Here is a 53,185-nt window from a genome sequence, read left to right as displayed (position 1 = left end):
GTGGATCTTCCCACTTCGAAGATTAATGGAATATTACCGAAGAGCTAGCTTGTGGAACTAGACATCATAATTACTTCTTTGACTGAATTCCCGACAAGCATAAGACGATTTTCACTAAGATTTGCTCTTTAATCTTAGCAAAAAATTAGCTTATGACCTCGAGGAGTTAGGAGCCGAAGCTAGACAACTCTTCTGCTTATTTTTTAGAATATCTCCATTCAGCTAAAAGAAGTGGATCTTCCCACTTCGAAGATTAATGGAATATTACCGAAGAGCTAGCTTGTGGAACTAGACATCATAATTACTTCTTTGACTGAATTCCCGACTAGCATAAGACGAAAAATTCACTAAAAGTTTTAGACTTGGTTACTAGCTTTCCCATTAAATCCTTGACCTTGCTTCCTATATGTAACCTATCTAATATATTATTTTCCACAATAAAATTCAATACAATTCACACTAGGTTGCGAATTATTTCTGAAAACTGGTATTCTTAATGTATAAATTTGTGAAATTAGTAAATATTGGAGGTGCATTTCTCTGCGTTCGGTTGGTGTAGTAGTAGAGTATAACCCATTACATAATGGACATGTTTTTCATTTAACTAGTTCTAAAAATAGTACAAATGCTGATGTTGTTATTGCGGTAATGAGTGGTCAATTTTTACAAAGAGGCGAGCCAGCAGTCGTTCCAAAGCATGTACGTACAAAGTTAGCTTTACAAGCAGGTGCAGATCTTGTTATTGAATTACCTTATAGCTATTCGACTCAGCACGCTAGCATCTTTGCCAAAGGCGCTATTTCAATTCTTGATTCTTTAAAATGTGATTATGTTTGTTTTGGAAGTGAAGAGGGTAAAATCGAGACATTTTACGAGTTAATCAAACAAAAGAAGCAGCTTACTTCTTCAATCAATACAAGTATACGTACTTTTCTTGATGAAGGACTAAGTTATCCTGCTGCATATAGTACTGCTTTACAAAAAAATCTTGATTCATCGAAGCTAGATGTTTCACTTCCAAATAATATTTTAGGAATACATTATTTAGAAGCTATTGAACACTTTGATAGTCGAATGGAAGGTAGAACGATTCAGCGTATAGCTGCAAATTATCATGATGAAGAAACCAATCATCATAGTATCGCTAGCGCTACAGCAATTAGAAAAATTCTAAAAGGTGATAATCAATCGATTTCTGACTTTGTTCCAAGCTTTACTAAAGATTCAATTGAAGATTACATAAACGAGTATGGTGTTCTTCATTCTTGGAATGAATATTTACCATTTTTGAAATATAAATTAATGACTTCAACTAAAGAAGAGCTTGAGGAAATTTACGAAGCTGTCGAAGGTTTAGAAAGAAGGGTATTACATTCTGTATTAAACTGTCTTAATTTTGAAGAGTTAATGACATCAATAAAAACAAAGAGATACACTTGGACTCGAATTCAAAGATTGTTAACACATATCTTAACAAATACATCAAAAAAGGAAATGTCAGCAATATTAGAGAAGGATCGTGTTCCTTATATTCGTTTACTTGGTATGAGTTCAATGGGAAAAACTTATTTAAATAGCAAAAAAAAATTAATTGAATTACCAATTTACACGACTATTAATCAGCAAAATCAAAAAGAACTAAGTACTGATTTGAAAGCAACACATACTTATGCTTCGATGCTTTCATTACATAATCAACAAAAATTAATAAAAACCGAATATTCACTGTATCCAATTATTTATGATGAAAATAGTAATCAATTTAGTAGATCGTAAGTAGTTTCAACTAAATAGTATAAACTAAAAAAATGGCAGGTTTAGGGATATCTCCCTTATATCCTGCCATTTTTTATCATGCACCTATTCTAATGAAATTATTTTTTTGTCTTTAACTTTTCAAGATAATTAATTGCTTCGTCATATGTATCAATCGGTATTATTTTCATTTTCAAGTCATGCTTTTTTGCACTTTTTACAGCTTCATTATAATTAGAATTCTTTTTACCGTTCTCATTTGGTGCAAAGAAAATCTCTGCTCCAGAATCAGATGCTGCAATTATTTTTTGAGATATACCACCTATCGGTCCAACGACTCCATTTTTATCAATTGTTCCAGTTCCAGCTATTTCATGACCTTTTGCTAAACTTTCGTCTTTTAATTGATCATAAATTTCTAGTGCAAACATCAGTCCCGCTGAAGGTCCACCAATCTCTTCTGAATTTATTTTAACTTTTGGATTTGTAGTTAGATTTAAATTTTCTGCAATAGAAACACCAATTCCAGCACGATTCGGTTCGTCTTTAAAAGCTTCTGTTTTAATATTAAAGTATTTAATTTCCCCTTTTCTACTAACTTCTAAATTAAAATTTGTACCAGGCTTTCTACTTTTTACAGTATTGGTAAAATCATTGATCGTACGAATTTCTTTCCCATCGATTTTAGTGATAATGTCACCTAGCATTAATACGTTATGGGCTGGCATATCCTTTAAAACAGATACGACTACTATTCCGTTTTCCGTCACTTTATAAGATTTTTTAGCCTGCTTATATGCGTTTAAAATCGCAGCTTGCTTTGACTCTTCCATGTATCTTAATTGGCGGAACTGATAATCTTCATCACTTTCACCTTTTACTTTTATTTCTTCTATCTTGTATAAATGGTAATTGTCATTAATTTTCGTACCAATATATGAATAAACATTTGCCTTACCCATTGCGACGGTCGTTAGCATAAATTCACCTTTATCTTTTTTTGCACCTTCAACTTTTACATATGGCCTTAAAGGCTCTGCTAAGCCTGGTTTTGTTACATAGTATGGTAATGGAATGAAATATAAAAGAATTAGCGTAATACCAAGTACTAATAGGACATTAAGAATTCTGATCCTTTTTATCACTATTTTTCTCCTTCCATTGCTCAATCTTTTCAAGAATCTCTGGAATTAATTTTTCTGTAGCTTCTTCACCTATTTTGATAACATTTTCAAGGTTAGTAAAGTTTCTAGAATTAACATGGTCTAATTTAGGTCTTATCATAACATTCGAAGCAATTTCTCTATTTCTCACGAGCTCATGCTGCATTATTTCAATACTTTGCATAATCACATCATAGATTGTCGAAACTTCACCACTTACTTGAATAGGAGAAGCATCTACTCCAATAATAAAATCCGCCCCCATCTCTTTGACAACTGAAACGGGGATACGATCGATGACTCCACCATCAACTAAAAGTCTTCCATTCCATGTTTCTGGTACAAAAATTCCTGGTATTGAAATACTGCCACGGACTGCAGTAGCAATATCTCCCTTTTGAAATACAATTTTTTCTCCTGTTAATAAATCTGTAGCGATTACCGACACTGGCAAATCTAATTCTTCAAGCTTTCTACCGAATGATAGTACTTTTATCAACTCTTTAACTCTGTTCCCAGAAATCAAACCCATTTTTGGAACAACATAGTCAATATAGTATTTAGATTGAAATACTTTTGCGATTTTATATAGACGATCTACATCCGCACCAGCACCGTATAAAACAGCAACTAAAGCACCTATACTACTACCTGCAATCAGATCTATAGGAATATTATGCTTTTTTAAAACGGAAATTACACCAACATGTGCAAATCCTCGTGCACCTCCTGAACCTAATGCTAAACCAATTTTCGGTTCCAAGTTGTTTCCCCTCCAATTAAACTCTTTGGTCTAAAATTGAATTCCAGCAACGTATATTTAATTGTACAAGTTTTTTTTATACATATATTACTATCTTATTTCCTACTCAGTGGTCTTACTACAATTAGACAAAAATCTATATGGTTTTTAAGTTTATCTTTGGAGGTTTATATGTGAAAAAAAATTACTTCATTACCTTACTAATATTTTTATTACTCATATTTTTGACATCAACTATTATTTTGCATCCAGAGGTAGCATTTAAAGGTTCAATAAGAGGGTTAAATATGTGGTGGGGAATCGTATTTCCTTCGCTCCTTCCTTTTTTCATTTTAAGTGAACTTCTAATATGCTTTGGAATTGTTCAATTTATTGGTGTATTTTTAGAGCCAGTTATGAGACCTTTATTTAGAGTTCCGGGTGTTGGGGCGTTTGTTTGGGCTATGGGAATGGCCTCAGGATTTCCTTCAGGTGCGAAACTTTCTGCAAAATTATATAAAGATGGGGAATTAACAAAATTAGAAGCCGAACGACTTAATTCATTTACAAATTCATCTAACCCATTGTTTATATTTGTTGCTATATCTGTTGGTTTTTTTCATAACCCAAAAGTTGGGCTCGTTCTTGCACTCAGTCATTATTTATCTAACGCTATTGTAGGCCTCATTATGAGGTTTTACGGAAGCAACCAACCTAACTACTCTCGTAAAGAAAGAATTCATTCTAACCGCTTTAAATACGCTTTTAAAGTTATGCATGAAAAAAGATTAAGTGAAAGAAGACCGATCGGAAAAATATTAGGGGACGCAATAGCTTCTTCCGTACAAACATTATTAATGATCGGTGGATTTATTATCGTTTTTTCTGTTCTAAATATGCTTTTAATTGAAATTGGATTTATCTCGAATGTTGGAAAAATAATTGCATTTTGCTTTTCAAATTTAAAGGTTAATCACAATTTATCTACACCTTTTTTATCTGGATTATTTGAAATTACTCTAGGATCTAAATTAGTCAGTGAATTAGGCAATAGTACATTATTGCAGCAAGTGGCTTTAACTAGCTTTATTTTAGGATTTGGTGGTTTTTCAATACAAGCCCAAGTAGCAAGTATTATTTCTGAAGTGAAGTTAAGTATGAAACCTTATTTAATCGGTCGTTTATTGCAATCTGGAATTGCACCTATTTTGGCAATTATCTTTTGGAAGCCATTATATCTTAATCAGTTAACTTCTAATGTTACTAATAATACGTTACCTGTTATAAAGATTTTTACAGAGAAACAGTTAAACCTGGAATCATTGATTTCAACAGGTTCATTTATAACATTAATTTCTCTTTACATTTATGTAATTATCTTGATTTATAAACTGTATATAAAAAAGTTATCTTCTTAAACCTTTTTGTATATAAAAAAAGAAACCTCAGTTTAAATAAACTTGAGGTTTCATTCTGTTGAAAAAAGAATTTGACAATTAAATCGTTGGATTGATCATTGATAAGTATGTTGTGTCATATGATTTCCACTACAGGGTTCTCGCTTTCCATGGGGCGAGACCTGAGCCTCCTCGGCTACGCCCTGTGGGGTCTCAGCCTTCCCGCTAATCCCATAGGAGTCGAGCACCCTTTCGTTCCAATCAATTTCTTGATAAAAAAGAAGAATCTTAAAAACAATGGAATAGTCAATTGAACGAATGAATGACCTTTTATTAATCAAATTATAAATTATGATGACAACTTACATATCTTTACAAATATTGATCGTCAAAAAAGAAGATATTTTAATGTTCCCAAGTTAGTAAAGACATTTATCTCTCAACCAAAATCACTTGTTTATCAATAAAATTACTGATAAAACAATAATAAATAGTCTCTTTCTTCATAGAAATTCATTTAATGTTTGTATTTTTCAATAGTGACTACAATATATTTCAACGTTATAAGAAACCTCAACTTACATTAAACTTGAGGTTTTAAAAATTTTTCTGTTAATGCGCTATTTACACATTCTGGTACTAAGTCTTTTACATTTCCACCATATTTCGCGACTTCTTTTACGATTGAAGAACTTAGGAATGAATATTGATTATTTGTCATTACAAAAAATGTGTCAATTTCATCTACTAATTTTTTGTTCATTGCTGTAATTTGCATTTCATATTCAAAGTCTGATACTGCTCTTAGGCCTCTTAATATTGCAGAGGCGTTAATTTTTTTCGCATAATCCATTAATAGACCACTAAATGAATCAACACGTACATTTGGAATTGCACTTGTAGTTTCCGTAATTAATGCTTTTCTTTCTTCTAAAGTAAATAAAGAATTTTTGGCCGAGTTATTTAATACAACAACAATTACCTCATCAAACACTCTTGCTCCACGTTTAATAATATCTAAATGTCCTAAAGTAATAGGATCAAAACTCCCAGGACAAACAGCAATACGTTTCATCTTGTACCCCCTAAAAATTACTCCATACGAATATGATACACTGATACGCCACAAATTCCATATTTTTCTGATTTTGTTCGTACAAATTTCCCTATTTTTTCAGGTAATTCGACATCTGTAGCATGTTCTACTAAAATTGTTCCTTCTGATGCAAGTAGATTTTTTTCATCAAAAGTTTCAATTAATGATACGATTTGTTGCTTTTTATAAGGAGGATCTAAAATAATTAAATCAAATTGGATCTCTCTTTTAATAATCGCTTTAACAGCTCTCTCAGCGTCATTTCGATATACTTCAGCACAATCAGTTAGATTACAAGTTGCTAAGTTTTCTTTAATCGTCTTAATTGCCTTCATTTCACGGTCTACAATAATCGCTTTTTCAATCCCTCTACTTAATGCCTCAATTGATAGTCCACCACTACCACCGAATAAATCTAATACAATACCACCTTCAAAGTAAGGTCCAATTATATTAAACATTGCTTCTTTTACTTTATCGGTTGTCGGTCTAGTACTCATTCCAGGTACTGCCTTTAAACTTAATCCTTTATTTTTTCCTGACACTACTCTCATTTAATTTACTCCTACTATATATTTCAATTTACGAACATATCCTATCATAATTTCACTAAAACAAAAACATTTCTTTCCATATTCTTCTACTTATGTATAAAATCAGCCACTTTGGAAATAATTAATTTTAACAACATCTCAGTTGATGTTGTTGCCAACCGCGGAGAAGACTTACGTTTCCCCATAAGTTCTTCCTCCGGTTTCTCCTCTCCCTTTGCCTTCTTTTAAGTGATTACACTTTAATAAGAGGGGCCCTGCAAATGCGGGGTTTTTTTTTATGCCTTTATCCTGTAGAATAAATGTTGCATTTATTTCCATACTTTGTTTGAATTACTCGTAAAGTATTTACGTTTTAAGGGGGAACACACATGATCCAACGCATGATTGAAATTGGAGAAGGATACTCAGATTTATATGAACTATTTGAAATTGCTAAATCGCAAAAAGATAGAGTTAAATTTTTACTTAAATTATCAGCTGAAAATAAAGGTTTAAACTGCTGTTCTTTTGCTGTTATCTTAAGCCCTACTTCTATTGGTGAATTCCAACCAATATATTATAGTAGAGAAGGAATTACATTAAAAGAAGATACAGTTACAAAACGTGAAGTGTTGTTTGAAGAATTAGCTACAACCTTAAACAAAGAAATCATCACATTACAAATTAGACACTCAAGCTCATTTCATGAAAACGATTTATTCCATCAATATATTATCGGAATTTTACGCTTAAATCACTTAATTCCACCAATGAAATAACTAGACTAGATAATAGGATTTACTATTTTCTAATCTTTCTCATAAAGTAAAAAGAATATCAGGGATAGTTTTTACCTATCCCCTACCACTCAACCATACCACAAGAAAAACGATTGAACGGTTTTTAATTCAGATCGGTTACCCCTTCTAAATTAATTATCCATTCAATCGTTTTTAATCTACTTGATAATCATATTCCTTTGCTTCGTCTGGTTTTGCATTTTCGTACTCAGTCTTAATAAAAGGTTTATATGACAATTCAATTCGTTTCACAAAATGAAATTTTTTCAATCTCTCTATTGTTCGATCTATATCATCCATATTGCAATATAGGACTACGTATTTCAAACGTTTAGAGACAAAGTGAATATTTCCAAATTTACGTAACATTTTTGCTTGTTTTAATGATTGTAAATAAATAATAATACCTTGTCTTTGCACGAACATAGCTTTCTCCTTTAAAAATCCGTTAGAACTAGAATATCATATCCCAAATTTCTTTTGCAACGAAACTTTCATAAATAGTTTTTAGAAAGGATTGAAAATTATGTTAGATGATGTTTGGGAGCAATTTTTTAACTGTATTTCAAATTATAAACAAATTAATCATTTTTCAAACAAACAAATTTGCGGTGCCAATTTTCTATATATTCAGACCGACCGACAACAAACCGAAGAAGCGATCAAAAAACTACTGAATGATTGCGCAAGAACCATTACTGAACAGTTTAAACTAATTTACCGAGTTGAATTTATTCGTAAAGAACATAATAATTTCGTATTTAAACATCGATTTTACGTTCCGAATAAAAAAATGTTTTGTTGTGGAAACAATTGCGCTAACTGTACTAGGTTCAGAAAATGACTTTTACTAAAAAAAGACTCATTATCAAATAATGAGCCTTTCTATATGATTTATTACCTCGTTTTACATCCACACTTTCCACCTGTGCCACATCCACCAGTACTACATCCTCCACCTGTATTTACGAAGAATGGATTACCCGCTGGAACTTTTACAGAAGGCGAAACAGCTTGAGCAATTAAATAGCTAGTCTCATCTAAAAGTAATTGGACCTGATCTTCAGCTTGCTTAAAAGCAGCGATTGTATCGTTTAATTGAAGTTCTCTTTTAACTTCACTCATTTTTTTACGAATTTCTTTATAATCAGGATGATATTTTCCAAATCGCTGAACATCCTCATATAAATCCTTCGTCTTCATAAAACGGCTAATAATTTCTTGCGCAGTTTTATCATTGTTTAATGCAATATATGAAGTTCGATACTGATCTGCAACATCCGATTGCACGATCATTGAAGCAAGTTCTTCTGAGACTGTTATAAGTTGCAAGGTTTCCATTGTTGCATACATTTCCTTACACCTCCAAGAATAAACTATATCACATTTAATTCCTTAAATAAAAGAACTTGTCCTAAGCTTTTATGTGATCAGAAATATTAAATTCATTTATCTTCCATTTACCATCTTTAAATTCAATAAAATTTGCACAAGCATTTTTTAATTTCGTCCTAAAATTTACTTTCTCAGGATTAATCGCATGTAGAATTGCCTTAATCGTATGAGAATGTGCAACAATTACAATTCGTTTACCTTCATAATTTTGGGCAATGTCTTTTAATGCACTAAAAGCTCGATCGATTAATTCTTCATTTGTTTCCATTCCTTCTACATTATTATTATAAATGTTTTCATGAACATCGGAAATAGGTTTTCCACTAGCTTCACCAAATTCTCTTTCTAGAAATCGTTCATCCTCTATAATTTCATCAATTTTAGAAAGCTCTGCAATTGCCTGTGCAGTTTGTTTCGCCCTAACCAAAGGACTTGTAATAACCCGATCCCATTTTTGATCACTTAAAAACAATGCACTATCATTCGCTTGTTGTTTACCTACCATATTTAAAGGAATATCTTCTCTTCCTTGAATTATATTGTTAAAATTCCAATCAGTTTGTCCATGTCTTACTAAACAAATTTCTGTCATAACTACTACTCCTTTTTTAAAACTTACTTTCTTCATTGTAGCAAAAAGCTATGACAGATTGAATTATTATCCTTTTTTAGTCTTCTTTCGATTCAGTATCAGAGGATTCACTACTAGTACTTTGTTGATCCTTTAATACATGGAACATGTCAATCATAAACGATGCCATTTGAACTTGATTTGACAATTTATCAACTCGTTGTGGAATAGTTTTACCAAAAAACTCAAGGGAAGCCAGTCTAAACTCATCAGTAAGCTCAGGATTTCTAGAAAGTTTACGATACCATTTTGGTTGTTGTCTTAAAAACTTCAAATAATCTTCCTCACTCTGAAGAAATTCTATTACATCTTTTCTCAATTTAGATCTCCTCAATCCTGTCTAAAATTAAATTGTTGTGATACTGGCTTTTCTTCTCTTTGATTAGTTGAAGCAGCTGGAGATTTAAATTGTGATATAAGCTGTTGAATATTCGTTAAAGTAGAGTTTACATTTGTTAAATGGCCTTGAATTTGATCTGGATCTAAATTTTTAACAAAAGAAATGACTTTTCCAACATATCCTTCTTCTGATTGTTCCGTTTTGGCAGTTTTCTTTTGAGACTTTGTATTATTGTCATTTCTATATTCATCCCACATTTCATGGTCTTGACCTTTGTAATACCAATCTTCAAAATATTGTTGCCATGTTTTTTTACCCGTTTTTACTTCCTCACGAAGTTTTGGGTGTTCCATAACGAATTGCCTAAATTGTTCGATAGAAGGACGATTATTTTCATTTCCCATTCATATCACTCCAATTAAAAGCATTTACTACAAAATTATGTCTTTCGAATAATTTTGTGCTTGTATGGAAATAAAAAAATCAAGCACAAACTTTCCCTTTTGCTTGATTTATCTATTATTTTATAAAGTTTTGGGTGTAATATTTATTAAAGGCTCCAACTCCAAGGGTGGTGTATTCTTTTTTATACATATTTACACGATGGCCTTTACTATTAATCCATCCATATACAGATGCTATACCATCTACATAATTAGCAGAAATATTTTCGCCAGCAATTCTGTACGGGACATTTGCATCATTTAAACGATCAGCTAGACTACCATATAAGTTAGAATAGTGATCAAAATATTTATTTTGAACCATATCTTTACTATGTCCTAAAGCTACTTTGGCAGCATTAGCATTCCAATTTAAAGTACTTAAATTCATTCTTTTACGATAAACATTCGTTAAGTTAAATATCTGTCTCTCTTCTTCACGATCAACAATTGCTTCTTGCAATGTATTTAATTTTTTTGCATTTATTAAATTTCCACTATAAATTAGCTCGTACGGTTTTTGCTTAACTAAAGTTTCTGGAGATAAATAGCGAACACCTAATAAACTTCCAGTAAAACGGTCAAAATAAAGTTGAGCAAAACAATTATTTAATGAAACAAGTGGACGTTCGTGTAAATCGGTTGTCGATAATTTAAATGTGTATTGATTACTTAATATCGAAAAAGAGACCTTATCATGTAATGCTACATTATCCATTGTTTCTTCATAGTGGCTCCCCATCACAAATGGGGTTATATCAACTTTATTACCTGCAACATAAATCGTTACAACTTTGCCATTTAGTACACCAAATTGAGTATACTTTGTAGCATCTTTATCATAAACAAGCCAATCGTAGTCATATTGAGAAGGAACTTTTCTTGACGGTTTACCAAAGGTTTTTAAAATTTCTTGTTCACTTTTACCAATATATTGAGAAACGGAGTATGTAACTTTTTTAGTACTTGCATTTTCGATCATGGGCATATTCACTTCTTCTACTTTTTGATATTGTTTAAATGATGAAATATTGGTAATCCAATCTTTAATAAGTGGACTGAACATAAAAACTGTTATAAAACTTATTGTAAAAAAGAAAAGTTTTATAAGCTTTTCCATTTAGATCTTCCCTTCCCAATTGTTAACTCTATGTTTATATATCCATTGTAGCCAAATTATTCAAAAAAATATATAAATTAGTTAAAATACATTTATCAGCTTTTCATTGCTAATTATTGTCATAGATAATATTATATTAATAGGGATTTTTTCTAAGTAATTTAGGGGGTAATAACATGAAATTTGAGAATACAAATTTAGAAAACCATGTATTAAATGTAAATTTATTAACTGAAATCATGGAAGAATTAGGCTTTGTCCTTGCTGGTCAATGGGATTACGAAAGAGTAACTTACGATTATAAATTTGAACAACGTAATGAAATCTACTATTTACGCGTTCAAGGTTTCGCAGTAGAAGGACATGTAGAGTCAAGTAAAGGGAAAATCCAATTACTTACTCCACTTTTAGGTAAATACTATTATCCTCACGGTGTAGAGTACGGAGAAGGCGAAAACTTCCCTGAAAGTATCGTTGATAAAAGTAAAGAATTACTTAAAAAAGCTGAAGAGCAAATTTCTCTAGTAAGCAAGTTCATTATTCTATAATTATTAAAAAGAGTGAGTAAAAAGAAGTACAACTTCTTTTACTCACTCTTTTATCTTTCACTTAAAATCCTAAAACAGCTTTAATCACCGAAGTAGTGTCTCCACCTTTGTAGAAAACGTATAATAAGCAATAAACGAATACACCTGTAATTGCAGTAAAAAACCAAATAATACTAGTAATCGGTCCAATTTTTTTGTGTAGTTTTAATTTGTTTTTATATCCTGAGATAATTGATACTAGACCAAATACTCCGCCAGTTGTAGCTAAGAATATATGGAAAAATAAAAATATATGATAATACAGCTTTAAACTTTTTGGTCCCCCAAAGGAAGTATTTCCGATAAAGATTGTTCTCGTTGCGTATACAATGAAAAACGAGAGTGCAAAGACTCCAGCAAAGAACATAACTTTCTTATGTCCCTCTATATTTCTTTTTGCAATAAGATACCAGCCGATTGCAACTAATACGGCACTAATTACAATAAAACTTGTACTTATTGTTGGTAAAATTGGTAACGAATTCAAAATTTCCACCCCTACGATTTTTTAAGCAATAACGGATTACTACTGATTGGATCAATTTTATTTCCATTTTGTTCTCTTTTAGCCCATTTGAAAAAATTATAACCAATAACAGATCCATAAACTATTTCCTGGATAATTTTCATGATAACTCCGCCAACCTGCTGATCTTCCCTTGCTGACATAAAGTTAAATACTTCTGGACCTGAAATATTAAGTGATTTTAATAAATCTGGTGATACGCAAAGTTCCATCGCTTTACTCCATAACACTGGATCATTGTAAGTCGCGTAAAATGGATGTCCTGCAAAAATAATAAGTGCACATGCTGGTGTTAATAAAATACCATTTCCAAACATATAACCAATCTTTTGGATATCAGAAAGTGTTTGTCTTTCAGGTAAGTTATTAATAACAGGAAACCACATAAATACTGCCATGAAAAATAATATATTGGTAAATAAGAAATGGTAGACATTATTGGTTTTTACTGTATCAAATACTAATGGATAATGGTAAATCGAAAATACTACATTAAAAATAAGTAAAGCAATTAATGGTTTTGTAGCAAAAGTAAAAAACGAATTAACGAATTTTGGTTTAAGTATGTTTCTCCATAACCAATCTGGAATACCATTAATAAGAAAGATCGGTGCAACTAAGTATAGTACTGCCATTTCAGTCATATGTGCACTAAAAATTATATGACCAATTAAATCGATTGGACTACCTTGTGCGGTGTAAACTAACAAAATACCAATTACGAAATACACCTTTTGTTTAGTCTCAGTAACATGGTTTTTATCTTTAAATTTATTAATTATGTAAAAATAACCTAAAATGACTAAAACTAAAAACACAAATAAATATGGACTCCAAAGTGCTTTAAACCCGAACATCCCTAAGCTAATCATGAATGCACACCCTTTAATTATTTCTATTCACACTTATTATTTTTACCTAATGTTTAAATTTATATTGGACTATGTAAATATGGTGTAGATTTAAAACTTATAAACAAAAACTTCACAAAGACAAAAAAAATTTAAACATTACTTCTATCATATAATATTTAATGAAATTAGCCAAACTATTATACTACTAAATTATATAACAGTAATAACGGTTTATTCAAATTAAAATACGATTTGAAAACGTTATTCATTTTTAAATGATGGGTATTTATAGTGAATGAAAAACTAGGGTGCACACTTTCTATGAGGTCATACGGCATCATGCTTTTCCCAAATGAGGCAAGCCTTTAACCTTCTAATCTACATTTCTATTATTCATAATTCATTTTGTCACACGTTTTGTCACTAGCAAAACCAATGCAGCAGCCAAAAACCCAGCGGTCAGTTTACCGACAATTAGTGGAATGACAAAATTCTTCTCCACACCTGCTACAAATCCTAAATGACTGCCAAAAACAAATGCTCCGCTTACGGCAAATGCGGTATTTATGACTTTCCCACGATCATCCATCTCATGCATTGTCGCAAACATAGGAATATGATGGGCGAAGGAAGCAATGAATCCACCTAATGCTTGTTGATTCATACCTAGCTTATTTCCGAGTAATGCAAAAGGCTTTTGTAATACTTTTACTAGCACAAAAACAAACGGAAACGCACCGGCAAGTATGATCGTTATTTTTCCAACTGTTACAAAGCCTTCCGAAAGCGGCATCAAACCTGGAATAATAGAGATACCTGTTAATGTTTTAATGATAATCGAAACAAGACCAATGATAATAACGATTTCAATTCCTTTTCCAAACCATTTAAAACCACGAATCATCACCGATTGAGCCGATATCATTCCAATACCAATCAAGCCAGAAATCAGAATAGAAGGAACTAAATTTTTCAGCATCCATATAAAGCCAAATCCTGCAACGAATCCTCCCGCTAAACATCCAAATGGAATAGTCATTAGCCCAATTAAAATTCCTTTAGCAAAAAAGGGATGATCATTTTTATGAACGATGCTTAAAGCAACCGGAATGGTAAAAACAATTGTTGGCCCCATCATTGTTCCTAAAAACACCCAAGAAAATAAAGCAGCATCACTCGATTGAGCCATTTCATTTGCTAATGAGTATCCACCCATGTCAAGAGCTAAAAACGTGGATGAAAACATCGATGGATCTGCTCCAAGAAACTGGTAGACAGGAGATACAATCGGTGTTAACCATTTTGCTAATACAGGTGATAGCGAGATCATGCCAACCATTGAGAGAGCAAGTGGTCCCATGGATTGGAAGGCTTCCTTAAATTTTTGTCCGAGTCCATACCGATTACCAATCAGATAATCGATTGCCCCTAGTACCATAAAACACGTCATGATATATAAGATGATTTCATTCATATCGAATACTCCTCCCATTCAAAAGAAAGGTCATCTTTTTAAAAATGCATTAGATGACCTGTTATTTTTTATAAGATAATTAAGTGCTTATCAGAATGGGTAATGATTTCATAACCATTCTCTTTTACTATAATATCATCTTCAATCCGGCAGCCACCCCATCCTGGGATATAAATTCCTGGTTCGACGGTAACAACCATCCCAGATTGAAGAATTTCTACACTTTTGTCAGAAAGCCGGATTGGTTCGTGAACCTCCATACCTAACCCATGACCTGTTGAATGTCCAAAACGATTTCCGAATCCTTTTTCTGAAATATAATCTCTCGTTAAATCGTCGATCGTTTTCGCTTTTTCACCTGATTGAATTCCTTCTGTTCCACGTTTTAGAGCTTCTAATACGATGTGATAAATGTTGCGGAACTCATCCGAACAGCTCCCAACGGCGATTGTTCTCGTAATATCAGAGCAATAACCATTGTACATTGCGCCAAAATCAAGGGTTACCATGTCACCATGCACAATTACTTTTTCGGAAGCCACTCCATGCGGTAAGGCAGCCCTCTTTCCAGAAGCAATAATAGTATTAAAAGATGATGCAGTTGCACCAAGATTTCGCATATAGAATTCCAGTTCATTACGGATTTCTAATTCCGTAACCCCTGGTTTAATGATATTCAATATATAATCAAACGCCTTATCTGCGATTTTAGCTGCCATTCTCATTAATTCTAATTCTATTGGCTCTTTGATTTCTCTAACCTTTTCAACGATATTTTCCAATTGAATCCATTGTACATTTCCATACTCTTGTAGTTTTGAGAACGTATTTAATGTCATGGCATTTGCCTCAACAGCGACCTTTTTAAGACCTTGACAGTCGACTTCATTTGAAACTTCTTTTTCAATATTACCTTTATGGACGATAATCTTAGCGTTTTTTACCTCTTGTTGAGCCTGTTCCCCGTAGCGGAAGTCAGTGATAAAGGTCGCAGCATTTTTTGAAATTAGCACCATGCCAGCTGATCCTGTAAAACCTGTCATATATCTACGATTTTCACTCTTTGTAATCAATATTGCGTCGACATTGTTCTCTAAAAGCTGTTTCTGTATTTTTTCGATTCGGTTCAATTTCGTTCAGCTCCTACAATCATTAATTCTTTTGGAAACTTCGTTAATACTTCATAGCCATTATCCGTTATGACAACATCGTCTTCAATGCGCACACCGCCAAGGCCATTAAGATAAATGCCAGGTTCAATAGTGATGACCATTCCTGATTTTAGTAAGCCTTCATTAACTTCATTTATAGAAGGTGCCTCGTGAATCTCAATACCTAGACCATGACCGATTCGATGTGGAAAAAAATCACCGTAGCCAGCTGCTTGAATGACGCGTCTTCCTGAGAGATCAACATCACCAATTCTTGTACTAGGTTGAGAAGCTTCCACCCCAGCAAGATTGGCCTGTAAAACTGTATTGTAGATTTTAACGAGTTCGCTACTAGGATTACCATACATGACTGTTCTTGTGATATCAGAGCAATATCCCTTATACTTCACCCCTAAATCAAATAGCGCAGTATCTCCTTTTTTTAACTTATTGTCACCTGAAGCTCCATGTGGGTTACTTGCATTTTGGCCAAACAAAACAATGGGAGAGAATGACATTTCTTTAATCCCTTTTTTCTTTAATTCAAATTCAATTTTCCCTAATACTTCAAGTTCTGTGATTCCTTCTTTTAATGCTTCAATACCCACTTGTACTCCGTAATCAGCAAAAGCAGCGGCTTCACGTAATATTTCAATTTCATCAGCATCTTTTACTAGTCGCATTTCAGTAAGTATTGAATCTAGTGATGCAAACTCTACTTCACCAAAGATCTGTTGCAGTCTTTCAATGTAAAAATAGGAGATATCATGCTTCTCAACCGCGAATTGTTTCATTTTGTTTCTGCTTTCAATCAAGTGACCAACAAGTGCCCACGGGTGATCGGAATCTGTGTAACTTAGGATTGGATGTTTCCAGCCTGCTTCCTTTATCATTTGAACTTCCATCGCTGGTGTAATAAAAATGGGGGCATCATTTTGGAAGACAAAAATACCTACAAATCGTTCGTGCGGATTGTAATCAAAATTCGATAAATAAAAAATATTTTGGCGTGATGTGACCAAGCCACCTGGAATACTTTGCTTTTGTAAAAATGTTTGTAATTCTTGCATTCGATAATTCATGATCATTTCCCCTTTTATATATGGATTAAATTAGACATGAAGAATTGATGCAAGTTCTGTGCCATTTATAAAATCTTTTATGTTGTGAATTATTTAGGAAAAAGTGTAAATGTTTTTAGACACTGTTTATCGTATAGTGTCTAAATGTTTAGACGGTAGCAGTTTGACAGAACCGTAGAATATGCCATAGGTAGTGTTTTTATTTAAAAGTTGCTATTAATGGCTGAGGAGAAATAATGGGAGATATTTGATTTCTAGGTTCTAAATCAGCCCAGGAGTTTCTTACGCTCGTCTGGACTAATTTAGTCGAAAAGGCTTTTGGTTTTTAAAGCTTAATCTTTAATTTTTTCATTTTATTATATAAAGTAGCTCGAGATATTCCTAGTTTTTTTGCTGCTGCTTGCTTGTTCCCTTTCTCTGTTTGAATGGCTTCAATGATTTTATTTTTTTCAAAATCATTTAGATCATCTTGCAAGGAGTCATCATACGTAGTCGATAACAATGTAGATTGTAGCAACTTTGGCGGTAAAGCTCCTATAGATATGGTTCCTTCTACTGACAGTAATACTAATCGTTCAATTACATTTCTCATCTCTCTCACATTTCCGGGCCAATCGTATTGTATTAAGGCCGAAGTTAACTGGGGGTCAACGTTTTTAATTGTTCGATGATATAGTAATGAAAACTCATAGATAAATTGATGAAGGAGCTCCATTACGTCTTCTTTTCGTTCTCGCAACGGGGGAATCGTAATAGATAAAATGTTAAGACGATAATAAAGGTCTTCTCTAAAAGTATTAGCTTCAACCATTGCTTCTAAATCCTTATTTGTAGCAGCAATGATTCGGCACTCCGCTGTTAGCTGCTTTGTACCACCAACGCGGTAATACGTTTTATCTTGCAAAACTCTAAGTAACTTCACTTGCATATCCAACGGTAAGTCACCAATTTCATCCAGAAAAAGTGTTCCTCCGTGCGCCAACTCTAGTTTTCCTTTTTTACCTTTTACATCTGCACCAGAAAATGCTCCTTTTTCATAGCCAAAAAATTCACTCTCAAACAAAGATGATGTAATCGCACCACAGTTTACAGCAATTAATGGAGAAGATGATCCACGATAAAAATGGATAGCTTTTGCAAAAACTTCTTTCCCAACCCCTGTTTCACCAAGTAGTAAAATATTCGCACTCGTTTCAGACATTTTCCTTGATAACGAAATTGTTTCTTTCATCAATTGGCTCGAACCTTTAATTTGTTGAAAAGAATCATGTGATAATTGCAGTCTTGAAACCTCCTTCTGCAATTGAAGAATTTTGGAGGAAGCATTCATAAGTTCTTGATTCATTATCACTTGACTCGTAATGTCGGTTTCAGCCGCAACCGCACCCACAATTCGATCATTGATGAAGATTGGACTGCTATTAATCATGACAAAGAGATCCTCACGTGGTTTATGATGCTTTTGACGAAAGGATTGACCAGTCTCCATTGTAACTTTATTTAATAACATATCTTTTGGAAAAAACTCCTCCATTTTATACCCAATAATTTCTTCCTTAGGAATTGAAAAAATCCTTTCAGCACCTTGAGTCCAAACAACTGTTTTTCCAGCTTCATCTACAATCGAGACCGAACCATCCATTGTATCAATCATCGTTTTAAAATAGGCCTCTAAATATTGATAAGATGCAAACACTTTAGAAACTAAAACAGCAGAATTGATATAGCCCTTAATTTTTCCTTCTCCATCTGTGATGACTACAACATCTGATGTTTGCACTTCTTGTATCACGTCTTGAATAATAGCTTTTTCATTAAAAACGCCAGCTTTTTTCCAATAAAATTCTTTTATATCCCTGCTCTTAAAATGAAGATACTCATTTATCGTTAACATCCAGACTTCACTATGATGCTGTTTAAATATATATGCTGCTTCATTATTGATATCCAGATCAGAGTGCAAAGAATAATTTGTTTGCAACAAATCTTCTATTCTAGGAAGAAGATGTTTTATAAAAAAACCACCACCTATTTGTATCTTTTTCATCTTACTCTATCATTACGTCAAGTTTATGTCATGATTATTATCTGCGAGTTCTAACACTCCATATTACACAATCCTGCTAATACTAAGTAAAAAAGGCTACAGTTAAGCAACTTATATTCTTCAATAATGCTTTGTGTTTTACTTCACAGGAGTTCTGGAATTTTTTGCTTTTTGTAAGCTAATGGTGTAATGTTCATCGACTTTCGGAATTTATCAATAAAGTAGCTAGTGCTGTTAAATCCAACTTGATAGGCAACATCAGTGACATTCGACTCATGTTGTTGTAGTAATATTAAACTTTTTTGTATTCGATAATCGGTTACATAGTTTAAAGGAGTTGTTTTTAAAATACGACTAAAATATCGACAGCACTCAGATCGGCTTAATTGACCCACTCTTGCAATGTCGTCTAATCGTATTTTCTCAGAATAATGTAGGTGGATCCAATTTAACATTTGCTTCATTCGGTTACTCTTTACCACTACCGACTGTTCATACTCTAATTCAATCCCATTCATAATTAAATTTTTCCAAATTAATGTAAGATGTAAGCTGACGTCGATTTCATAGAATGGGGAATTTTGTTTGATCATTTCATTGATTTTCAAAATATAGCGTAAAATGCTATTGGCCCATAGCTCCTTTGGATTTAAGAATAAAAAGGGTATATTAGTCGCCTGATAATAAGGCTTTACAAAGGTTGTATAAAGTTCTTGTGATAATACGAAACTTGGAGAAACATTTAAACAAATATAGGTACATTCTGAATCGTTCCGATCTTTTGCCATATGCAGGCAGCCACTATTTATAAAAAGCCCTTCCCCCTCTTGAACAAAAATATTTTCTTCATTTATTTGAAAAATTGCTTCTCCTTTAACAACGTGAACAAACTGAAATTCATCATGCCAATGAAGTGGTATATAACTATTTATGTTTTGCTTAATCGTTGTTTCGTAACATTCAATTGGCAAAACTACAGTATGATGTTTAGTTAATTCTTTTAAACTTTGGTCAACCATAAAATTTTTAATTTGCATATCCCCATAACCACCTCAATATCCTTACATTTTTCCGTTCGATTTGAGTATTATTTTAGCGTTTTTCCACTTATCATTTAACATATTATAACACTATTTTTATATTTGAAGGTGGAGACTAAATCATGAATAGACGAAAGGGAATATTTCTTGTTATCACAGGAGCAGTTTTTTGGGGGATTGGTGGTACAGTCGCAAAAAAACTTTTTCAACAGTATGAAATCGATGTAGATTGGCTGGTTACGATCCGATTGCTTATAGCTGGATTTTTACTCTTAGCCATTCAATATTTTAAAAAAGACCGTTCTCAGATATTTGGGGTTTGGAAAAATGGAAGGATCGCCATTCAACTAATTATCTTTGGGGTATTGGGGATGCTAGCGGTTCAATACACATATATGGCTTCTATTGAACATGGAAACGCTGCTGTTGCAACACTATTACAGTATTTAGCACCTGTAATGATTATCGTATATTTAATTATCCGTAAACAAACCGCACTAACACGAAGAGATTTGTTAACTGTGTCTCTAGCATTAATTGGAAGTTTTTTCTTATTAACCAACGGCTCAATCTCGCAATTATCTGTGCCAGCACTTGCAATTGCTTGGGGTGTATTATCTGGAGTAGCTTTAGCATTTTATACTTTATTTGCCGTTCCATTACTTAAGCAATACGACTCACTTGTTATTGTCGGTTGGGCTATGATTATCGGTGGCTTTGTATTAAGTTTTATCCATCCTCCTTGGCAAATGGACTATAAAAACTTAACGCTTGAAGCGATTTTATATTTAGTCTTCATTATCATATTCGGTACGATGATTGCATTTTGGTTCTATATAGAAAGTTTACAAAGTCTTCCACCTAAAGAATCAAGTCTGCTAGGAAGTATTGAACCACTAGCTGCCGTTTTAACTACAATCTTTTGGTTAAAAGAACCTTTTGGTGTTTTCCAGTGGCTTGGTACTGCTTGTATCATTGGAATGATATTAGTGTTGGCTTTGAAAAAAGAGTCTTCCTCAAAAACTAGCCGCCCTCCTAATAAAAAAGAACCCCTTAGGGTTAGTTGAATCGAGGTAAAATGTGAAATAGGAGCTGACTAGTCAGCTCCTAAATTATTGTTGCTTAAAGGTATTGCGTTTATTAAAGATTAATCATGATCTTCACCGAAGACTATTGCCTCTTTAATATTGCATGCGCTTTTTATGTATTAAAATTTATACTCGAATATCTTAGTTGATTTGGAAATAATACTGGGTATAACTAGAGAAATCAATTTTACCTAATAAAAAATCACCTTAAAATACAAGGCTATATTTTCCATGTCTAACTTAGAAAGCTTCACATAATTTTTCACGGTCTGCGATTTCTCGACTTATTGATATCGGTTTCCTAAATATCTTTTCCTGTATGTCTTGCCTTGATCTGGAATATCCATGAAACCTTGTGCACCCCAAATTATATGCTCTGTTACTTTATCAATACTACCAGTAAGCTCAACTTTTTCTTCCATTTCAATATCTTCATCTTTAGGAATTTCCATATCCATTGTTGAATCATCCCTTCAATTTTACTTATTAACCATAACCGATTAAGTACTCATTCTAAAATTATGTCGGCTTTATAGTTTTCTTCCACTGAACATTCTTATACCATTGAACTACTCACCACTTAACACACTTACGGGTTGTTTGAAGTGGGAGATTCTTGGGAACAGAGCATACTTGCTAGTGTTATTTCTTTGCCAGCAGAGGTTTCTCTTATTTACCAAGCTATCTCCGTAGATTCCTACGGTTCGTGATTATTTAGGCCAAAGATAATATTCTTAATCCTTCAGCTAGAATATTTTTACTGGCATTTAGATCTCGATCGTGATGTTGATGGCAAATTGGACAGGTCCATTCCCTGATTCCAAGAGATTTCTTGCAATCTTGGTGCCCACAATCAGAACATATTTGGCTAGATGGAAACCATTTACTTACTTTCATGATTGTTTTACCATACCATGTAGCTTTGTATTCTAATTTAGATACAAATGCAGACCATGATACATCAGAAATCGATTTGGCTAATTTGTGATTTCGTAACATTCCTTTCGTATTCAGGTTTTCGATACAGATTAGATCGTGGTTTTTGATTATTTCTGTACTCAACTTGTTAAGGAAATCATCACGTTGATTCATTACTCTTTCGTGTAATCTAGCGACTTTTCGTTTTTGTTTCTGATAGTTTTTTGCATCTAAAAGGTTAATCCCATTCTGTTTAGCATGTAACGCACGTCTTGAAAGTTTTCGCTGTTCACGTTTTAGTTTCTTTTCCATTTTGGCAGTAAATTTATTGTTGTCCATCTTGCGACCGTCAGAAAAAATGGCAAAATCAGTGATGCCTAAGTCTATACCAATTGATAATTCAGCTTTCTCCATTGGTTTTACTTCTATTTCTGCAAGAATAGATACAAAGTATTTTCCACTTGGATTTCTTCTAACGGTAGCATTCAGAACACGACCATGTAATTCGCGACTTTTAGCAAAGCGAACCAGACCAAGTTTAGGTAGTTTTATTTTGTTTCCTACAACGGCAATATTTCCATTCGTTTCTTTTGTTGTATAGGATTGAACTCGATTTTTTTTAGACTTAAATCGTGGAGCGTTATTCTGCTTTTTGAAGAATCGTGAATACGAATCTGCGAGGTTTTTCAGTGAGGATTGAAGAGCAATACTGTCCACTTCTTTGAGCCATACTAATTCTTTTTTCAACTTTGTTAATTCAGCAGAACAAGAATTGTACGTTAATCCTTTGCCAGTTTCTTTGTATATGTCGTTCCATTGTCCTAAAAAGTGATTAAATACAAAACGAATACATCCAATCGTTTTGGAGATTAGTGTTACCTGTTCTTTAGTTGGATAGATACGGAATTTATATGCTTTATTGACTAGCATTGTTTTCACCTCACTTCATTCCTTGATTTTTAAATTTAATCTATTTCTTAACTACATTGATGGGAGAACCACCAGTAGTTAGTATGCAAAAACTTCTTGACAAAACATTTCTTCCCTTAGCTTTTATCTAATTTGTGGAAAGGGACGTTTGATCATGATTATTGCTATCTAATATTTCACATTAATATCAGCATTTCTTTTACTTAAGACTGAGCATATCATTGACTTATGGAGCAGACAACAAAAAAGCCTTTAGACTTACGCACGCAAACCGACATTCATCTCCCACCTATTACTGGTGTTATCACACCTTCACGTAATTGAGGAAGGAGTCTTCTGTCGGATAATGATAAAAATGTCCATAGTTGAATTGGACCTTGATTTGATTCCAAAGAGAAGATCAATGAAAATATAGTATTCTCGTTAAGTATTTCTTTAGTAATTTAGGGGATAATTTATAAGTCTAAAGAATTTACTAGGAGGAAATATTATTGATTTACTACAATAGGTTTGGTACAAAAAGAGAATTAACAGTAAGTGAAGGCGATCGTGTAGAAATTATTAAAAGAAGTGACATTTATTGTATTAATGAGGAAGAACCTATTTATCATTCTGGGACGATAACGAAAATTGATTATGAAGACCTAAATAGAGCTCCAGAAAAAGAAGCTGTTGGTATTTGGGTAAAATTTGATAAGGATACCGTATTTAATGATGGTGAAGAAGAATTAGTTGCATTAGCTGAGATAGAGGAATTGTTTAAGAAAATGTATGACATAGTTGGTTATGCTATGGTAAATGAAGGAGTTACGTTAAGCATTACAGGTGAAGGTATAGGAAAAATCATTAACTATGATTACCAAGATGGAAGTTTGTTACCTGTATCAATCCAAGATGGTAACGGAGTAGAAAAAGGAACTATTACTCAAGCTGATGAAGAATTAATTCAAGAACTCAAGCGTTATGGTACACCACAAAAGTACTTTCATTATGTACTTTCTCAATCTAAATAAATTCTCCAAACTATTAAGAATCTGCAATTGTGGTTACTAAGGGCATTTTACAAAAAAACTAAAAAAATTATACATTTACTAACATTTCCAAGGTATTACATAAGGTTTCGAATTCAAAAAAGGCTCTTTCGTAATTAGCCTTTTTTTTCTATTCTATCTAACTCAATGCATTAGTATTTGATATCTAAAGGTGGCATGGTATCAATACCACCCAAAACCAAGTATGCCATTATCTATATTACTTTCATTCCACTCTAAAATTCCTTCTCCTTCGCCAATCCCTTGTTCTTCCATCTCTTTTTCATAGAACTTAATAAGATCATTACGTTTTACGTCATCTTCGGGTAATTCAACGATCAAGGATTCAGCATAAGGTCCACCTTCATCCTCAATCCGTTCTTTTTCATCTATAATATAAACAACACACACTTTTTTTGTACCTAGTTCATAAAGTTGCTCAACAAAATTAATAGCATTAATTGTTTCACCGAATCTATTAGTCGCAAATGCTGATGGATTATTATTATTTTTAAGCCACTCTAGTGCTTCAAATGTTTTCAATCGTACTATACCACCTTATTTTAATTTTTAAGTTTATGTTAGGAGTTTATATAAAAGAAAAATCTCCTGTAAAATTAGAAGTTCTACAATACAATCTTTCTTATCGAAACAAACTGCAAGTAAGTCCCACAACATATCAACAATCTACATTAACGAACATAAAAAAAGGAAGTGAATAAAATTCACTTCCTTTTTACATCATAACCAGATTAATGTTAAGAATGTTAATAGTGTAATTACAGCAACTGTAAGTCCTGAATATAGGAAGAACGCTTGTGTGCTGTGACCTTTATTTTTCATGTGCATGAAGTAATAAAGTTGGAACACTAGTTGTACTACAGCAAGTAATAAAATAAATGGTACTGTAAAGTATGGATCCATTTTATCTCTGTATAGTACTGCTGCGAATGATGCAAGTGTTAAAACGATCATTAATGCAAATGAAATTAATTGTTGTTTCATTTCTTCTGCATGTTTACGTCTGTGATACTTTATTTCAACTTGATTTCTTAGATGAGAGTTTGTATTTGTACCCATTTTCTTATCCCACCATTCCCATTAAGTATACTACTGTAAAGATGAAAATCCATACTACGTCAATGAAGTGCCAGTATAAACTTGCAATATAAAACTTCGGTGCGTTGTATAAATTTAAACCTCTTCCACCATTTCGAAGCATTAAAGTAGTGATCCATAGTAAACCAACAAATACGTGGGCACCATGAGTACCTACTAATGTATAGAATGAAGAACCAAATGCACTACTCTTAATTGTAAAATGATATTCGTGCATATAGTGTCTAAATTCGTAAATTTCTAATAATAAAAATCCTAGACCTAATAAAACTGTAATTCCTAACCAAAGCATCATCTTTTTGTGTTCAAAGTTTTTCATGTGGTACATTGCATAAACACTTGTAAGAGAAGATGTTAAAAGTAACATTGTAGCAATGAAAACTAATTTTGGTTCGAACATTTCTGCAGCACTTGCTCCACCAGCAGTAGAGTTTCTTAATGCTAAGAAAGTACCAAATAATGATGCGAATAATACAGTTTCTCCACCAAGAAACAGCCAGAATGCTAAGAACTTATTTTTACCTTCTTCTGTAGCTTTTTCAGGGTTATGAGGAAACGTTTCAGCTGTAAATTTTTGATTCATTTCCATTATGCCTCAACCCCCTCATCAGCTATGTCTTCTTTATGAATATGGAATCCATGATCATCAATCCAAGAACGTAAGAACATTGAACCGAATGTAATAACTAAACCAAGAATTAATACACCAACTGCCGTGTGGTTTTTAAGTTGGTCATTATACAATGCCCCAAATGCTGCAATAAATAAGCCCACTGACATAACAAATGGTAAAATAGATGAGTTTGGCATATGAATATCACCTAGTGGTTCAGCAGGTGTCATTTTGCCGTCTCCTTCAATTTTTTCTACCCATAGAGCGTCTAATCCACGTACATATGGAATTTGAGCAAAGTTATATTCTGGTGCAGGAGAAGGAATTGACCACTCAAGTGTACGACCTACACCCCATGCATCACCAGCAGCTTTTTTACCTTTAATTGCTGTATATACGACATTAATTAACATAACGATTGTAGCTAGACCCATGAACATTGCTCCGATTGAGCTGATCATGTTACCAGTATCTAAGCCTTGTCCTGGTAGATATGTAAAGTAACGACGAGGCATACCCATTAAACCTAAGAAATGTTGGATAAAGAATGTTAAATGGAAACCAATAAAGAATAATACGAATGTAATTTTACCTAGTGTTTCATTTAAGATTTTACCAAACATTTTTGGCCACCAGTAATGTGCACCAGCAAATAGACCAAATACTACCCCACCTACGATTACGTAGTGGAAGTGAGCTACTACGAAATAACTATCATGGAATTGATAGTCAGCAGGAGCTGCAGCGTTCATAATACCAGTTACCCCACCTAGAACGAATGATGGAATAAACGCAACTGACCAAAGCATTGGTGTTGTAAAACGAATTTGTCCGCCCCACATTGTTAATAACCAGTTAAAGATTTTAACCCCTGTAGGTACTGCAATTGCCATAGTTGCAACAGCGAAAATTGCATTTGCTACTGCACCAAGACCGTCTGTAAACATGTGGTGAGCCCAAACCATGAATCCTAGGAAACCAATTAAAACTGTTGCGAATACCATTGAAGAGTATCCAAATAAACGTTTCTTAGAGAAAGCTGGAATGATATCTGAGAAGATACCAAATGCCGGTAATATAAGAATGTAAACCTCTGGATGTCCGAAAATCCAGAATAAATGTTCAAAAATCATTGAGTTTCCACCTAAAGATGCATCAAAAAATGCAGTTCCAAATAGGCGGTCAAACATTAATAAAGCTAACCCGATTGTTAATGCCGGGAATGCAAATAAAATAAGTGCTGATGTTACAAATACTGTCCAAGTAAATAGTGGCATACGCATGTATGTTAACCCCGGAGCACGCATGTTAATAATCGTTGCTAGGAAGTTAATACCACCTGCTAATGTACCAATACCTGAAATTTGTAGACCTAATAAGTAGAAGTCTACACCATGTGATTTACTGTGTAGAGCTAGTGTCGCATATGATGTCCAACCTGCGTCAGGCGCTCCACCTAAGAACCAACTTAGGTTTAAGAAAACTCCACCAACGAAGAATAACCAGAAACCTAGAGAATTTAAAAACGGGAAAGCTACGTCACGAGCACCAATTTGTAATGGTACTACCGCGTTAAAAAATGCAAAGACCAACGGCATCGCCGCTAAGAAAATCATTGTTGTACCATGCATTGTTAATACTTGGTTATAAGCATCACCAACTAAAAATGTGTTGTCTGGCTTAATTAATTGTATACGAATAAATAACGCTTCCATCCCACCAACTAAGAAAAAGAATCCGCCTGCAATTAAATACAGGATGGCAATTTTCTTATGGTCGACTGTCGTTAAGTAGTCCCACAATAGTGGTTTCTTTTTCGCTACAGAACTCACAGTATTACCCCCTTTGCTTCATATCCATTAATTTATTTTGCAATTTTTAAGCTAGTTAAGTATGCAGTTAATGCATCAATCTGATCAGCTGATAAGTCACCATATTTACCTGACATTAGGTTTCCTGGCTTCATAGCTTCCGGATTAGTTAACCATTTCTTGATGTTTGCTTCATTATTTTTAGCAATACCAGCAACCATATCACGATCACCGAAGTTAGCTAAGTTTGGAGCAAGTCGTGCAGCAGGTGGTCTTGTATCATTTGCGTCTGCAGCATGACAACCAATACAGCTTTGTTTGAAGATTTTTTCACCTTCTTGTGCATCTGCTGTTACAGCTTGACCTTTCTGATTCTTCATATCAGCTAACCACTTATCGTAGTCGGCTTGACTTACAACTTTAACTTTAAATTGCATTAATGAATGTGAAGGACCACAAAACTCTGCACAGAATCCATTATATGTACCTTCTTTATCCGCTGAAAGCCACATTTTGTTTTCGCCTTCAACGTTTGTATCAAGTTTACCTGCTAATGATGGTACCCAGAATGAGTGTTTGATATCTTGACCTTTTAAGTTTAAGATAACTTTTTTACCTACTGGGATATACATGTCTTGAGAAGTAATGAATTTTTGTTTTGGATACTCAAATTCCCACCAGAAAAGATGAGCATTTACATTAATAACAATTGCATCTTTTTTCTTCTCATCTTTTGCTATTTGCTTCTCATCTGAAAGCTTAAACGTTTGTGATACTGTTGGTACTGCTAAAACAATAAGTAAAATAACAGGAATAATCGTCCAAAGAAGCTCTAAAAAATGATTACCTTCTACTTGCTTTGGAATAATATTCTCTTGACCTTTACGGTGACGATATTTCACGATTACGTAAAGGAAAAGAACTGTTACTACAGCAACAACGAATACCATGATCAACGTACTTAGCTTCATAAGATCGTATTGCATTTTTGCTACTTCACCTTGAGGATTCAGTGTAGATTGATTTGCATGTCCACATGCACTCAAAATAACTGCTATCAAGGAAATTAGCGAGACTAATCGCCAATGTTTCATAAGTATACTTCCCCCTCTTTCAATTTAAAGTGTTTCATTCTTATTTAAAAATAAGATTAAACAAACAATAAAAAAATCCCCCGTAATACCCCTAATTAAAACGAAATTGTAAACACAATCATTGACATAAATAGAAGAGTTAAATAGTTAATGGAGTATATAAACATCAGTTTAGAGAACTTTTGATCATCCTTTTGTTTATAACAATATAATCCTAAAATAACCCATCCAATATTCAATATTGTTGCAAAAATAATAAATGGTAAACCTAGAGCTTGCATGTAAAATGGCAGTGGTAATAAACATAATACCCAGATCATGACTTGACGTTTCGTCATTTCAAATCCGTAAACCACTGGTAGCATTGGGATTCCCGCTCTTTTGTATTCTTCAGAACGTCTCATCGCAAGTGCTAAGAAATGAGGTGGTTGCCATATAAACATGATTAAAAACAGCATCCAAGCAATTGGATGCAAATTCGCATCGATTGCTGCCCATCCAATTAATGGGGGTGCTGCACCAGATATACTACCTACTACTGTGTTTAACGTGTAATTACGTTTCGTCCAAAGAGTGTATAGTACGATATATGTAAATGCACCAATAAATGCATATACAACAGCCATTAAGGTTGTGAAAGCCATAAATGTAAAGCCCACAATTAATAAAAGAATACCAATCGAAATTGTAACGCTTGGTTTAATATTACCGGTTACAGTTGGTCTGTTTTTCGTTCTCTCCATATACGGATCAATATCACGATCAATATAGTTATTGATTACACATGATCCCGCAATAATAAGTGATGAACCAATTACAGTAATAATTGCTTTTGGTAAATAATCTAATATATCTAATCCATTTATTTGGATTGCTAACCAGATACCTGTAAAAGTTGTCAGTATATTAGAGTTTACGATCCCTATTTTCATTAAAGAAAGTAAATCTTTCTTCAGTGATCTAGAAGGATGATTAGTTTCTTCGTTTTTAGAAACATTATTAGCTAATTGTTCCAAGTCAATCCTCCTCTTTTTTTTGCAAAACTTCATTTTTCATACCCATTTTTTAATGGTTCATAATGAGTTTTTAATTTAGACATACTTCTATTAAACTAAATTTAATGAAATTTTTGTGATAAATATATGAACAAATTGTGTACGTTTCAAAAAAATTTTATCGTAAACAGTCTATCTTTTCAATACTAAATACTATTTAATTATAAAATTAATTATTTCTATATTTTAAAAATGAATACATTCAAAGTTAAGAAAAAACAAATATTATGTCTAAATATGAAGGTTACCTTTGAATTTTGTGTCGTAATCTTATATGATATAGAAGTATTATTTACAGAATAATTTTTTTAATAATTAAATTTTAAAATTATTATTATTTTATAAAAGTGGGTGGATATACTTGCTACGTGTTTTAAAAGGGGTATCGTTAATTACCTCATTCATTCTTTTAATTGTTTTATTGGGTGGTGCACTCGTAACAAAGACTAATTCTGGACTCGGTTGTGGTAGATCATGGCCACTTTGTAAAGGTCAAATCATTCCTGATCATCTAACTATTCAAACTGTCATTGAATTATCTCATCGTGCAGCATCAGGCCTTGCTGGGATATTTGTTTTATTATTAGCAGTGCTTGCTTGGATTGTCATTCCTCATAAAAGAGAAACAAAGTTTTTAGCAATCATTTCTTGTATTTTTCTAGTTGCTCAAGCATTAATCGGGGCAGCCGCAGTTGTTTGGGGTCAAGTCCCAGCTGTAAAAGCAATTCATTTTGGTATTTCTCTTATTTGTTTTGCTGCTGTAGTTATGTTAACATTATTAATTTTTGAACGTGATCGCAATTATCAAAAAAATTCTTTTTATGTCGGAAAAAGAATGAAATTTCATACTTACGGTTTATGGATTTATTCATACTTAGTAGTTTATACGGGCGCTCTTGTTCGCCACGAAAATGCTAGCTTAGCTTGTCCTAGCTGGCCATTATGCAGTAAAGCAAACAATGGATTTCCTACACAGGTTCATGAATGGATTCAAATGGGGCATCGATTTGCTGCTTTTCTTTTGTTCGTCTGGGTAATTATTGCATTTGTACATGCTTATAAATATTATCGTAATGAACGTGGCATTTATTTTGGATGGCTTGTATCTTTAATTCTTGTTACACTTCAAGTAATTTGTGGCGCGGTAATTGTTTTTACAAACCTAAATATTTATGTTGCATTAACACATGCTATTTTAATCTCGTGCTTGTTTGCAATATTTAGTTTCCAAAGTTTAGTTTGTACTAGAAGTAAAAGCTCAAATTCTGAGTTACTTCAAAATAAAAATATCTCTTAAAAAAGGTATTTCTTCCACTTAATTGTAGAAGAAATACCTTTTTTTTACATATAAAATTGAAGCGAAGAAGAGTTGCCCTTTTACAGCAGCTTCTCTAACTTCGCTCTTCATTTTACTTTTTTATCTTTGATCTAGTTCTATTAGAAGATCACCTGTAGAAATACTTTCTCCCGATGTAATCAGAATGTCTCTTATTACACCTGTAAATGGAGATTGGACAGTTGTTTCCATTTTCATCGCTTCTGTAATTGCTAAAGTTTGACCTTTTTCAACTACATCGCCCTTTTTAACAAGTACATTTAAAACAGTACCTGGCATTGTTGCGTTAAGATGGTTTGGATTACTAGTGTCCCCTTTTCTTTTTTGAACGACAGTAGATTTAACTGAGTAATCCTTAACAACTATTTCCCTGGGCTGACCATTTAATTCAAAGTAGATCACTCTTGTTCCATCAGGCTGAGCTTGACCAATCGAAACTAGTTTAACAATCAGTGTTTTACCACGTTCAATATCTACTTTAATCTCTTCATCTAGTTTCATTCCATGGAAGAAAGAAGGTGTATCAAGTACAGATAAGTCTCCGTAGCTTTCTACATTTTTTTGATAGTCCATAAATACTTTAGGGTATAGGCAATAAGCTAATATATCAAAATTAGTAACCTGGCGATTTAATGTCTTGAATAAATACTCCTCAACATCTTTAAAATCGATTGGTTTTAATGACTCACCAGCTCTTTCAGTTAATGGCTGTCTGCCTTTTAAGATGATGCGTTGTAAGCTCTTTGGAAATCCTCCATGAGGTTGTCCCAATTTCCCTTCAAAAAATTCTATTACTGAATCAGGAAAATCGATATTTTCTCCTTTTTCATATACAGAATCTTCGTCTAAATTATTTTGAACCATAAACAATGCCATATCTCCAACTACTTTAGAAGATGGTGTTACTTTTACGACATCTCCAAATAGTTGATTTACCCTACCATACATATCCTTAACTTCTTCAAATCTTTCTCCTAAACCAACACCTTTAGCTTGTTGTTTTAAGTTAGAATACTGACCACCTGGCATTTCATGCTGATAAACCTCTGTATGTGGTGAAACCATACCACTTTCAAAACTACTATAATACTTACGAACGCCTTCCCAGTAGGTTGATAACTGCTCTAAGCCGTTAATATTTAAGTTTGTCTCGTCCTTTGAACCTTTTAGAGCATAATATAAACTATTTGCACTTGGCTGAGAAGTTAATCCAGACATACTTCCAATTGCGATGTCTACAACATCTACGCCAGCTTCGATTGCTTTTACATATGTGTATAAACCATTTCCACTCGTATCATGAGTATGTAAGTGGATTGGTAGATCTACAGTATCCTTCAATTCACTAATTAACGTATAAGCAGCCTGAGGCTTTAATAAACCAGCCATATCTTTAATAGCTAAAATATGTGCACCAGCTGATGCTAAATCCTTTGCAAGCTCTTTATAATACGCCAGATTATATTTTGTTCTAGTTGGGTCTAATATATCTCCCGTGTAACAAATCGATGCCTCAGCAAGCTTTCCACTGTCTCTTACAGCATCAATTGCGACTTCCATCCCTTTAATCCAATTTAGACTATCAAATATTCTAAATACATCGATTCCTGCTTGAGCCGATGCTTCAATAAACTTTCTAACAAGATTATCAGGGTAATTTTTATATCCAACTGCATTTGATCCACGTAAAAGCATTTGGAATAATACATTTGGAACTTTATCTCTTAAATTTAATAATCTTTCCCATGGGTCTTCATTTAAGAAACGGTACGCTACATCGAAAGTCGCTCCGCCCCACATTTCCATAGAGAATAAGTTAGGTAATAATTTTGACGTTTGTTCTGCTACTGTAATTAGATCTTTTGAACGAATTCTTGTTGCAAGCAGTGATTGGTGAGCATCCCTAAACGTTGTATCTGTAAATAAAACATTCGGTTGATTTTTTAACCACTTCGAAAATTCATCAGCACCTAATTGATCTAGTAATTGTTTAGTTCCACTTTCAGCACTTTTAATATGATTTACATTTGGAATGATAATCTCATCATAAGCTGGCTTTTCTTTTTCCGATATACCTGGAAATCCATTCACTGTTACATTGCCGATATAATTTAATATTTTTGTTCCACGGTCTCTTCTTTTTGCAAAAACAAATAATTCCGGAGATGAATCTACAAATGAAGTATTATACTCACCAGATAAGAAATCTGGGTGTGTCGTAACATTTTCTAAAAATGGAATATTTGTTTTAATCCCACGGATACGGAATTCTTTTAAATTTCGATTTAACTTCGCAATTGCGCCTTCGAATGTCAATGCATGAGTCGTTACTTTTACTAATAATGAATCATAGTAAGGTGTAATAACAGCACCTTGGAAGCTGTTACCCGTGTCTAACCTTACACCAAAACCTCCACCTGAACGATATGCCATAATTTTTCCTGTATCAGGCATAAAATTATTTAGTGGGTCCTCCGTTGTAACACGTGCTTGAACTGCAAAACCTATTTTTGGAATCTCATCTTGTAATGGAATTCCTACTTTATCACAATGTAAACTATAACCTTGTGCAATTAAGATCTGTGTTTGAACAATATCAATACCTGTAATCATTTCAGTAATTGTATGTTCAACTTGTACGCGAGGGTTAACCTCAATAAAATAAAAATCATTACCTGAAACTAAAAATTCAACTGTACCAGCGTTTACATATTCTACTTCTTTCATCAATTGAACAGCAGCATCACAAATTCTATTTCTTAAATCTTCACTAATCGAAGTACATGGTGCAACTTCAACTAATTTTTGATGTCTTCTTTGAATTGAACAATCGCGTTCAAACAAATGAATGATATTCCCTTGGTTATCTCCTAATATTTGAACTTCAATATGCTTTGGATTTTCAATATACTTCTCAACATAAACTTCATCATTACCAAAAGCAGCTTTTGCTTCAGACTTAGCACGCTCATATGCATCTTTTAATCCTGCATTCGTACGCACAATCCTCATTCCACGACCGCCGCCACCTAGAGCAGCTTTAATAATAATCGGGAATCCATAAGTTTCTCCAAATCCCCTTACATCATCCAATGAGTTTACTGGACCATTGCTCCCTGGAATGATTGGCAAATTAGCTTGAAGAGCTTGCTGCTTTGCTTTAATTTTATCTCCAAAAATATCTAAGTGTCTTGAATATGGCCCGATAAAAATAATGCCCTCTTCTTCACATCTCTGAGCAAATTTAATATTTTCTGATAAGAATCCATATCCAGGATGGATTGCATCTACATTGTTTTTCTTTGCAATTTCAATAATACCTTCAATATCTAGATAAGCATCAATTGGTTTTTTACCTTTTCCAACTATGTATGCTTCGTCAGCTTTATAACGGTGATATGACCCTTCATCTTCTTTAGAATAAATACCAACTGTTCTAATTCCTAACTCAGTGCAAGCTCGAAATACTCGAATTGCAATTTCACCTCGGTTAGCAACAAGAACTTTTTTAATCTGTTTCATGTAAGTCATTTGTAAGCCTCCTGTATTTATGAAAGATAATTATCAATAAATTAAGAATAAACTTTTTTCAAAATGCATTTTTGAAGATTTTATAAAGTTTCTTTGTGAATCTTATTTCGTATTGAAATATTCATTAAAATACCAACCATAGAAAGCATAACGATTAACGAAGTTCCTCCATAACTAACAAAAGGTAACGGAACACCCGTAAGTGGAATTAACGAAGTAACTCCTCCTATATTTACAAATGATTGAATGACGATGATTGCACTAATCCCTGTAGCTAATAATGAATCAAAAGAATCCTTTGATTGATGAGCTATTAACAATCCACGCCAAACAATTATGAATATACATAAAATAACTACAATTACACCTATTAAACCTGTTTCTTCACCGATTATAGCTAGAATAAAGTCGGTGTGAGGCTCAGGTAAGTAACCTAGTTTTTGAATACTTTTTCCTAATCCAACTCCAGTAAGCCCACCATTGGCAAATGCGATAAGTGAATTTACGATTTGAAATCCGATTCCCTGTGCATAGTCAAAAGGATTTCGGAAAGCTAAAAATCGATTAACTTGTACATCTGTTAAACCGATTCCTAAACTGATACAAATACTAATTAATGGATATAGTAAACCAATCCCACCAACGAATAGGAGTATTAATCTCTTTACAATAAAACCACTACAAAATGAAACTACAGCACAAGTACCGATTATTAATAATGCTGTACCTGTATCTGGTTGTAATCTCAATAGGATGATATAAATAGCTACTATGGTCCATGGAGCAAATAGCATTTTCCAGTTCTTTGTAATTCGCTTTTGTCTTTTCGAGTACCATCCTGCTAAAAGAACGATTGATCCGAATTTGATTAGCTCGGCTGGTTGAATTCCGAATACCCAGCTTTTTGCATTATTTCTAACTTCACCAAAGAGTAGCACTGCAACAAGTAATCCTATACTTACAGCTATATTTAATATCATCGCAATTCTTTTTCTAAAGAAAGTTGCAGGTAAAAACATTAAAAAAACAAATGCAAACATCCCTGCCTCAAAGGCAATTAATTGCTTATGAAAGAAATAGTCACTTGGCCAATGTTCACTTTGATAACGAATTGATGGTAATGGTGAGCTTGCACTATACACCATGATTAATCCAAATAAACATAACACTAATAATGGAACAAAAATCATATAATCAATATTTTTCAAATATTTTTTTAACATTACTTAATCATCCCTGCTTTGATTAATTATACTTTATGTATTCAACTATTTTGCTAAATTCCCTTTTTAAATAAAAATATTGTAACATAGATTAATAGATTTATTACTTATAACAATTAAAAAAATTCACAAAAAAAAGCTCAAACATTTATTGTTTGAGCTTTTGTTGCTAATAATTATTTATTCTTTTGATCTGTAAACGCTTCATGTAGAGCAGAAAGTTGACGCTCAAGTTCAGAAAGAAGTTCTCTACCTTGTTCAACTTCAATTAAACCTAGACGAGAAGCAAAATCAATCTCCCTTGATAAACCAAACATTTGAGTATCTAAAACCTCTTCATATAGAGGGCATTGTGGCATCGTTAAATGATCAAGTTGCACATTTATTAATTTCAATATTTTTTCAGCATCTTTTTTTAATAATTCAAATGCTTTATCTTTGTAATCTGTTACAGCATCAGACCTCAATTTTCTCCCTCCACTTCCGTACAAGCTATCTATTTAATATTATAGTTCTTTTTAAGAAAAATCAACTTAAATCAAAAGTTTTGCAAATATGTATTATAGAAAATTATATTTTTGCAACAGTTTATTTATTAGAATTTTCTTATGTTAGAGTTTAGATTTATCTAATAATCTAATTTTTACAAAAAAATCGGTCAATTAATCACAATAAAAAAGCTTAAAAACATAATAAAACTTTATTGTAAATAAGCGCTATTTTTGTTCAATTGTTTGTCTTTTTACTTAAAATAGTCGTACACTATAGGTAGACTTAGTACATAGAAGGGGTTTTAGTATGAGTGATGTTTTTCAATTAACAGGTAATGTAGAGTTTCCGTTAACAATTGATCCAAGTGTTTGGATATTTGATGAAAGAAAGGTTAAGTTAGATAGTTTGTTAGCTGGTGATTTCAAAAAGGTTGATGAGCTTGAGCAATATACGAAAAGTGTTTCAAAGCATTGGGATCGTGAAATTGTTGAAGGTGCGAAGGTCGATAATAGCCCTTTATACGCTACTCAAAAGAAAGAATGGCTTAAGGAATCGTATGCAATGCCATTTTCTTATTTTATAGATAATAGTAATCCGAAAAATCGTGATTTAGAAGTTACGATTGAAACAGAAGGTGAATTAATAAAATTACCTTTTGAAACTGTATATGAAAGTTATTTAGCATTTTCATACAATGGCAAGAGAATCCTTGAAGATGGTCCGGTACATTTATATTTTGCTGATGGTACAAATAAAGAAACACCAATTACTTCAATCAAGAAAATTATTTTATAGTTTAAAACAAAAGCAACATCTTACTGATCGATTTTGGTAAGATGTTGCTTTTGTAAGCATTTAATTATTACAATATATCCGCTGCAAGTTGGGCAATTGATGAACGTTCGCCTTTTATTAGTTTTACATGTCCACTTATTTTTTGATCTTTAAATTTTTCAACTACATAAGTTAATCCATTGTTGTATTCATCTAAATATGGATGATCAATTTGTTCTGGATCCCCCATTAATACAATTTTACTCTTATCACCAACTCGAGTTAAAATTGTTTTCACTTCATGCCTAGTTAGATTTTGTGCTTCATCTATAATAATAAATTGCTCTGGGATACTTCTACCTCTTATATAAGTTAAAGCTTCTACTTCAATTGAGCCCATTCCGGCTAATATCGCATCAAGTTCACCTGGTTTTTTTGTATTGAATAAGTATTCTAGATTATCATAAATCGGTTGCATCCATGGACGAAGTTTTTCATCCTTTTCACCCGGTAAATAACCAAGATCCTTTCCAACTGGAACAATTGGTCTCGCAACTAATAACTTTTTATAGCTTTGCAGATCCTCACTTTGCATTAAACCTGCTGCTAAAGCTAATAAAGTTTTCCCTGTACCTGCCTTACCAATCAATGTAACTAATGGTATATCATCTCGAAGAAGTAATTCTAAGGCCATGGACTGTTGGGCATTTCTTGGTCTTATGCCCCAAATATGTTCATTTGAGAAAACAAATTTCTTAATTTTTGTACCCGTTTTATCTACAACTCCAAGAGCTGAGCTCTTACCACCGAGAGCATCCTTTAATACGATGAATTGATTAGGATAAAATGGATGGTTCGCTATATCTGAAACAGGAAGCTCAGTTTTTTCATAAAACTTGTTTAATAAATCTGTATTTATGTAATACTCTAGATAACCGGTATAAATATGATCAACTTCCACTACTCGATCACTTAAATAATCTTCAGCTAATAAATTTAGTGCATCCGCTTTTACACGAACTAACGTATCTTTACTAACTAAAATGACTGTTTTTCCGCTTTCTTTTGCTTCTTCTTCAAGTGATAAGTTTTTTGCAACAGCTAAAATGCGATTATCGTTCGTTTTTTCAACAAAGATTTCTTGCAATTGTTGAAATGAGCGATGATTTAATTCAATTCTAAATGAACCACCGTTTTCAAGAGGAATACTTTCATGTAATTTCCCTAGTTCTCGAAAGCTATCAATTAGTTTGGATACATACCTAGCATTACGACCAACTTCATCCATATATCTCTTCTTTGAGTCTACTTCCTCTAATACAACAGCTGGTACAACTACTTCATTATCTTCAAATGAAAAGATTGCTAGTGGGTCTTGCAATAGTACATTTGTGTCGAGAACATATATTTTACTCAATCCTTAACCTCCTGACTAAAAATAACTCAGATTAGAATAATTAGTTTTAATTCTAAATTGATGGGTCTTACAGTTGGTTACTAGTCGAAGAATGGACGAACCGTTAATATATTATATGAAATTCTCTCTACTTTAGAATATTTTTTAATGTTTAAAGCTCCGTGGATCTAAGACCACTTAAAACTGCTACATCTAATTTTTTTGCAGCCCTCTCATCATAAGTTTTTGCATACTCTGGTTCGACTGTTATTTTTGACCCATAAAACAATATATTTTTTACTTCATTAACTTCTACTTCTATACACGCTAATTTTAATGGAATCCCAGGCATTTGCTTTGTTAAAATTTTTGCATTTCCCGAGATACTATAAACTGTTTCATTTGAGAATAAGCTTAATGATACCCCTTCAACCTCTTCGATATTCGATATAATTGCTGATCTTTGATCAACTGCAAAACGAATCGTCTTATCGTCTAAAGCAACAAGCCAAGAAATTGCATTCGTAACTGGTGCATTCTTTTCGGAGTTAAAAGTACTTAAAAAAACAATCTTTTCTTTATTACAATCTTCTAACAAGCTTGGTGATAATGTTTTCTCAATACTGTTTGCCATCACTATTTCATCTCCTTCAAATAAAGAGTATACTAATATAATTCAAAGTTTATTGAAAACTTCCTGCTAAAACCACTGTTTTCTAAAAATATATTCTAAAACCTGTTATAATTATGTTAACTTAAGTTCCATATATAAGGAGAGAAATTTCACATGAGAGTTAAATGCATGATTTGTGATAAAAGCGAATCTATTAGCGATGAATCACCTATTGCAAAAAAATTAAGAAATCGTCCTATCCATACATATACATGCTCTGAATGTTACGATCGAATTAAAATAAAAACAGAACAAAGAATTGCAACAGGAAATTTCCGTTTCTTAAAACCGGTAAAGGACAATGACGAGTGGTAATTAAATCTTGAAGAAATTGAAGTCAATTTGGCTTCTTTTTTTTGAGAAAAAAAGGAGTTAGCATTCAAAATGTTATTGAAAACATCTCATTTTTTTAAGCTACGTAAAAAAACCTAGATTAATTTCTAGGTTTTTCAGAGTGTTGAAAGATATTGTAGTCAAAATTGAAAAATACATACATTATATGAATTTCTATGAATAAATAGTTTATTTATTATTGTTTTATCTAACATCTTATTGATAACCTATTTTAACTAACTTGCAAAAATTAAAATTTCTTACTTTTTTAATGATCATTATTTGTAAAGAATGTAAGTCGTTATCATAAGTTACAACTTGATTAATAAAGGATAATCCATTCGTTCAATTGACTATTTTTTTATTTTTAAGATTATTATTTTTTTATAAAGAACATGATTGGAACGAAAGGGTGCTCGACTCCTATGGGATTAGCGGGAAGGCTGAGACCCCGCAGGCGTAGCCGCGGAGGCTAAAGAATCTCGCCCCATGGAACGCGAGCACCCTGTAGTGGAAATCAATATGATACAACTTACTTATCAATGATAAATCAACAATTAATTGACAAATTCTTTTTTCAACAGCATGAAAAACCTAGATTAATTTCTAGGTTTTTAATACTTCTCTGGATTAACTTTTACTTGATCTAAAAAACAATCAATCATTTCAATTGGAAAGCGCGTAGTACGCTCTTTTTCTGCTTGTGTAAATGTAATTAAATAGAAATCTTCCATTTTTTCTATTTTTACGTTAGATACTTGATGATCGTCTTTTAAAATCGAATCAAACATCTCATACGTCTCTTTAGCAGCTTCATCCGAAGGTCTACCTTCATATATAACTTTTATCGTTAACCAATTATATAAAGCATCCTGAACAGATTTCATCTAAATACCAACTTTCTAAAAAGTTTACATTATGTAGTAGCATTATTCTTTTTTGATTGATGTAAACGAATCTTATATACCCCTAACACGAAGACACTTGCTAGTAATGCTTCAACAATTGGTATCCTTAAAGCTAAGAAAGTAAGGAAACTACATCCAATCATAAGCAAAACATAAATGATTAAACTTTTAAGGATGCTCAATTTTTTTGCGAAACCTAAATGATATACCACAATACATAATACAACAATTAAACCATATAATATCCACATTGAAAGATGAATATCATGAGTTATATTTATTAACTGTGTTATGACAAATTCAAATCCCTTTGGAGCCTTTTCCAAATCCATATCCCCCTATTAAATAATAAAACTAAATACTTCTATTCGTTTTTTGATCCGCTAATATTAATTTTTTGTACTTTGTCTACAAAAATGAAACCGACTATTTCTAGTCGGTTTTATTATATCATAATTATTTTAAAATTTATTTATTCTTGTTCAGCGAATTTTTTCTTTTTCGCTGCACGCTCACGCTCATTTTTATCAAGAAGCTTTTTACGTAAACGAATTGATGTTGGCGTTACTTCACAGTACTCATCATCGTTTAAGTATTCTAAAGATTCTTCAAGCGTCATAATACGTGGTTTTTTCATTGTTGTCGTTTGGTCTTTATTCGCTGAACGGATATTTGTAGCGTGTTTAACTTTAACAACGTTTACTGATAAATCATTATCACGGTTGTGTTCACCAACAATCATACCATCATATACATCTGTACCTGGCTCAAGGAAAATTATACCACGGTCTTCTAGACCCATAATTCCGTATGTTGAAGCTTTACCAGTTTCCATTGATACTAATACACCTTGACGACGTCCACCAACTTGACCTTGAATAGCAGGTTGGTAGCTATCGAATGAATGGTTAATGATGCCATAACCACGAGTTAAAGTTAAGAACTCTGTAGTATAACCAATTAATCCACGAGCTGGTACCATAAATGTTAAACGAACTTGGCCGTTACCATTATTCACCATATCTCTCATTTCACCTTTACGAGCACCCATTGATTCCATGATTGAACCAGTATATTCTTCAGGAACGTCAATTTGCACATGCTCAACTGGCTCACATCTTACACCGTCAATCACACGAATGATAACTTCTGGTTTTGAAACTTGAAGCTCATATCCTTCACGACGCATGTTTTCAATTAGGATTGATAAGTGAAGCTCTCCACGTCCACTAACGATCCATACATCAGGAGAATCAGTATTTTCAACACGTAAACTTACGTCTGTTTGAAGTTCTTGTAATAATCTCTCTTCAATTTTACGAGAAGTTACAAATTTACCTTCACGACCAGCAAAAGGTGAGTTATTTACTAAGAAAGTCATTTGAAGAGTTGGCTCATCAATACGTAAGATTGGAAGTGCTTCTTGGTGTTCAGCAGGACATACTGTTTCACCAACATTGATATCTTCCATACCAGATACTGCTACTAAGTCACCAGCTTTTGCTTCTTGGATTTCAATACGTTTTAATCCGATAAAACCAAACATTTTTGTAATACGGAATTGTTTAACTGATCCATCAAGTTTCATTAAAGCAACTGATTGACCAACTTGCATTGTTCCACGGAAAATACGTCCGATACCGATACGTCCAACATAGTCATTGTAGTCTAATAATGTTACTTGGAATTGTAAAGGCTCTTCACTATTATCGATTGGAGATGGAATGTGCTCAATAATTGTATCGAATAATGCATTCATATTTGGTTCTTGTTTAGCAGGATCAGATTCTAAGCTAGAAGTTCCGTTGATAGCTGATGCGAATACAACTGGGAATTCTAATTGATCTTCATCTGCACCTAATTCAATAAATAAATCGATTACTTCGTCTACTACTTCATCAGGGCGTGCGAAGTCACGGTCGATTTTATTTACTACTACGATTGGTGTTAAATGTTGTTCTAAAGCTTTTTTCAATACGAAACGAGTTTGTGGCATACATCCTTCATATGCATCTACAACTAAAAGAACACCGTCAACCATTTTCATGATACGTTCTACTTCTCCACCAAAATCGGCGTGTCCAGGAGTATCCATGATGTTAATACGTTTACCTTCGTATTGGATTGCAGTATTTTTAGCTAAAATTGTAATTCCACGTTCACGTTCTATATCATTAGAGTCCATTGCACGTTCATTAACGTTTTCGTTTGAACGGAATGTCCCTGATTGTTTTAATAACTCATCAACTAACGTTGTTTTCCCATGGTCAACGTGCGCAATAATTGCTATATTGCGTAAATCTTCTCTTTTTTTCAAAATATATTCACTCCTAAAATGTCTACACATCTATTTTCATTATTAACTAAAACATTATAGCACATGCACACGGAAATATATCAAGAAAATGTTTAATCAAAAATATAAATTATTAATAAATATTTAGGAAAGATTTATTTTTTTCAAATTTACATCCGATTCGACAAAGAGTAAAATAAGAATTATGAACAGGAGGATTCACCATGTCTAGCATAAAATTTAGACTTTTCTGCGTTGCAACTTTATCCGTAATCTTCTTAATTCTAGTTGGTATTATGCTAGCGGAACTAAGTACTATTGGCGCTATCATTTCACTAATTATTTCAATATCATTAGTTGGTTATGGTTTTTCATTACGTGCTAAATTAAAAAGGGAAGGTAAGTTATAATCTTCTTCTCTTTTTTTTGAACACTGTCTACTCACTAATAAAAGAAGGCAAGTTAGTAACCCAACTTACCTTCTTTTTATTATTTTTGTAGAAATTCGATATAATCAGTGAGTAATTCGTTATGAATCGAAGCGTTACTTACTAGCACTGAGCTTTTTTTAAGAATTGAAAGGCTTTCATTTTTGAGCGAAGTACATATTCCGCCAAGTTCTTCAACAATAATTTTACCCGCGGCAAAGTCCCAAGGTGATAATCTTGGAGTGATATATGCATCAACCCTTCCCATTGCCACATAGACCATTTCCATCGCTGCCGAACCATATGACCTACTTCCTCTAACTTTTCGAACAAGATTACTTAATTTTTCATGGTTTATATAACGATTTTTAGTTAACCAAATAGCATTAACAGCTACAATAGCCTCTTCAAGTACTACATTTTTCAAAGGTGTTAATTCAAGATCATTTAAATAAGCTCCCTCACCTTTTTTAGCAAAATATAGTTCATTATGTATTACATCCATTATAAAACCCATTTTACCGATTCCATTTTCATAAATACCTAACGAAATCATAAAATTACGTTTTTGGTGAACAAAATTCATCGTTCCATCGATTGGATCAAGAATCCACACAACTCCAGTTACTTGATCCAAATCATCGCCTTTACCTTCTTCACCTAGTAAGTAATGATTCGGAAATTTCTTTTTTATTTTTTCGTAAAAGAATTTTTCAATTTCTTCATCTTTATTTGTTACTAAGTCATTTTCGTTTGATTTCGTATTGATTGTTATGGAGTCGTATAAAGAGTTTTTAATATTTTCAGCTGCCTCTTGAAGCAAATGCCTCGCGAATTGTTCAATTTCTTTCCAGTCTACATTCATAATTAAACACTCCAAACTCTACGTGCTAAAACTTATATTTAATGGTTCTGTTTATCAGTTTACCAATTTTAACCTAAAAAAACCTAATGAAATGATTTTTATTTAAGATGAGGAACTATTTTGGAGGGTGGGCATACGATAGACCATTGGGCATTTAGCGGAAGATTTAGCGCACAGAAAAACGAACCTATTTAAAGGTTCGGTAAATAAACTCGCTAAGCTTCTAGACGAATTAATTCTAATCTTAATAATTCTAATTTCTTTTTAGATTCAATCATTGCTTCATTATCATTGACTGTCATAGCATCGAATAGTGTAGCTAGTTCGTAATCTAATTCTAATCTAAGTACAGGAATTCTCTTTTCTGCATCAGTTCTTTTTAACGCATTAATCACTTGTCTCATCATTATCCCTCCATAGAATATAAGTTGGCAAAACAAACTGTAAAAGTTAATTAACAAAATTTTCTGATTTTTATCTTGCTACTAATATATGTTGTTTAAGCTTATAATGTAACTATTTTATGAAGAAACATATTACCCATTTGTTTTGGACAAACATGGTATACTAATTAGATAATGTACTTAGGGGGTTCAAAAATGACTCAAACTTTTTTTAAAGAAAGTGATTTTGAAATATTTACAACTGACTCAACATTAGAAACTAGAATGAGTGCTATACAAAATGAAATTCAACCAAAATTCAAAGTAATTGAAGAAGAAATATTACCTTTTTTAAATGTACAAACTGATCAAAACTTTTTTGGCCATATTGCTAAGCATGCCAGGCGTACTGTAAATGCTCCAAAAGATACTTGGATTGCTTTTGCAACAAATAATCGTGGATACAAGATGCTTCCTCATTTCCAATTTGGACTGTGGGGTACTCACCTGTTTGTTTACTTTGGAATTATTTACGAAAGTCCAAATAAGCAATCGATTGCCATAAATTTTGAAAAGAATAAAAATAAACTTTACAAAATGATTCCGAAAGATTTTGTGGTATCTTACGATCATATGAAGCCTGATGTGATACAAAAAAGTCAAATGAATAAAGATGAATTCAATAAAGGTATTCAGAGATTTCATGATGTAAAAAAAGCAGAATACCTATGTGGAATTACAATTGCAAAAGATGAAGCAATTACACTTACAAAGGAAGAACTAATCCATCGTATTATAGAAACATATAATACTTTAATTCCTTTATACAAGATAAGTATAAACTGAATTAATATAAGTGTTGTTTAATTATACATATGTCAAAAACAAAAGTCTATGCCCATTCTTTACACATTTTTCGACAGGACGAAATATTAAATAGATTTATTTAAACAATAAATAGGTAAGAAAAGCCCATTAAAGGTAGCTAATGATCCTTTAATGGGCTTCTATTTTTTACTTTAGATTTTATTTACTATTTAATTCCTTATGATTAACTGATATCATACTACATTTTAATTTTATCACCAGGAGCACCATTTTTAGCTTTTTGCATGACTCTGTATGCAGAATAGCCAGATATCTCCTCTAACTCATTACATAATTTTTTTTCTTCTGCAATACTAGGTACAATTGATTTAAACTGTTTGTATGTAGCCATTAACACTTCACGATCTATTCCCTTTTCATACGCTTTTTCTACTGATGTGTAGAACTTTATTACCTCAATTGTCTCATCTGTTGTCCAATCATATGAAATTGGGTATTGGTAATCCATTTACTTCACTCCTACAATTTTCTAATTAATTCCATTTTAACACATTTTTTAATTTCCATTCTTATTTTAAAAATTGATATAATTTCATTCAGATGAATAAAATTTCATAACTTTATAATATTTTTCTATACAGAAAATTCATAGAATGATATAATCTTTTTGTTTTTCAAATGAAGGTAAGACAGTTTATAACTTAATGAGAGTAAACAGTTGAATTGTTTACAAACATATCACTTCCGAAAAACACTATTATTCATTAAATGGGGTGTATGTTAAATGAAACAAATTGAAACGCCGTTATTTTCTTCTTTATTAGACCATGCAAAGAAGAACCCTATTCAATTCCATATTCCAGGACATAAAAAAGGAAATGGAATGGATCCAACATTTAGAGAGTTTATTGGTGATAATGCATTATCGATCGATTTAATCAACATTGCTCCTTTAGATGATCTACATCATCCAAAAGGTAAAATAAAACAAGCACAAGATCTTGCAGCTAAAGCTTTTGGTGCTGACCACACATTCTTTTCAGTTCAAGGTACAAGTGGAGCGATCATGACAATGGTAATGAGTGTTTGTGGACCTGGCGATAAGATTATCGTCCCAAGAAATGTTCATAAATCTGTTTTATCTGCGATCATTTTCTCAGGCGCTACACCAATTTTTGTTCATCCTGAAATTGATAGTGAATTAGGTATTTCACACGGTATTACGACAAATGCAGTGAAAGAGGCCATTTTAACGAATCCTGATGCAAAAGCAGTATTAGTCATTAATCCTACATACTTTGGATTTGTAGCAGATTTAAAAAGCATTGTTGAATTAGCACATTCACATGGCTTAGCCGTATTAGTTGACGAAGCGCATGGTGTACATATTCATTTCCATAACGAATTACCAATCTCTGCGATGCAAGCAGGGGCTGACATGGCTGCTACGAGCGTACATAAGCTTGGTGGTTCTATGACTCAAAGTTCTATTTTAAATGTAAGAGAAGGCATTGTGAATGTCCACAGAGTACAATCTGTACTAAGTATGCTAACAACTACTTCAACATCTTATCTATTGCTTGCTTCACTAGATGTTGCAAGAAAGAGATTAGCAACAGTTGGTGAAGAATTACTTACGAATACTATTAGACTAGCAAATAATGCACGAAATAAAATTAATTCACTCAATGGTTTATATTGCCCTGGATATGATTTAGTTGGTAAAGAGGCTACATTCAACTTAGATCCTACTAAAATATTAGTCAGTGTAAAAAAACTGGGTATAACGGGCCATGATGTTGAAGTTTGGTTAAGAGAGCGATTTAATATTGAAGTTGAAATGTCTGATTTATATAATGTTCTTTGCATATTAACACCAGGTGATAGTGAAGAAGACATTCAGCAGTTAATTCATGCACTAGAAGTTTTAGTAACTGAATTTGACATCTCAGAGCGCAATACAAATTTAAACGTTGAGATCCCAACGATTCCAAATTTAGCAGTCTCTCCTAGGGATGCATTTTACTCCGAAACAGAATCTGTTCCACTTGAGGATTCTGTCGGTAGAATTATTGCTGAATTTGTAATGGTTTATCCACCTGGAATTCCAATCTTTTTACCTGGTGAAGAAATTACACTTGAAAATCTAGTTTATATTAAAAAGAATATTGAAGCAGGATTACCTGTTCAAGGCCCAGAAGACGAAGAATTATTAACGTTAAAAGTATTAAAATAATTAAAGTTTTATAAAAAGAAACTAGGAAATGAATCCTAGTTTCAGTGTGTAGACAAAGTATTAAAAACTTGACTTTCAGACTGATTGCAAGCGCTTGTCTTTCGAGGCGCGAAGCCTGGTGAGGAGCGGAGTTACCTTAGACGGTAATGAGCACCGCAGACAGGCGAAGCAACGAAAAAAGCGAGCGTTTGTCAACAGTCTGAAACTAGGAAATGAATCCTAGTTTTTTTTATTCTAAATCACATCTAAATTATATAGGCATATGATAGGTAAGGTAATTATATTGATTTCGCACAAAAAAATTGTTTTTATGTTAGGATGTGGACTAATTGATAGTCGTGAATAATAAAATTGTTCATGCTTCATTAAAAAATAGCGAAGATTCAAATAATAAACTTTATCAAGAAATATTGTCTAGTTTAACAAACAGTAAAAAGTCTCATATTTATAAATCGGACCGTGAATTATCTTTTGATTTGACAATCAGAACTTATGTACTTCAGGCTTCTAAAGATTTATTAACAAGCGGCATGCAATTTAGGACTTTTAGACGAGCATATTGTAATCCAATGTTTTGGATTCGCACACCTATGGGTGGTTTTAGACTTAGGCCAGGCATAAGAACTTCCATGGGAATTTATGATATTTTTCGTAACGGACAATTTTACGCAACAGAATGTGCAACTGCAATCATTATGATATTTTATAAAGCCCTTTTAGACATTTTCGGCTATGAAATTTTTGATCAACTATTCGATAATGGCATATACTTATACACTTGGAATTACGACCCTAAATTAGCTATTTTAACGGCTGAAGTTGATCGTCCAGCCCCTGGTGACGTTGTTTATATAAAAAATCCTGAAGTTGACCCAATGACTCCAGAATGGCAAGGAGAAAACACTGTTACTATGGGAAGTAATTATTATTATGGTCATGGTATCGGAATACGTTCATTACATGAGATTATTTACCATTTAAATATGCATAGATATCCTTTTGCGATGATTTCTGCCTTCTTAACAAATTTAAATACTAGAATTGACTCGAATGAAATGGCTCAATATTTAAAAGATAATTCAAAATTAATACCAGTTACAACAAGCGAAGCTTCATCCGATGTTATAACTGCAAGAATTGGAGATCAAACTCAAATTGCATAAAAGGAAAAGTGGGTGATTCTAATTGAGTCTCCCTTTTTTGTGATTTAATTAAATAAAAACATAAAAAACCACAAGGAAAAACGATCCCCTTGTGGAATTTCTCATTTATAGATGTCTATAGTTACTCTATTAGACTTTATGTTTTAATTAGTTATAATTAGCAAACTTCATGATCAGTTGGTTCACAATCTTCACAGTTTTTAACGTAAAGAGTTGTTACCTTTTCATCCTCGAAATGACCTACTGTTTTTTCACAACATTTACATACGAATGTCCCCATTTTTGTAACCCCTTTCATAATGTTGTATCAATTAACTAACTTCATTATAATGTGTTATACTTATTTACGCAAGTGGTAAATAAGTATAACTTAAATTTTCTAATACTAGATTATTCAAGGGGTTTTATAAGGTGAATGCGATTTAATTAGTATAACACATTTATTTTTTATTCATAACTCTCTTCTATACTTGGTGACGGTAGCCAGTCGGCTAAATATTCTGCGAGTTCCATTGCCTCTTCCTCACTTTTTAGTTTACATAAAAATTTCAACTGATTTGGAAATGAAACATCCTGTCGATCTAATACAATGCATTGTCTAGATTGCATGCAGATGACGAGTGGCTTTCCAAAGAACATGTTCGTATATACAATACCAATATCGTATCTAGTATCGTTCGTAACAAAGCCAACAAATCGGACTCTTACATTTTCGTGATCATCATATAATTTCTCAAACATTGTTTCACCCACTCCTCCGTTTTAGTATTGTAAGTTAATACATATGAAGAAAAAATTAAATTCATACCGAATACTTGTCTAAAAATTTGAAATAATGTTATGATAAAAACAGATTAATAGTGATGTTTTTCATAAAAACATCTTAGGGGGAAAATTTAAAAATGGTTCAACAAGCTACCATTCAATTAGTAGATAAATCAAAATACCAAGAAGCAAATTTAGATTTAATAAATAATTTAATAAATGATTACATACAATCTTCAACTAGGATCGGTCAACAAGTTGACTGGAATTATGAAAGGGTTTCCTTTCCTTACTCTATTTCAAATAAAAAATTAGATGACCAAGATGCACTTTATTTACAGAGCAATGATTCACGTTATAAACATTTTGTTGTTTCTATTCAAGATGATAAAAATATCGTGATTACTCTGTTACCAAACTCAACTTATGGTGATAAAGGCAAAGCAAATGAGCTATGTAGATATTTAGCTCAAAAAATTGAAGCAAAGCTTGAATTATTTAACAATCGAATCATGTATTTTTACAAACGATAATTTAAAATAAATTTACAATCGCCTGACAAAAGAAAAATACCGATGCATAAAAGCAAGTAATAATAATACTTGCTTTTCTTGTGTTTCCAACGTATTTTGCAATTAAATAAAGCTGGTAAAAGAATACTAGAAACAATATGACTTTAGAATATAATTGATCCCTTTTCGACAAGAATAATACAAATGAAAATCCTACCCAAAATAGTTGATGTATCATTAATACTATTAATTGTTTTCGCATCAATATTCCCACCAATCAATCATCAATACTAGAAAGTTTGTTTTTTAAACGTTATGCGAGACATGCCTTAATCATGCAAAAAAACCTCCTAACAAATAGGAGGTTGCAGACAATCGTTTTTTTTCGTTATTTTGCCATCGTATTGCCCTTAATGCATCTATGTTAACAAACTACTTTAAGCTTTGAATAAAGCGTTTTAAATGAATTTGAACAGTAAAAAACCTCCTATAAAATATAGGAGGTTTTTAAGTAATTATTTTAAAACATGGATTGGATGACCCATCGCTAATTCTGCAGCTTCCATTGAGATTTCACCTAATGTTGGGTGAGCGTGAATTGTTTGTGCAATATCCTCAACGCTCATGCAAGCTTCAATTGCAAGACCAAGCTCAGAAATGATATCTGATGCATTTACACCTGCAACTTGAGCACCAACTAGTACTCCATCTTCTATACGAGAAACTAATTGTACGAATCCATCAGTTGAATTTAGAGATAATGCGCGACCATTTCCACCGAATGGGAATTTCGCTACACTAACAGCTAATCCTTCTTCATCTGCTTGTTTTTTAGTATAACCAACAGTTGCTAATTCTGGATCAGTAAATACTACTGCAGGGATTGCTAAGTATTCGATTTGACTTGGCATACCACTGATTGCCTCAGCAGCAACTTTACCTTCATAAGAAGCTTTGTGTGCTAATGGAGGTCCAGCAATTACATCACCAATTGCGAAAATATTTTTAATTGTTGTACGAGCTTGTTGATCAGTCGTAATAACACCACGTTCGTTAATTTCAACACCGACATTTTCTAAGCCCATGTCACGAGAGTTCGGGAAACGTCCAACTGTTACTAATACGTAATCAGCTTCGATTTCTTTCATTTCGCCATTAGCTTCGAATTTAACTGTCACGCCATCTACAGTTTCTTCAACGCCTTTACCAAACGCTTTTGTTACGATATCTACATTACCTTTTTTCTTTAATCCACGTTTAACAATTGAACTCATAGATTTTTCAAAACCATTTAAGATTTCGTCACCAGCTTCAAGAATTGTTACGTGTGTACCAAAGTTAGCATAAGCAGTACCTAATTCCATACCAATATAGCCGCCACCAATAACAACTAATTTTTTTGGAATTTCAGGTAAGTTTAATGCACCTGTTGAATCGATTACACGGTTGCTCCATTTGAAACCAGGGATTTCGATTGGAGTTGAACCTGTTGCGATGATCGCATTGTTAAAAGTATAAGTTTGAGCTGATTCTTCAGTAATTACACGAAGAGTGTTAGCATCATTAAAGTAAGCTTCACCTTTAATAACTTCAACTTTGTTTCCTTTTAATAAGCCTGCTACACCGCCAGTTAATTTATTAACTACACTGCTTTTCCAAGCTTGAACTTTTGTAAAATCAACTTTTACATTTTCTGCTGTAATACCGATGTCTTCAGAATGCTTAGCTGTTTCATAACGGTGACCAGCAGTAATTAATGCCTTTGAAGGGATACAACCTACGTTTAAACATACCCCACCAAGATTACCTTTTTCAATTACAGCAACTTTTTGTCCAAGTTGTGCTGCACGAATTGCTGCAACATAACCACCAGGACCGGCACCGATAACGACCGTATCTAGTTCAATTGCAAAATCTCCTACTACCATTTATCTTACGCCTCCATTAATAATAATTCTGGATCATTTAATAATCGTTTAATATGGTTTAATGCGTTTTGAGCAGTTGCACCATCGATAATACGGTGGTCAAAGCTTAATGATAACGCTAATACTGGAGCAACAACGATTTCTCCATTTAATACTACTGGTTTTTCAGCAATACGACCAATACCTAAGATAGCTACTTCAGGGTGGTTAATTACTGGAGTAAACCATTGTCCACCAGCTGAACCGATATTTGAAATTGTACATGAAGCACCTTTCATTTCTGCAGCAGCTAATTTACCGTCACGAGCTTTTGTAGCTAGCTCATTAATTTCAGCTGAAATAGAGAAGATAGCTTTACGATCAGCATCTTTAACAACTGGTACTAATAAACCTTTATCAGTATCTGCAGCAATACCAATGTTATAGTAATGTTTGTGTACGATTTCGCTAGTAGCATCATCGATTGATGTATTTAAAGCTGGGAATTTACGTAATGCAGAAGTTAAAGCTTTAACAACATAAGGTAAGAACGTTAATTTGATACCTTGTGCAGCTGCAACTTCTTTATATTTTTTACGGCTAGCAACTAGTTTCGTTACATCTACTTCATCCATTAATGTTACGTGTGGAGCAGTATGTTTAGAGTTAACCATTGCTTTAGCGATTGCTTTACGAATTCCACTCATTTTTTCACGAGTTTCAGGATATGCACCCTCTGGAATTGGCATTGCTTTTGGAGCTTCTTGTGTCGACGCTTTCGCTTCGGTTACAACTTCAACTGCAACTTCTGTTTGAGCTGCAGCAGCTGGTGCTACTCCACCTAATAAGAATGCATCTACGTCTTTTTTAGTTACACGGCCATTTTTAGCTGAACCTGGTACAATACGTAAATCTACGTTTTTCTCACGAGCGTATTTACGTACAGATGGCATTGCAATTACATGAGCTTTTGGTTCAATCGCAGCAACAGGTGATAGTGGTGCAGCATCTGTTTTTGGTTCACTTTGCTCATAAGATTCTTGTACTTTTGCCTGAACTGCTTCAGCAGCTTCTGGTACTGGAGTAGTAGTTGGAGCTTCTTCAGCATGTTGTCCTTTGAAGCTAATGTTTTCATAACCAGGTGCATCTAAACGTACTAATACGTCACCAACAACTGCAACTGTACCTTCTGCAACTAATACTTCTAATACTTTCCCTTTTACAGGTGATGGAATTTCTACTACTGATTTATCGTTTTGAACTTCACAAATGATATCATCTTCATTTACTTCGTCGCCTGC

At 33.0% G+C, this 53,185-nt stretch carries 55 protein-coding genes and 1 pseudogene (1 of these 56 cut by a window edge); 14 read left to right on the top strand and 42 right to left on the bottom strand.

From position 1 onward, the window contains the following. The first annotated feature begins 504 nt into the window (after positions 1 to 504). Positions 505 to 1,776 carry a nucleotidyltransferase gene (locus ACFVRR_RS02510; protein WP_387324935.1) on the top strand — a complete coding sequence of 424 codons (1,272 nt, stop codon included), beginning with the start codon at positions 505 to 507 and terminating at the stop codon, positions 1,774 to 1,776. A 98-nt stretch (positions 1,777 to 1,874) separates the two neighbouring features. On the opposite strand, the gene ACFVRR_RS02505 is transcribed toward ACFVRR_RS02510, so the two are convergent. Beyond that, positions 1,875 to 2,900: a SepM family pheromone-processing serine protease gene (locus tag ACFVRR_RS02505; RefSeq protein WP_387324327.1), complete on the bottom strand. Its 1,026-nt coding sequence runs from the start codon at positions 2,898 to 2,900 to the stop codon at positions 1,875 to 1,877. Continuing rightward, complete coding sequence (locus tag ACFVRR_RS02500; protein ID WP_387324325.1) at positions 2,875 to 3,681, bottom strand: patatin-like phospholipase family protein; 807 nt, start codon at positions 3,679 to 3,681, stop codon at positions 2,875 to 2,877. Before ACFVRR_RS02500 ends, ACFVRR_RS02505 begins: the two co-directional genes overlap by 26 nt. 140 nt (positions 3,682 to 3,821) lie before the next feature. Between ACFVRR_RS02500 and ylbJ the strand changes: the two genes are divergently transcribed. Further along, entirely contained in the window at positions 3,822 to 5,078 is a 1,257-nt protein-coding gene (gene ylbJ / locus ACFVRR_RS02495; RefSeq protein ID WP_387324323.1) for a sporulation integral membrane protein YlbJ, read from the top strand. Between the two features lie 562 nt (positions 5,079 to 5,640). Here ylbJ and coaD read toward each other — a convergent pair. After that, positions 5,641 to 6,132, bottom strand: coding sequence for a pantetheine-phosphate adenylyltransferase (coaD, locus tag ACFVRR_RS02490; protein ID WP_387324320.1), 492 nt, complete (start codon positions 6,130 to 6,132; stop codon positions 5,641 to 5,643). A gap of 17 nt (positions 6,133 to 6,149) precedes the next feature. Then, a complete protein-coding gene (rsmD, locus tag ACFVRR_RS02485; protein ID WP_387324317.1) occupies positions 6,150 to 6,707 on the bottom strand; it encodes a 16S rRNA (guanine(966)-N(2))-methyltransferase RsmD in 558 nt (185 codons plus the stop codon). 368 nt (positions 6,708 to 7,075) lie between these two features. Here rsmD and ACFVRR_RS02480 point away from each other — a divergent pair, with 368 nt between their 5' ends. After that, on the top strand, positions 7,076 to 7,465 hold the full coding sequence (locus tag ACFVRR_RS02480) for a DUF7147 family protein (protein ID WP_387324315.1): 390 nt from the start codon (positions 7,076 to 7,078) through the stop codon (positions 7,463 to 7,465). 174 nt (positions 7,466 to 7,639) lie between these two features. Here ACFVRR_RS02480 and ACFVRR_RS02475 read toward each other — a convergent pair whose 3' ends face one another. From ACFVRR_RS02475 to ACFVRR_RS02450, 6 genes are all read right to left on the bottom strand, one after another. After that, positions 7,640 to 7,912 (bottom strand): YlbG family protein, encoded by a 273-nt coding sequence (locus ACFVRR_RS02475; protein WP_056468449.1) that lies wholly within the window; start codon positions 7,910 to 7,912, stop codon positions 7,640 to 7,642. Positions 7,913 to 8,383: 471 nt separating this feature from the next. Next, positions 8,384 to 8,839 (bottom strand): YlbF/YmcA family competence regulator, encoded by a 456-nt coding sequence (locus tag ACFVRR_RS02470; protein ID WP_056468453.1) that lies wholly within the window; start codon positions 8,837 to 8,839, stop codon positions 8,384 to 8,386. Between the two features lie 61 nt (positions 8,840 to 8,900). Next, on the bottom strand, positions 8,901 to 9,473 hold the full coding sequence (locus ACFVRR_RS02465) for a histidine phosphatase family protein (protein WP_387324312.1): 573 nt from the start codon (positions 9,471 to 9,473) through the stop codon (positions 8,901 to 8,903). A 76-nt stretch (positions 9,474 to 9,549) separates the two neighbouring features. Next, entirely contained in the window at positions 9,550 to 9,831 is a 282-nt protein-coding gene (locus tag ACFVRR_RS02460) for a YlbE-like family protein (protein ID WP_387324309.1), read from the bottom strand. An 11-nt stretch (positions 9,832 to 9,842) separates the two neighbouring features. Continuing rightward, the gene (gene ylbD / locus ACFVRR_RS02455; RefSeq protein WP_387324306.1) at positions 9,843 to 10,256 is read right to left on the bottom strand and encodes a spore coat protein YlbD; all 414 of its coding nucleotides are present in this window, start codon (positions 10,254 to 10,256) and stop codon (positions 9,843 to 9,845) included. A gap of 115 nt (positions 10,257 to 10,371) precedes the next feature. Next, positions 10,372 to 11,415 (bottom strand): CAP domain-containing protein, encoded by a 1,044-nt coding sequence (locus tag ACFVRR_RS02450; protein WP_387324303.1) that lies wholly within the window; start codon positions 11,413 to 11,415, stop codon positions 10,372 to 10,374. 176 nt (positions 11,416 to 11,591) lie between these two features. On the opposite strand from ACFVRR_RS02450, the gene ACFVRR_RS02445 reads away from it, so the two are divergent. After that, complete coding sequence (locus ACFVRR_RS02445; RefSeq protein ID WP_069035575.1) at positions 11,592 to 11,963, top strand: YugN family protein; 372 nt, start codon at positions 11,592 to 11,594, stop codon at positions 11,961 to 11,963. A gap of 61 nt (positions 11,964 to 12,024) precedes the next feature. On the opposite strand, the gene ACFVRR_RS02440 is transcribed toward ACFVRR_RS02445, so the two are convergent. The 7 genes from ACFVRR_RS02440 to ACFVRR_RS02410 form a co-directional block, all read right to left on the bottom strand. Then, the gene (locus ACFVRR_RS02440) at positions 12,025 to 12,489 is read right to left on the bottom strand and encodes a DUF420 domain-containing protein (protein ID WP_097975651.1); all 465 of its coding nucleotides are present in this window, start codon (positions 12,487 to 12,489) and stop codon (positions 12,025 to 12,027) included. Positions 12,490 to 12,500: 11 nt separating this feature from the next. Next, a complete protein-coding gene (ctaG, locus tag ACFVRR_RS02435; protein ID WP_141437780.1) occupies positions 12,501 to 13,400 on the bottom strand; it encodes a cytochrome c oxidase assembly factor CtaG in 900 nt (299 codons plus the stop codon). 382 nt (positions 13,401 to 13,782) lie between these two features. Further along, positions 13,783 to 14,856: an ethanolamine utilization protein EutH gene (gene eutH / locus ACFVRR_RS02430; protein ID WP_387324298.1), complete on the bottom strand. Its 1,074-nt coding sequence runs from the start codon at positions 14,854 to 14,856 to the stop codon at positions 13,783 to 13,785. 68 nt (positions 14,857 to 14,924) lie between these two features. After that, positions 14,925 to 15,986 (bottom strand): M24 family metallopeptidase, encoded by a 1,062-nt coding sequence (locus tag ACFVRR_RS02425; RefSeq protein WP_387324295.1) that lies wholly within the window; start codon positions 15,984 to 15,986, stop codon positions 14,925 to 14,927. Beyond that, a complete protein-coding gene (locus ACFVRR_RS02420) occupies positions 15,983 to 17,089 on the bottom strand; it encodes a M24 family metallopeptidase (RefSeq protein ID WP_387324292.1) in 1,107 nt (368 codons plus the stop codon). Before ACFVRR_RS02420 ends, ACFVRR_RS02425 begins: the two co-directional genes overlap by 4 nt. 325 nt (positions 17,090 to 17,414) lie before the next feature. Beyond that, on the bottom strand, positions 17,415 to 19,136 hold the full coding sequence (locus ACFVRR_RS02415) for a sigma-54 interaction domain-containing protein (protein ID WP_387324289.1): 1,722 nt from the start codon (positions 19,134 to 19,136) through the stop codon (positions 17,415 to 17,417). Positions 19,137 to 19,279: 143 nt separating this feature from the next. Then, on the bottom strand, positions 19,280 to 20,173 hold the full coding sequence (locus ACFVRR_RS02410; protein WP_387324286.1) for an AraC family transcriptional regulator: 894 nt from the start codon (positions 20,171 to 20,173) through the stop codon (positions 19,280 to 19,282). Between the two features lie 125 nt (positions 20,174 to 20,298). Between ACFVRR_RS02410 and ACFVRR_RS02405 the strand changes: the two genes are divergently transcribed. Continuing rightward, positions 20,299 to 21,243, top strand: a complete 945-nt coding sequence (locus ACFVRR_RS02405; RefSeq protein ID WP_387324283.1) for an EamA family transporter — start codon at positions 20,299 to 20,301, stop codon at positions 21,241 to 21,243. Between the two features lie 305 nt (positions 21,244 to 21,548). Here ACFVRR_RS02405 and ACFVRR_RS02400 read toward each other — a convergent pair whose 3' ends face one another. The 3 genes and pseudogenes from ACFVRR_RS02400 to ACFVRR_RS02390 all read right to left on the bottom strand — a co-directional run. Continuing rightward, positions 21,549 to 21,722 carry a hypothetical protein gene (locus ACFVRR_RS02400; RefSeq protein WP_387324281.1) on the bottom strand — a complete coding sequence of 58 codons (174 nt, stop codon included), beginning with the start codon at positions 21,720 to 21,722 and terminating at the stop codon, positions 21,549 to 21,551. A 256-nt stretch (positions 21,723 to 21,978) separates the two neighbouring features. After that, positions 21,979 to 23,112 carry an IS200/IS605 family element RNA-guided endonuclease TnpB gene (gene tnpB, locus ACFVRR_RS02395; RefSeq protein ID WP_387324278.1) on the bottom strand — a complete coding sequence of 378 codons (1,134 nt, stop codon included), beginning with the start codon at positions 23,110 to 23,112 and terminating at the stop codon, positions 21,979 to 21,981. A gap of 40 nt (positions 23,113 to 23,152) precedes the next feature. Next, positions 23,153 to 23,268: pseudogene (locus tag ACFVRR_RS02390) on the bottom strand (IS200/IS605 family transposase); the annotation flags it as partial. Positions 23,269 to 23,603: 335 nt separating this feature from the next. On the opposite strand from ACFVRR_RS02390, the gene ACFVRR_RS02385 reads away from it, so the two are divergent. Beyond that, positions 23,604 to 24,125 carry a hypothetical protein gene (locus ACFVRR_RS02385; protein WP_387324276.1) on the top strand — a complete coding sequence of 174 codons (522 nt, stop codon included), beginning with the start codon at positions 23,604 to 23,606 and terminating at the stop codon, positions 24,123 to 24,125. Positions 24,126 to 24,326: 201 nt separating this feature from the next. On the opposite strand, the gene ACFVRR_RS02380 is transcribed toward ACFVRR_RS02385, so the two are convergent. The 6 genes from ACFVRR_RS02380 to cyoE all read right to left on the bottom strand — a co-directional run bounded on the left by ACFVRR_RS02380 (position 24,327) and on the right by cyoE (position 29,796). Continuing rightward, a complete protein-coding gene (locus tag ACFVRR_RS02380; protein WP_387324274.1) occupies positions 24,327 to 24,686 on the bottom strand; it encodes a hypothetical protein in 360 nt (119 codons plus the stop codon). A 198-nt stretch (positions 24,687 to 24,884) separates the two neighbouring features. After that, on the bottom strand, positions 24,885 to 25,223 hold the full coding sequence (gene ctaF, locus ACFVRR_RS02375; protein ID WP_387324272.1) for a cytochrome c oxidase subunit IVB: 339 nt from the start codon (positions 25,221 to 25,223) through the stop codon (positions 24,885 to 24,887). A 4-nt stretch (positions 25,224 to 25,227) separates the two neighbouring features. Then, positions 25,228 to 25,851, bottom strand: coding sequence for a cytochrome (ubi)quinol oxidase subunit III (locus ACFVRR_RS02370; protein WP_069035564.1), 624 nt, complete (start codon positions 25,849 to 25,851; stop codon positions 25,228 to 25,230). Further along, complete coding sequence (gene ctaD, locus ACFVRR_RS02365; RefSeq protein ID WP_387324269.1) at positions 25,851 to 27,707, bottom strand: cytochrome c oxidase subunit I; 1,857 nt, start codon at positions 27,705 to 27,707, stop codon at positions 25,851 to 25,853. Before ctaD ends, ACFVRR_RS02370 begins: the two co-directional genes overlap by 1 nt. 32 nt (positions 27,708 to 27,739) lie before the next feature. Then, positions 27,740 to 28,780, bottom strand: coding sequence for a cytochrome c oxidase subunit II (gene coxB / locus ACFVRR_RS02360; protein WP_056468498.1), 1,041 nt, complete (start codon positions 28,778 to 28,780; stop codon positions 27,740 to 27,742). A 95-nt stretch (positions 28,781 to 28,875) separates the two neighbouring features. Next, positions 28,876 to 29,796: a heme o synthase gene (gene cyoE / locus ACFVRR_RS02355; RefSeq protein ID WP_286163782.1), complete on the bottom strand. Its 921-nt coding sequence runs from the start codon at positions 29,794 to 29,796 to the stop codon at positions 28,876 to 28,878. 400 nt (positions 29,797 to 30,196) lie between these two features. Here cyoE and ACFVRR_RS02350 point away from each other — a divergent pair, with 400 nt between their 5' ends. Next, positions 30,197 to 31,132 (top strand): COX15/CtaA family protein, encoded by a 936-nt coding sequence (locus tag ACFVRR_RS02350; protein WP_097975669.1) that lies wholly within the window; start codon positions 30,197 to 30,199, stop codon positions 31,130 to 31,132. A gap of 120 nt (positions 31,133 to 31,252) precedes the next feature. Here ACFVRR_RS02350 and pyc read toward each other — a convergent pair whose 3' ends face one another. From pyc to ACFVRR_RS02335, 3 genes are all read right to left on the bottom strand, one after another. Further along, complete coding sequence (gene pyc / locus ACFVRR_RS02345) at positions 31,253 to 34,693, bottom strand: pyruvate carboxylase (protein ID WP_387324932.1); 3,441 nt, start codon at positions 34,691 to 34,693, stop codon at positions 31,253 to 31,255. An 89-nt stretch (positions 34,694 to 34,782) separates the two neighbouring features. Next, positions 34,783 to 35,925, bottom strand: coding sequence for an FtsW/RodA/SpoVE family cell cycle protein (locus tag ACFVRR_RS02340; protein WP_387324264.1), 1,143 nt, complete (start codon positions 35,923 to 35,925; stop codon positions 34,783 to 34,785). A 176-nt stretch (positions 35,926 to 36,101) separates the two neighbouring features. Continuing rightward, positions 36,102 to 36,392 carry an Fpa/YlaN family protein gene (locus tag ACFVRR_RS02335; RefSeq protein WP_097975674.1) on the bottom strand — a complete coding sequence of 97 codons (291 nt, stop codon included), beginning with the start codon at positions 36,390 to 36,392 and terminating at the stop codon, positions 36,102 to 36,104. Positions 36,393 to 36,723: 331 nt separating this feature from the next. On the opposite strand from ACFVRR_RS02335, the gene ACFVRR_RS02330 reads away from it, so the two are divergent. Next, a complete protein-coding gene (locus ACFVRR_RS02330; protein WP_387324260.1) occupies positions 36,724 to 37,212 on the top strand; it encodes a peptidyl-prolyl cis-trans isomerase in 489 nt (162 codons plus the stop codon). A 67-nt stretch (positions 37,213 to 37,279) separates the two neighbouring features. On the opposite strand, the gene ACFVRR_RS02325 is transcribed toward ACFVRR_RS02330, so the two are convergent. Together ACFVRR_RS02325 and ACFVRR_RS02320 are read right to left on the bottom strand one after the other, a co-directional pair. Next, a complete protein-coding gene (locus ACFVRR_RS02325; RefSeq protein WP_056468520.1) occupies positions 37,280 to 38,608 on the bottom strand; it encodes a PhoH family protein in 1,329 nt (442 codons plus the stop codon). Between the two features lie 151 nt (positions 38,609 to 38,759). Then, on the bottom strand, positions 38,760 to 39,221 hold the full coding sequence (locus ACFVRR_RS02320) for a pyridoxamine 5'-phosphate oxidase family protein (RefSeq protein ID WP_097975678.1): 462 nt from the start codon (positions 39,219 to 39,221) through the stop codon (positions 38,760 to 38,762). A gap of 153 nt (positions 39,222 to 39,374) precedes the next feature. On the opposite strand from ACFVRR_RS02320, the gene ACFVRR_RS02315 reads away from it, so the two are divergent. Continuing rightward, the gene (locus tag ACFVRR_RS02315) at positions 39,375 to 39,575 is read left to right on the top strand and encodes a YlaI family protein (RefSeq protein WP_056468526.1); all 201 of its coding nucleotides are present in this window, start codon (positions 39,375 to 39,377) and stop codon (positions 39,573 to 39,575) included. Positions 39,576 to 40,207: 632 nt separating this feature from the next. On the opposite strand, the gene ACFVRR_RS02310 is transcribed toward ACFVRR_RS02315, so the two are convergent. The 3 genes from ACFVRR_RS02310 to typA form a co-directional block, all read right to left on the bottom strand. Then, a complete protein-coding gene (locus ACFVRR_RS02310; RefSeq protein ID WP_098846990.1) occupies positions 40,208 to 40,480 on the bottom strand; it encodes a hypothetical protein in 273 nt (90 codons plus the stop codon). A gap of 29 nt (positions 40,481 to 40,509) precedes the next feature. Beyond that, positions 40,510 to 40,827 carry a YlaH-like family protein gene (locus ACFVRR_RS02305; RefSeq protein ID WP_235821791.1) on the bottom strand — a complete coding sequence of 106 codons (318 nt, stop codon included), beginning with the start codon at positions 40,825 to 40,827 and terminating at the stop codon, positions 40,510 to 40,512. 146 nt (positions 40,828 to 40,973) lie between these two features. After that, the gene (gene typA / locus ACFVRR_RS02300; protein ID WP_098809266.1) at positions 40,974 to 42,821 is read right to left on the bottom strand and encodes a translational GTPase TypA; all 1,848 of its coding nucleotides are present in this window, start codon (positions 42,819 to 42,821) and stop codon (positions 40,974 to 40,976) included. A gap of 200 nt (positions 42,822 to 43,021) precedes the next feature. On the opposite strand from typA, the gene ACFVRR_RS02295 reads away from it, so the two are divergent. Continuing rightward, entirely contained in the window at positions 43,022 to 43,207 is a 186-nt protein-coding gene (locus ACFVRR_RS02295) for a DUF5325 family protein (RefSeq protein ID WP_088013083.1), read from the top strand. Between the two features lie 79 nt (positions 43,208 to 43,286). Here ACFVRR_RS02295 and ACFVRR_RS02290 read toward each other — a convergent pair whose 3' ends face one another. Together ACFVRR_RS02290 and ACFVRR_RS02285 are read right to left on the bottom strand one after the other, a co-directional pair. Then, on the bottom strand, positions 43,287 to 44,090 hold the full coding sequence (locus tag ACFVRR_RS02290; protein ID WP_387324252.1) for an inositol monophosphatase family protein: 804 nt from the start codon (positions 44,088 to 44,090) through the stop codon (positions 43,287 to 43,289). Positions 44,091 to 44,305: 215 nt separating this feature from the next. Beyond that, positions 44,306 to 44,494: a hypothetical protein gene (locus tag ACFVRR_RS02285; RefSeq protein ID WP_056468536.1), complete on the bottom strand. Its 189-nt coding sequence runs from the start codon at positions 44,492 to 44,494 to the stop codon at positions 44,306 to 44,308. A gap of 195 nt (positions 44,495 to 44,689) precedes the next feature. Here ACFVRR_RS02285 and ACFVRR_RS02280 point away from each other — a divergent pair, with 195 nt between their 5' ends. After that, complete coding sequence (locus tag ACFVRR_RS02280; RefSeq protein WP_097975683.1) at positions 44,690 to 45,319, top strand: YktB family protein; 630 nt, start codon at positions 44,690 to 44,692, stop codon at positions 45,317 to 45,319. Positions 45,320 to 45,539: 220 nt separating this feature from the next. On the opposite strand, the gene ACFVRR_RS02275 is transcribed toward ACFVRR_RS02280, so the two are convergent. After that, positions 45,540 to 45,809 (bottom strand): UPF0223 family protein, encoded by a 270-nt coding sequence (locus ACFVRR_RS02275; RefSeq protein WP_069035550.1) that lies wholly within the window; start codon positions 45,807 to 45,809, stop codon positions 45,540 to 45,542. Between the two features lie 276 nt (positions 45,810 to 46,085). Here ACFVRR_RS02275 and ACFVRR_RS02270 point away from each other — a divergent pair, with 276 nt between their 5' ends. Both ACFVRR_RS02270 and ACFVRR_RS02265 read left to right on the top strand, forming a co-directional pair. Next, positions 46,086 to 47,537, top strand: a complete 1,452-nt coding sequence (locus ACFVRR_RS02270; protein WP_387324247.1) for an aminotransferase class I/II-fold pyridoxal phosphate-dependent enzyme — start codon at positions 46,086 to 46,088, stop codon at positions 47,535 to 47,537. 338 nt (positions 47,538 to 47,875) lie between these two features. Beyond that, positions 47,876 to 48,700, top strand: coding sequence for a protein-glutamine gamma-glutamyltransferase (locus tag ACFVRR_RS02265; protein ID WP_286133553.1), 825 nt, complete (start codon positions 47,876 to 47,878; stop codon positions 48,698 to 48,700). Positions 48,701 to 48,857: 157 nt separating this feature from the next. Here the strand turns inward: ACFVRR_RS02265 and ACFVRR_RS02260 are convergent, their stop codons facing one another. Both ACFVRR_RS02260 and ACFVRR_RS02255 read right to left on the bottom strand, forming a co-directional pair. Then, positions 48,858 to 48,980, bottom strand: coding sequence for a GapA-binding peptide SR1P (locus tag ACFVRR_RS02260; RefSeq protein WP_097975691.1), 123 nt, complete (start codon positions 48,978 to 48,980; stop codon positions 48,858 to 48,860). 167 nt (positions 48,981 to 49,147) lie between these two features. Continuing rightward, entirely contained in the window at positions 49,148 to 49,441 is a 294-nt protein-coding gene (locus ACFVRR_RS02255; protein ID WP_097975693.1) for a DUF3055 domain-containing protein, read from the bottom strand. 161 nt (positions 49,442 to 49,602) lie between these two features. Between ACFVRR_RS02255 and ACFVRR_RS02250 the strand changes: the two genes are divergently transcribed. Further along, positions 49,603 to 49,998, top strand: coding sequence for a DUF1885 family protein (locus tag ACFVRR_RS02250; protein ID WP_387324242.1), 396 nt, complete (start codon positions 49,603 to 49,605; stop codon positions 49,996 to 49,998). Between the two features lies 1 nt (position 49,999). Here ACFVRR_RS02250 and ACFVRR_RS02245 read toward each other — a convergent pair whose 3' ends face one another. The 3 genes from ACFVRR_RS02245 to ACFVRR_RS02235 form a co-directional block, all read right to left on the bottom strand. Continuing rightward, on the bottom strand, positions 50,000 to 50,239 hold the full coding sequence (locus ACFVRR_RS02245; RefSeq protein WP_387324239.1) for a hypothetical protein: 240 nt from the start codon (positions 50,237 to 50,239) through the stop codon (positions 50,000 to 50,002). A gap of 253 nt (positions 50,240 to 50,492) precedes the next feature. Next, a complete protein-coding gene (gene lpdA, locus ACFVRR_RS02240) occupies positions 50,493 to 51,905 on the bottom strand; it encodes a dihydrolipoyl dehydrogenase (RefSeq protein ID WP_387324236.1) in 1,413 nt (470 codons plus the stop codon). A gap of 5 nt (positions 51,906 to 51,910) precedes the next feature. Beyond that, on the bottom strand, positions 51,911 to 53,185 hold the 3' portion of the coding sequence (locus ACFVRR_RS02235) for a dihydrolipoamide acetyltransferase family protein (RefSeq protein ID WP_387324927.1). Its footprint extends 81 nt past the window's final position; the window shows 1,275 of its 1,356 coding nt (coding positions 82-1,356); its start codon lies off the right edge, out of view; the stop codon is at positions 51,911 to 51,913.

The organism is Gottfriedia sp. NPDC057948 (assembly GCF_042887255.1).
GTDB lineage: Bacteria > Bacillota > Bacilli > Bacillales > Bacillaceae_G > Gottfriedia.
The sequence above is the reverse complement of the archived record's forward strand: the minus strand, read 5'-3'. Positions and strand labels throughout refer to the sequence as shown.

Coding starts and splice junctions, on each gene's coding strand:
- ylbJ (WP_387324323.1), top strand. CDS start 3,822: ATGGTTTTTAAGTTTATCTTTGGAGGTTTATATGTGAAAAAAAATTAC.
- coaD (WP_387324320.1), bottom strand. CDS start 6,132: ATGAAACGTATTGCTGTTTGTCCTGGGAGTTTTGATCCTATTACTTTA.
- rsmD (WP_387324317.1), bottom strand. CDS start 6,707: ATGAGAGTAGTGTCAGGAAAAAATAAAGGATTAAGTTTAAAGGCAGTA.
- ACFVRR_RS02480 (WP_387324315.1), top strand. CDS start 7,076: ATGATCCAACGCATGATTGAAATTGGAGAAGGATACTCAGATTTATAT.
- ACFVRR_RS02475 (WP_056468449.1), bottom strand. CDS start 7,912: ATGTTCGTGCAAAGACAAGGTATTATTATTTATTTACAATCATTAAAA.
- ACFVRR_RS02470 (WP_056468453.1), bottom strand. CDS start 8,839: ATGTATGCAACAATGGAAACCTTGCAACTTATAACAGTCTCAGAAGAA.
- ACFVRR_RS02465 (WP_387324312.1), bottom strand. CDS start 9,473: ATGACAGAAATTTGTTTAGTAAGACATGGACAAACTGATTGGAATTTT.
- ylbD (WP_387324306.1), bottom strand. CDS start 10,256: ATGGGAAATGAAAATAATCGTCCTTCTATCGAACAATTTAGGCAATTC.
- ACFVRR_RS02450 (WP_387324303.1), bottom strand. CDS start 11,415: ATGGAAAAGCTTATAAAACTTTTCTTTTTTACAATAAGTTTTATAACA.
- ACFVRR_RS02445 (WP_069035575.1), top strand. CDS start 11,592: ATGAAATTTGAGAATACAAATTTAGAAAACCATGTATTAAATGTAAAT.
- ctaG (WP_141437780.1), bottom strand. CDS start 13,400: ATGATTAGCTTAGGGATGTTCGGGTTTAAAGCACTTTGGAGTCCATAT.
- eutH (WP_387324298.1), bottom strand. CDS start 14,856: ATGAATGAAATCATCTTATATATCATGACGTGTTTTATGGTACTAGGG.
- ACFVRR_RS02420 (WP_387324292.1), bottom strand. CDS start 17,089: ATGAATTATCGAATGCAAGAATTACAAACATTTTTACAAAAGCAAAGT.
- ACFVRR_RS02415 (WP_387324289.1), bottom strand. CDS start 19,136: ATGAAAAAGATACAAATAGGTGGTGGTTTTTTTATAAAACATCTTCTT.
- ACFVRR_RS02410 (WP_387324286.1), bottom strand. CDS start 20,173: ATGCAAATTAAAAATTTTATGGTTGACCAAAGTTTAAAAGAATTAACT.
- ACFVRR_RS02405 (WP_387324283.1), top strand. CDS start 20,299: ATGAATAGACGAAAGGGAATATTTCTTGTTATCACAGGAGCAGTTTTT.
- ACFVRR_RS02400 (WP_387324281.1), bottom strand. CDS start 21,722: ATGGATATGGAAATTCCTAAAGATGAAGATATTGAAATGGAAGAAAAA.
- tnpB (WP_387324278.1), bottom strand. CDS start 23,112: ATGCTAGTCAATAAAGCATATAAATTCCGTATCTATCCAACTAAAGAA.
- ctaF (WP_387324272.1), bottom strand. CDS start 25,223: ATGGGTACAAATACAAACTCTCATCTAAGAAATCAAGTTGAAATAAAG.
- ACFVRR_RS02370 (WP_069035564.1), bottom strand. CDS start 25,851: ATGGAAATGAATCAAAAATTTACAGCTGAAACGTTTCCTCATAACCCT.
- coxB (WP_056468498.1), bottom strand. CDS start 28,780: ATGAAACATTGGCGATTAGTCTCGCTAATTTCCTTGATAGCAGTTATT.
- pyc (WP_387324932.1), bottom strand. CDS start 34,693: ATGAAACAGATTAAAAAAGTTCTTGTTGCTAACCGAGGTGAAATTGCA.
- ACFVRR_RS02340 (WP_387324264.1), bottom strand. CDS start 35,925: ATGTTAAAAAAATATTTGAAAAATATTGATTATATGATTTTTGTTCCA.
- ACFVRR_RS02330 (WP_387324260.1), top strand. CDS start 36,724: ATGAGTGATGTTTTTCAATTAACAGGTAATGTAGAGTTTCCGTTAACA.
- ACFVRR_RS02320 (WP_097975678.1), bottom strand. CDS start 39,221: ATGGCAAACAGTATTGAGAAAACATTATCACCAAGCTTGTTAGAAGAT.
- ACFVRR_RS02315 (WP_056468526.1), top strand. CDS start 39,375: ATGAGAGTTAAATGCATGATTTGTGATAAAAGCGAATCTATTAGCGAT.
- ACFVRR_RS02310 (WP_098846990.1), bottom strand. CDS start 40,480: ATGAAATCTGTTCAGGATGCTTTATATAATTGGTTAACGATAAAAGTT.
- ACFVRR_RS02295 (WP_088013083.1), top strand. CDS start 43,022: ATGTCTAGCATAAAATTTAGACTTTTCTGCGTTGCAACTTTATCCGTA.
- ACFVRR_RS02290 (WP_387324252.1), bottom strand. CDS start 44,090: ATGAATGTAGACTGGAAAGAAATTGAACAATTCGCGAGGCATTTGCTT.
- ACFVRR_RS02285 (WP_056468536.1), bottom strand. CDS start 44,494: ATGAGACAAGTGATTAATGCGTTAAAAAGAACTGATGCAGAAAAGAGA.
- ACFVRR_RS02280 (WP_097975683.1), top strand. CDS start 44,690: ATGACTCAAACTTTTTTTAAAGAAAGTGATTTTGAAATATTTACAACT.
- ACFVRR_RS02275 (WP_069035550.1), bottom strand. CDS start 45,809: ATGGATTACCAATACCCAATTTCATATGATTGGACAACAGATGAGACA.
- ACFVRR_RS02270 (WP_387324247.1), top strand. CDS start 46,086: ATGAAACAAATTGAAACGCCGTTATTTTCTTCTTTATTAGACCATGCA.
- ACFVRR_RS02260 (WP_097975691.1), bottom strand. CDS start 48,980: ATGGGGACATTCGTATGTAAATGTTGTGAAAAAACAGTAGGTCATTTC.
- ACFVRR_RS02255 (WP_097975693.1), bottom strand. CDS start 49,441: ATGTTTGAGAAATTATATGATGATCACGAAAATGTAAGAGTCCGATTT.
- ACFVRR_RS02250 (WP_387324242.1), top strand. CDS start 49,603: ATGGTTCAACAAGCTACCATTCAATTAGTAGATAAATCAAAATACCAA.
- ACFVRR_RS02245 (WP_387324239.1), bottom strand. CDS start 50,239: ATGCGAAAACAATTAATAGTATTAATGATACATCAACTATTTTGGGTA.
- lpdA (WP_387324236.1), bottom strand. CDS start 51,905: ATGGTAGTAGGAGATTTTGCAATTGAACTAGATACGGTCGTTATCGGT.